Origin of the sequence: Dermabacter sp. HSID17554 (assembly GCF_003989295.1) — a bacterium.
Lineage (GTDB): Bacteria > Actinomycetota > Actinomycetes > Actinomycetales > Dermabacteraceae > Dermabacter > Dermabacter vaginalis.
In genome coordinates this window covers 631,579-676,830 of record NZ_RBLW01000001.1, presented here as the reverse complement: position 1 = coordinate 676,830, position 45,252 = coordinate 631,579, and the positions used below count along the sequence as shown (strand labels likewise).

General features: G+C 61.3%; 39 protein-coding genes, 3 tRNA genes and 2 rRNA genes (1 of these 44 only partly in view). 28 read left to right on the top strand and 16 right to left on the bottom strand.

The window, feature by feature from the left end:
- Positions 1–3 precede the first annotated feature (3 nt).
- From rrf (D8M36_RS03145) to D8M36_RS03015, 27 genes are all read left to right on the top strand, one after another.
- Positions 4–120: ribosomal RNA gene (rrf, locus tag D8M36_RS03145) — 5S ribosomal RNA — on the top strand.
- A gap of 89 nt (positions 121–209) precedes the next feature.
- Positions 210–326: ribosomal RNA gene (rrf, locus tag D8M36_RS03140) — 5S ribosomal RNA — on the top strand.
- A gap of 188 nt (positions 327–514) precedes the next feature.
- Entirely contained in the window at positions 515–1,519 is a 1,005-nt protein-coding gene (locus D8M36_RS03135) for a polyprenyl synthetase family protein (RefSeq protein WP_126846606.1), read from the top strand.
- A 154-nt stretch (positions 1,520–1,673) separates the two neighbouring features.
- Entirely contained in the window at positions 1,674–2,651 is a 978-nt protein-coding gene (locus D8M36_RS03130) for a PP2C family protein-serine/threonine phosphatase (protein WP_126846604.1), read from the top strand.
- Between the two features lie 121 nt (positions 2,652–2,772).
- Positions 2,773–6,930, top strand: a complete 4,158-nt coding sequence (locus D8M36_RS03125; RefSeq protein ID WP_126846602.1) for an FtsK/SpoIIIE domain-containing protein — start codon at positions 2,773–2,775, stop codon at positions 6,928–6,930.
- A 173-nt stretch (positions 6,931–7,103) separates the two neighbouring features.
- Positions 7,104–7,370 carry a WXG100 family type VII secretion target gene (locus D8M36_RS03120; protein ID WP_126846600.1) on the top strand — a complete coding sequence of 89 codons (267 nt, stop codon included), beginning with the start codon at positions 7,104–7,106 and terminating at the stop codon, positions 7,368–7,370.
- A 146-nt stretch (positions 7,371–7,516) separates the two neighbouring features.
- Positions 7,517–7,780, top strand: coding sequence for a hypothetical protein (locus D8M36_RS03115; RefSeq protein ID WP_126846599.1), 264 nt, complete (start codon positions 7,517–7,519; stop codon positions 7,778–7,780).
- 39 nt (positions 7,781–7,819) lie between these two features.
- Positions 7,820–8,092 (top strand): hypothetical protein, encoded by a 273-nt coding sequence (locus D8M36_RS03110; RefSeq protein WP_065248163.1) that lies wholly within the window; start codon positions 7,820–7,822, stop codon positions 8,090–8,092.
- A 332-nt stretch (positions 8,093–8,424) separates the two neighbouring features.
- Positions 8,425–8,506 (top strand) — tRNA-Tyr (locus tag D8M36_RS03105).
- Between the two features lie 95 nt (positions 8,507–8,601).
- Positions 8,602–8,674, top strand: a tRNA-Thr gene (locus D8M36_RS03100).
- 57 nt (positions 8,675–8,731) lie between these two features.
- Positions 8,732–8,808: transfer RNA gene (locus tag D8M36_RS03095), tRNA-Met, on the top strand.
- A gap of 93 nt (positions 8,809–8,901) precedes the next feature.
- Positions 8,902–9,072, top strand: a complete 171-nt coding sequence (rpmG, locus tag D8M36_RS03090; RefSeq protein WP_016665062.1) for a 50S ribosomal protein L33 — start codon at positions 8,902–8,904, stop codon at positions 9,070–9,072.
- A 200-nt stretch (positions 9,073–9,272) separates the two neighbouring features.
- Positions 9,273–9,725, top strand: coding sequence for an FAS1-like dehydratase domain-containing protein (locus tag D8M36_RS03085; RefSeq protein ID WP_065248162.1), 453 nt, complete (start codon positions 9,273–9,275; stop codon positions 9,723–9,725).
- A 6-nt stretch (positions 9,726–9,731) separates the two neighbouring features.
- Positions 9,732–10,166 (top strand): MaoC/PaaZ C-terminal domain-containing protein, encoded by a 435-nt coding sequence (locus D8M36_RS03080; protein ID WP_126846597.1) that lies wholly within the window; start codon positions 9,732–9,734, stop codon positions 10,164–10,166.
- Positions 10,163–11,281, top strand: coding sequence for a UDP-N-acetylmuramate dehydrogenase (locus tag D8M36_RS03075; RefSeq protein ID WP_126846595.1), 1,119 nt, complete (start codon positions 10,163–10,165; stop codon positions 11,279–11,281). The genes D8M36_RS03080 and D8M36_RS03075 overlap by 4 nt, the downstream gene beginning before the upstream one ends.
- A 97-nt stretch (positions 11,282–11,378) precedes the next feature.
- Complete coding sequence (glyA, locus tag D8M36_RS03070; protein ID WP_126846593.1) at positions 11,379–12,647, top strand: serine hydroxymethyltransferase; 1,269 nt, start codon at positions 11,379–11,381, stop codon at positions 12,645–12,647.
- A gap of 29 nt (positions 12,648–12,676) precedes the next feature.
- Positions 12,677–13,579 carry a bifunctional methylenetetrahydrofolate dehydrogenase/methenyltetrahydrofolate cyclohydrolase gene (locus tag D8M36_RS03065; RefSeq protein ID WP_061212542.1) on the top strand — a complete coding sequence of 301 codons (903 nt, stop codon included), beginning with the start codon at positions 12,677–12,679 and terminating at the stop codon, positions 13,577–13,579.
- 136 nt (positions 13,580–13,715) lie between these two features.
- Positions 13,716–14,537 carry an exodeoxyribonuclease III gene (locus tag D8M36_RS03060; protein WP_126846591.1) on the top strand — a complete coding sequence of 274 codons (822 nt, stop codon included), beginning with the start codon at positions 13,716–13,718 and terminating at the stop codon, positions 14,535–14,537.
- A 130-nt stretch (positions 14,538–14,667) separates the two neighbouring features.
- Positions 14,668–15,180 carry a copper chaperone PCu(A)C gene (locus D8M36_RS03055; protein WP_126846589.1) on the top strand — a complete coding sequence of 171 codons (513 nt, stop codon included), beginning with the start codon at positions 14,668–14,670 and terminating at the stop codon, positions 15,178–15,180.
- Complete coding sequence (locus tag D8M36_RS03050; RefSeq protein WP_126846587.1) at positions 15,177–16,421, top strand: Dyp-type peroxidase; 1,245 nt, start codon at positions 15,177–15,179, stop codon at positions 16,419–16,421. Before D8M36_RS03055 ends, D8M36_RS03050 begins: the two co-directional genes overlap by 4 nt.
- A gap of 26 nt (positions 16,422–16,447) precedes the next feature.
- A complete protein-coding gene (locus tag D8M36_RS03045; RefSeq protein ID WP_126846585.1) occupies positions 16,448–17,569 on the top strand; it encodes a mannose-1-phosphate guanylyltransferase in 1,122 nt (373 codons plus the stop codon).
- 130 nt (positions 17,570–17,699) lie between these two features.
- On the top strand, positions 17,700–18,794 hold the full coding sequence (locus D8M36_RS03040) for a BMP family lipoprotein (protein WP_065248156.1): 1,095 nt from the start codon (positions 17,700–17,702) through the stop codon (positions 18,792–18,794).
- 155 nt (positions 18,795–18,949) lie between these two features.
- Complete coding sequence (locus tag D8M36_RS03035; protein ID WP_065248155.1) at positions 18,950–20,524, top strand: ABC transporter ATP-binding protein; 1,575 nt, start codon at positions 18,950–18,952, stop codon at positions 20,522–20,524.
- Positions 20,521–21,852 carry an ABC transporter permease gene (locus tag D8M36_RS03030; RefSeq protein WP_065248154.1) on the top strand — a complete coding sequence of 444 codons (1,332 nt, stop codon included), beginning with the start codon at positions 20,521–20,523 and terminating at the stop codon, positions 21,850–21,852. Before D8M36_RS03035 ends, D8M36_RS03030 begins: the two co-directional genes overlap by 4 nt.
- A gap of 1 nt (position 21,853) precedes the next feature.
- The gene (locus tag D8M36_RS03025) at positions 21,854–23,203 is read left to right on the top strand and encodes an ABC transporter permease (RefSeq protein ID WP_126846583.1); all 1,350 of its coding nucleotides are present in this window, start codon (positions 21,854–21,856) and stop codon (positions 23,201–23,203) included.
- A 14-nt stretch (positions 23,204–23,217) separates the two neighbouring features.
- On the top strand, positions 23,218–23,619 hold the full coding sequence (locus D8M36_RS03020) for a cytidine deaminase (RefSeq protein ID WP_065248152.1): 402 nt from the start codon (positions 23,218–23,220) through the stop codon (positions 23,617–23,619).
- A 38-nt stretch (positions 23,620–23,657) separates the two neighbouring features.
- Complete coding sequence (locus D8M36_RS03015; protein ID WP_065248151.1) at positions 23,658–24,944, top strand: thymidine phosphorylase; 1,287 nt, start codon at positions 23,658–23,660, stop codon at positions 24,942–24,944.
- A gap of 62 nt (positions 24,945–25,006) precedes the next feature.
- Here D8M36_RS03015 and D8M36_RS10280 read toward each other — a convergent pair whose 3' ends face one another.
- Positions 25,007–26,140: an NUDIX domain-containing protein gene (locus tag D8M36_RS10280; RefSeq protein WP_238638355.1), complete on the bottom strand. Its 1,134-nt coding sequence runs from the start codon at positions 26,138–26,140 to the stop codon at positions 25,007–25,009.
- 65 nt (positions 26,141–26,205) lie between these two features.
- Between D8M36_RS10280 and deoC the strand changes: the two genes are divergently transcribed.
- The gene (gene deoC / locus D8M36_RS03005) at positions 26,206–26,886 is read left to right on the top strand and encodes a deoxyribose-phosphate aldolase (RefSeq protein WP_126846581.1); all 681 of its coding nucleotides are present in this window, start codon (positions 26,206–26,208) and stop codon (positions 26,884–26,886) included.
- Here deoC and D8M36_RS10380 read toward each other — a convergent pair.
- The 15 genes from D8M36_RS10380 to D8M36_RS02935 all read right to left on the bottom strand — a co-directional run.
- Positions 26,883–27,008: a hypothetical protein gene (locus D8M36_RS10380; RefSeq protein WP_274542638.1), complete on the bottom strand. Its 126-nt coding sequence runs from the start codon at positions 27,006–27,008 to the stop codon at positions 26,883–26,885. The genes deoC and D8M36_RS10380 overlap by 4 nt on opposite strands.
- 134 nt (positions 27,009–27,142) lie before the next feature.
- Complete coding sequence (locus D8M36_RS03000; protein WP_126846579.1) at positions 27,143–27,775, bottom strand: hypothetical protein; 633 nt, start codon at positions 27,773–27,775, stop codon at positions 27,143–27,145.
- Positions 27,776–27,819: 44 nt separating this feature from the next.
- Entirely contained in the window at positions 27,820–28,278 is a 459-nt protein-coding gene (locus D8M36_RS02995; protein WP_126846577.1) for a hypothetical protein, read from the bottom strand.
- Positions 28,279–28,889: 611 nt separating this feature from the next.
- Positions 28,890–30,983, bottom strand: a complete 2,094-nt coding sequence (locus D8M36_RS02990) for a GAP1-N2 domain-containing protein (protein ID WP_274542637.1) — start codon at positions 30,981–30,983, stop codon at positions 28,890–28,892.
- 6 nt (positions 30,984–30,989) lie between these two features.
- Complete coding sequence (locus tag D8M36_RS02985; RefSeq protein WP_148110236.1) at positions 30,990–32,255, bottom strand: hypothetical protein; 1,266 nt, start codon at positions 32,253–32,255, stop codon at positions 30,990–30,992.
- A 2-nt stretch (positions 32,256–32,257) separates the two neighbouring features.
- Positions 32,258–34,960 carry a hypothetical protein gene (locus tag D8M36_RS02980; protein WP_074299084.1) on the bottom strand — a complete coding sequence of 901 codons (2,703 nt, stop codon included), beginning with the start codon at positions 34,958–34,960 and terminating at the stop codon, positions 32,258–32,260.
- 9 nt (positions 34,961–34,969) lie between these two features.
- Positions 34,970–36,556, bottom strand: coding sequence for an Hsp70 family protein (locus D8M36_RS02975; protein ID WP_074299081.1), 1,587 nt, complete (start codon positions 36,554–36,556; stop codon positions 34,970–34,972).
- Between the two features lie 54 nt (positions 36,557–36,610).
- Positions 36,611–37,564: a nucleotide exchange factor GrpE gene (gene grpE, locus D8M36_RS02970; RefSeq protein WP_126846571.1), complete on the bottom strand. Its 954-nt coding sequence runs from the start codon at positions 37,562–37,564 to the stop codon at positions 36,611–36,613.
- A 231-nt stretch (positions 37,565–37,795) separates the two neighbouring features.
- Positions 37,796–39,547, bottom strand: coding sequence for a phospho-sugar mutase (locus D8M36_RS02965; RefSeq protein ID WP_126846569.1), 1,752 nt, complete (start codon positions 39,545–39,547; stop codon positions 37,796–37,798).
- The gene (locus tag D8M36_RS02960; RefSeq protein WP_126846567.1) at positions 39,544–40,380 is read right to left on the bottom strand and encodes a purine-nucleoside phosphorylase; all 837 of its coding nucleotides are present in this window, start codon (positions 40,378–40,380) and stop codon (positions 39,544–39,546) included. Before D8M36_RS02960 ends, D8M36_RS02965 begins: the two co-directional genes overlap by 4 nt.
- 28 nt (positions 40,381–40,408) lie before the next feature.
- Positions 40,409–42,184 (bottom strand): acetyl/propionyl/methylcrotonyl-CoA carboxylase subunit alpha, encoded by a 1,776-nt coding sequence (locus D8M36_RS02955; RefSeq protein ID WP_126846565.1) that lies wholly within the window; start codon positions 42,182–42,184, stop codon positions 40,409–40,411.
- 76 nt (positions 42,185–42,260) lie between these two features.
- Entirely contained in the window at positions 42,261–42,980 is a 720-nt protein-coding gene (locus D8M36_RS02950; RefSeq protein ID WP_126846563.1) for a Maf family protein, read from the bottom strand.
- Positions 42,977–44,677, bottom strand: a complete 1,701-nt coding sequence (locus D8M36_RS02945; RefSeq protein WP_126846561.1) for a DUF885 domain-containing protein — start codon at positions 44,675–44,677, stop codon at positions 42,977–42,979. The genes D8M36_RS02950 and D8M36_RS02945 overlap by 4 nt, the downstream gene beginning before the upstream one ends.
- Positions 44,678–44,699: 22 nt before the next feature.
- Positions 44,700–44,993 carry an acyl-CoA carboxylase epsilon subunit gene (locus D8M36_RS02940; RefSeq protein WP_126846559.1) on the bottom strand — a complete coding sequence of 98 codons (294 nt, stop codon included), beginning with the start codon at positions 44,991–44,993 and terminating at the stop codon, positions 44,700–44,702.
- A protein-coding gene (locus tag D8M36_RS02935) for an acyl-CoA carboxylase subunit beta (protein ID WP_126846557.1) crosses the window boundary here: on the bottom strand, positions 44,990–45,252 show its final stretch. It continues 1,324 nt past the right edge of the window; the window shows 263 of its 1,587 coding nt (coding positions 1,325–1,587); its start codon lies beyond the right edge, outside the window — the gene reads right to left on this strand; its stop codon occupies positions 44,990–44,992. Before D8M36_RS02935 ends, D8M36_RS02940 begins: the two co-directional genes overlap by 4 nt.

Below are 45,252 nucleotides of genomic sequence, written 5' to 3'. Positions count from 1 at the left end.
TGTTTCGGTGGTCATTGCGTTGGGGAAACGCCCGGTTCCATTCCGAACCCGGAAGCTAAGCTCAACTGCGCCGATGGTACTGCACTCGGGAGGGTGTGGGAGAGTAGGACACCGCCGAACTATTCTTATCGATCGCTCGCGCAAAGATGCGCTGAGCTGATCGCAAAATTTCATAGTGGTGCTGCTTTTCGCAGCCACGCCGGAAGTTTTTCGGCGGTCATAGCGTTGGGGAAACGCCCGGTTCCATTCCGAACCCGGAAGCTAAGCCTAACTGCGCCGATGGTACTGCACTCGGGAGGGTGTGGGAGAGTAGGACGCCGCCGAAATTATTCCTCGAAAACCCCGGTCACCCGACCGGGGTTTTCTTTTTGCCCGGAAACCGTCGGAGGCCCGTGACCCTCCCCATGGAAGACCATTTCACGCTCTTGCTGCGCTGCGCCCAGCCGTAAATGCCGATAGAGTTAACGCCTGTAGTTCGTTCGCAGGGAACGGGCCCGTCAGGTAAAGGACAGTGATGGCGAGCTTCACGATGGAGGACATCGACCCTTCCCTCGCGGAATCTATCCAGAGTGGCCTCGAGGCTGTTGAAGAAAGGCTTCACGCCGCTGTTGCGTCGTCTGACCCGATGATGCGTTCAACGGCGCCGTATCTCCTTGACGCTGGTGGTAAGCGCGTGCGTCCCGTCCTCGTGATGCTCGCCGCCGCTTTTGGGGACATCTCCGAGCCGCAACTCGTTGACGCGGGAGCTCTCGTAGAACTCACTCATCTCGCGACTCTCTATCACGATGATGTCATGGATGCGGCAGAGACTCGTCGGGGTACCACCGCTGCGCATCGTGTGTGGGGTAACCACATTGCGATCCTGACGGGGGATTTTCTTCTTGCCCGCGCGAGCGCTATGAGCGCGAATCTCGGCTCTGAGATCGTGGGGATCCACGCCCACACGTTTGAGCGTCTATGCCTAGGCCAGCTCAATGAAACCGTCGGCCCCAGCGAAGGCGATGATCCCTTCGCCCATTACATTGACGTGCTCTCCAATAAGACCGGCTCACTGATTGCTACCGCAGGTGTGCTCGGTGCCAAGATCGCGAAAGCGCCCGAGAGCGTCGTCTCCGTTATGCGGGAGTACGGCGAAGCCGTGGGCGTGGCATTCCAACTCGCCGACGACGTGATCGACATTCGTGCAACTGCGGAAGAATCGGGAAAAACCCCCGGGACTGACTTGCGCGAAGGGGTTCCCACCATGCCGAGTTTGCTGCTTCGTGCGCACGTGGCGGAGCATCCCGATGACGCAGCCTCAGCGAATTTGCTCGCCGCCCTCGACGCTGACCTCTCGAGTGATGAAAAGCTCGCCGAAGTTGTTGAAGCGCTCTCGGTCCATCCCGTTGTTGACGAAACTGAAAAGCTCGCAGCAAGCTACGGCGATCGTGCTCTTGCCCTCGTGGACTCGCTGCCCGCGGGCCCCGCGCGCGATGCTCTTACGGCCTTTACGGTATCGCTCGTGCGACGCCGCGCCTAAGGGGCGTGCGCTCCTGCGACGTTCAGCGCTTCTCGCTATGCTTAAGCGTGCGCCGTACACGGCGTGCGCATGCCTCGCGGTGCCCTTTTTACAGCGGATCGCAGCTCAATGTGCATAGGCCTTCCGGCCCGAATGCGTGCTCGACTAAGGTAAAGTGAACGAACTCGTGAATGCAGACCTCTCATTGCGGGCCGAACGGCACGCTGAAGACTTCGGTATCGCCTCGACCGGGGCGACTGACGTCGGTCTTGTACGGTCGGTCAACGAAGATTCTTTTATCGCGTTTGACCCTATCTTCCTCGTGGCTGATGGCATGGGTGGCCACAATGCTGGGGAGGTTGCGAGCGGCATCGTTGCCGATGAGTTTGCAGCTCTTGCGGGCGGCGATTACATCGAACTTGAGGACGTCGCAGATGCGATGGTTCGCTCATATGAGCGAATTGCTAGCCTCGATGACGATTCCGGACGCAGCGCCGGCACGACAGTGGCGATGGTGGCTCTGACGCTTCATGAATCCGAGCCCCATTGGCTCGTCATGAACCTTGGCGATTCTCGCGTCTACATGCTTCGAGACGGCGAATTTTCCCAGGTCAGTGTGGATCACTCGGTAGTCCAAGAACTTGTGGATCGCGGTGAGATCACGCTCGACCAGGCACGGGTCCACCCCTACCGCAACATGATTACGCGTGCACTTGGTGCCGGTCCGGACACGCGCCCCGATTTCTGGCTTATACCGGTGCGTCTTGGCGATCGCTTCCTTGTCTGTAGCGACGGCGTGACGGGGGAAGTCAGCGATGGCGAGCTGCATTCCATGCTCGAAGAGTCCTCGGCGGCGGACCTTGTTGCTCAACGCATCGTTGATACGGCAGTCGCCCATGGTGGGCGCGATAACGCGACGGCCGTTGTGGTGAGCGCCGTTGAACCGAGTGCATCGGGTGCCTATGGCGAGCATATTTTTACGACCGTCGATCGTCTCGAGTTGCCCGTCATCGCCGATGAGCACGCGCTCGACGAGAGCGAAGAGGGCGCACCTGAACACGGGCAGGCCGTCGAAGGTCAGGATGCGCTTCGTGAAGGCGAAGCCGCCGTCGGAACCCCCGAGAGCGAAAGGGAGGAGCCTGAAGGCCGCTGACGCGCCCCGCTTTTCGCTCCACACGACCCCGCTTTCCACAAACGTGGAGAGCGGGGTTTCTCGTTCCCCGGCGCCACGCCATCCTTGAGGCTGCAGTGGCGATCGAGGGGAAGGTGGCGTCGTGACGCTTCTCGTGGAGGTCATCCCTCCTTGCCAAAACCCCGTAGTACTCGAGGTTTCCGCGGATTCGACCGTGCGCACGGGGGAGTTCGTCGAGAGATTGCGGCACCATTTCGGCCTCGACGGTGAAGGGTATGCGCTGAGAGTGGGGCAGCGGAGCCAACAGGGATTTCCCGGCGCACTGCTCGCCAATGAGCAACTTCTGCACGTTTCTGGGTTGATGTCAGGCATGAGCGTCGAGCTCGTGCAGGCATCCGTGGAGGTTGAGCGCCCAGGCGAAAGAATCCCCTCCTCGTGGGAGCTCGTATTGGAGCGCAATGGAGTTCAGTGTGTCATTCCGCTCGAGAAGGGGCTCTCGTCAATCGGGTCGTCAACAACGTGCAGAGTCACGCTCGAGCACGGTGATGTTGCGAGCACCCACGCCTACCTCGAAACGTGTGCCGAGGTGAAGATTCACGCTGCTCAAGGTGCGATCCTGAAAAACGCCGAAGGCGGGCAGGTGAGAGGCGCTCTCCTCAAGCCCGATTCGTGCGTGTACGTGGGGCAATGGAAAGTAGGGGTTCGGCATCGCGCCGGCGCCGACGTCGTTGTCAACGATTCGCCCGCGCGCGCCTACCTTCCTCCCGCGCGCATTGAGCTGGCGGAGCCCGCACGGGAGATCGCTCTGCCGCGAGTACCGCGGCCAGCGACGGCACCACCTTTTCCAACGGTGAGCCTTCTCGTGCCGCTCATGATCGCCGGAGTGATGTACACGCTCACACGGAGCAGTTTCGTCATCATGCTCGCAGTCGTCATGCCGGCAATGGCACTCGCACACTATTGGTCGCAATGCGCACGGGTGCGCAAGGAAAGTTCGCGGGCACTGAGGGAGTTTGAGGAAGCGGTTGACGAGGCGAAAGCCGAGGTGCACGGGGTACACGAGGGCGAGAAGGCGCGCCTAGGCGCGATGCTCCCTGCCGCTTGCGTTATTGCCGAATGGGATTCGCCCAAACGTGGCGATCTGTGGGCGCTACGAGAAGAACACAGCGATTTCTTGACGCTCCGACTCGGTACGGGCCGAGTCGAGAGCGCGGTGCAGCTCAAAGGAGAGACCCTGGCCGAAGGCCCACGCGAACAGCGAGGGGAGCTCGAGATGCTCCGCGAGTCAGCCCGCACGTTCGAAGGGCCCGTGACTGTCTCTCTTCGGCAGGCACGCGGCCTGGGCATCACCGGTGTGGGACGCATGGGATGCGCGGTCGGTCTTGGAGTACAGCTTGGTGGGCGGCATTCACCTTCCGACGTTCGCCTCGCCCTCGTGTGCTCTTCGACTGCGTGCGAAAACGCGCGGGGTCTCGCGTGGCTTCCCCATGCACGAAGTTCCGATGGAGGGAAGGTGCAGATCCTCGAGAGCGACGAGGCCGTCATCGCTTGGGCTGCTCGTCACATGCCTGATCTCAGCGGCGATACCGAAGGAGGCAGTTCGCATGTCGTGATCCTCGCGCTTGACCCGACCCCCGCTCAGCTCACCCCACTCACGGTCCTCGTGGAAGCGTGGGAGGCATGTGGAGAACGAGGGCCACGCCTTATCGTGACAGCAGCGGATAGTGCGCACCTTCCCGGTGTGTGCAGCGCACTTCTCGAGGTTGAGGGGAAAGACGGAGTCTTCTGGCAACGAGGCGAGATGGCGCCCATCGCGCTCAACGCATGCGAAGGCGTCAGTAACGAAGCCGCACACGTATGGGCACGAAGGCTCGCCTCCTTGATGGATGCGCGAAGCCGAGAACACGCGAACGAGACCATTCCCGCGACCGTATCGCTTCTCGATGTGAACGGCGTGGAGCGGCATGAACTTCGAACGAGTCTCTCTCGCGCCTGGCGCACGAATGACCGCGCCGAGGCCCGCACGCTTGATGCTCTTGTAGGGTACGGCGAGACCGGGCCACTCACGATCCCGCTTCGCACGTGGGGGCCGCATGCTCTTGTTGCCGGAACAACGGGATCGGGAAAGTCGGAGTTTCTTCAATCGTGGATTCTCAGCCTTGCACTTCGGTATTCACCGCGTCGTCTCACATTCCTTTTCGTGGACTATAAGGGCGGCGCAGGGCTCGGCGAGTGCGCGCTTTTGCCCCATTGCACTGGGCTCGTGACTGACCTTGGGCCCGATCTCGTGACGCGTGCACTCGTCTCCCTCAAAGCGGAACTACGTTATCGAGAGGAGCTCTTGGCGCGATGCGGCGCGAAAGACAGCGACGACTATGCGGAGCGTGGTGGTGATGATCTGCCCGCTTTCGTCATAGTCGTTGACGAGTTCGCAGCCCTTCGAGATCACTGCCCCGAGTTTCTCGAAGGACTCATTGATGTGGCGCAGCGAGGGCGCTCGCTTGGCATCCACCTGATTCTTGCGACACAGAGACCCGCGGGGATCGTGAGCGAGCGCCTTCGCGCGAATGTCAGCCTTCGCATCGCGCTTCGCTTGAGCGATACCGCCGATTCGCTCGATGTCATCGGGTCGAAGGCAGCAGCTCAAATTTCACTCGACACCCCCGGTCGAGCCGTTGTGAGTGCCGTGGGAGCGGGCCTCCAGCACGAGGCGCAAATGGCATACGCGGGTGCTCGTGGAGAGGACGATCGTTCTACGAGGTTAGGTGTGTCCCTCGCGCATGCCATGAACGATGAGGAAGCGAAGACGGTGTTCAATACGCAACTGCGGCTCACGAGCGATGAGCCTTCCCGCGGAGAGGATCGGGGTCCCACCGATGCAAGCCTTGTGGTGAAAGAAGCGATTGACGCCTGGGCTCGAAGTGGAGAAACCGTTCGCGCGCCATGGCTCCCACCGCTCGCGGAAAGCTACGAGGGGGAGAAGCTCGTTCAGGATTGGGGATTGCCGGCGCCTTTTGCGCTCGTGGACGATCCATCGCGCCAACGACGCACCGTCGCGAGGCTAGGTCCACCGGGATCGGTCTACGGAGTTTACGGCGCCTCCGGCACTGGTCGCAGCACGAGCATCGTGAATATCGTGCGAGCGACCCGTACTGCACAGGAGAGGCCGCGCCTCTTCATTCTCGACTCAGTGAGCAAAGGACTTCGGGGACTGGTCGATGAAACCCAGGCAGTCGCGTATGTGTCGGGAGACGACACCGCTTCCGTGTTGAGAATGCTTCGGCACCTGACGAATACCAAGGGCGAGGTGGGACCGTCGATTCTCGCCATTGACTCGTGTGCCGACCTCTGCCACGAAGCCCATCCGAGCGATCGAGAAGACATCCTCTCGCTTCTCGGTGCCCTTGCGCGGACGGCCCGTGCCCGCAGGCTCACGCTCATCATTGGCGCTTCAGGACCGAGCGAATTGCCGCGGAGCCTCGAGACCGCGTGCACCGAACGAATCGTGCATCGTCTTTCGCGTGCGGAAGACTACGCGATGTGCGGCACGACTGTGAGGCTTTCCGAGTCAGCGCCCGTGGGGCGGGTGAGTATCGGAGGCCGTGAAGCACAGATAGCGCTCTTCGAGGAGCCTTCCGTGCGCGGGGATAATCGCCGTCGCGCATGCCTCGAGGCTTTCGCGCTCGCAAGGCGCACACTTGGCACCCGCGAGGCAGTCGCGCTCGTGCGGGATTCGACGCGTGCTCTCGTGGGCTTCTCTCACGCCGATGGCGAGCCCGTCTCGCTGCCACTCAAGGGCGGGGGTCTCATCGTGGGAGGTGAGGGGAGCGATCGCCTTGCACTTCTCGAATCTCTGGCCGCTCTTGCTCGGGATCGTGAGATTCTTCGTCTGCCCCAAAGCACCTCCGGCAATGGGGCAGAGGCGTGCCGCGTTCTCGAGCGAGCGAGTGCGCTGGGGCCGAAGGCATTTGTCATCCTCGACAACGTCGCGGACCTCGAGTCGGACTCCGAGGCGGCAGAGATTGGTGTCGCCGCACGGACTGCACTTGCAGCAGGGGCATGTGTTTTTGGTGGGCTCGAGGGCGGTTCGTTCTCGAGGCTTGGTGCGCTCGGGCCGATCCTCGCGCACGCGGGGTGCGGTATCGTTCTCGGTTCTCGAGAGGCGGAGGTGTTCACGGTTTTTGGCCGCACTCCGCCGCGAACGAGATGGGCGAATGCCCCCGATGTCGCGTGGCTCGTTGAGGGCGCTGACTGTCGACTCATCGTTCCTGCACATGTACGCGAGTACTGCCATGAATAGCTGTCAAAGCGCCCTGCCTCGCGCGAAAAGGATGAGGCGTGGCCGTGCCGCCGTGACGCGGTACCGCTGCTGTCACCTTTGGCGCTCAAAGAGCGCATTCATCACTTTTCCACCCCACCGGAATACCGCTGATTCAGAACAGCGCTACAGCACATCACTATTGAGGAGCACACATGTTTGAAGGAATGGACCCCGCGGCGGTTGAGCGGCTGAGCACGCTCATGTCTCTCAGCGCGGAAAGCTGGAGGCATGCGGGCGAGGAACTACGCGCACTCGTCAATGCACTTGCGTGGAAGGGCCCAGATGCCGAAGCCTTCGCGAATACTGCTGAGGAAGCGCACGCTCGATTCATTGCCGTAGCCGACATGCTCAGGCAGTTGGCACGCCTACTTGAGGAACAATCCGCGGAGCAACGACGAGCGTCGGGCTTTGTGCGTTAGGCGGGAGCGGCGTCACAGCGCCAAAAGTTCTCCACATGGGAACCGGCGGGTCGTGCTCCACAGGACTTTTGCTCTTTGCGAAGCCGTAGCGTGAAGGTGTCGGCATGATCGACGAGGGCACGGGCCCTCATGAAAGGAGAATACGCATGATGAAGGGAATGGATCCCGGGAGCGTCGAAAGCATGGCTGGTGCGCTGGAGGCGCTTGCCACCTCGCTTCGCGACATGGGGAACAACGCTGTGAGTACCGTTCAGTCGCTCGAATGGGTGGGCGAGGATCGCGAGAACTTCCTCTCGCAGCTCGGCACTCTCGCCCACGCTAGCGACGACAACGCTGCGAGGCTCGGGCTTTTGGCTGAAAATGCACGCGGTCAGGTTGTCGAACAGCAGGCAGCCTCGAGCGCCGGCTAGCGGCAGCACACCAACACCACTAAGGATCAAGGGGGAAACATGAACACGACTTTTATCGGAATGTCGCCCGAACAGGGCGTCTCTGCAGGCGAGAGCCTTGTGTCACTCGCGACAGCAACGACGAGCGCCCTGAATTCGGCACGCGAAAGCGTTCAGTCGGCGCAATGGGTCGGAGAGGACCGAGACTCGTTCGTCGCGAACTTTGAAACTCTTGCGACCGCAATCGAAACGCTTTTGACGAATCTCCGCACCCACGGCGAGCAGGTCAAGCAAGAGGCGGCTGAGCAGATGCAAGCCTCGGCGGCGTCGTAGAACAAGCCGCTCGAGCAACGAAGCACCCGCGTGGTTTTCGCGAACGGGGTGACGGAGCTCTCGAAAAAGCGTGCGAACGGCTACAGAGAAAACCGTGCGAACGGCTTTTAGGAAAGACGGGGCGAAGGGGATACGGAGGAGGAAAACAGGGGCACCGCGACCTCAGCAGCCGCGGTGCCCCTGCTCGTGGCAAAGCCGAAGTTCGGGGCTCTGTGAGAGGGAACACGGGCGCCAGCAGCCATTCTGCGTGGACGAAAGCGCAAAGGCTCGCTAGTATTGATCAGGTTCGCTTCGCGATATCGCGCCATATCGGGCGCGGATCCGGCGAGCAGGGCAGGTTACCCTAGCGGCCAAAGGGATCTGACTGTAAATCAGACGGCTCAGCCTTCGGGGGTTCGAATCCCTCACCTGCCACGCAGATTACCTCCACGTGAGTGGCTGTGATCCGCCGCACCGAGGACTTCCCGGAATTGCCTAGGTTCGCAAAACACGGTAAGTTTTCACGCGTTGCCCTGATAGCTCAGTCGGCAGAGCATCTCCATGGTAAGGAGAAGGTCAAGGGTTCGATTCCCTTTCAGGGCTCTGATCGGATGGCGGCCCGGCACCGAAGAATCGGTGTCGGGCCGCAATTCCGATCGAGCCGGGGTAGCTCAGACGGTCAGAGCGCACGACTCATAATCGTGAGGTCGCGGGTTCGATCCCCGCCCTCGGTACCACTCCAGGTTTCCCTGGCGTGTTGATGTGCCTGCATGCCGCAGGCGACAGGACCCGCGTATGCAAGATGCGCGCGAAACGGAAAGAGGCGAGTCATGGCAGCGAAAAGCTCTGACGTGCGTCCTAAGATCACCTTGGCGTGCGTAGATTGCAAGAACCGCAACTACATCACCAAGAAGAACCGCCGCAACACCCCTGACCGCCTCGAGCTTAAGAAGTACTGCTCGACGTGCGCCAGCAGCACGGTTCACCGCGAAACCCGCTGATCCACACGCACATACTCATCAAGAAGCCACCCCGGGTGCGTTCTTCGGAGATTCTCCGCTGAGCCGCCCACGAGGGTGGCTTTTTGCTTGGTGCTTTCGGCGATTAGCGCCACACCGCAAGCAGCGAGATGCAACCGGATACGATGAAAATCCCCGCGCGCCACGACCTGGCAGCGCGATCAATCGAAGGGTAGGAACCAATGGCATCGCCTCATCCCGACTTCGCGGGCCGCGTTTACGAAAGCGGGCCCAGCGTACGAGTTTCGGAAACGAAAATCCGAGAGTTTGCCGCGGCCACTGGAAACACGCATGCTTTCACGACGAGCGAGGAAGCCGCACGCGAGGCCGGCTATAGCGCGATCGTTGCCCCTCCCACGTTCCTCGTCACCCTCGCTCAGGCTGAGGAAGCGCGGTATATCAACGATCCCGAGGCCGGAATCGACTTCTCGCGTGTTGTGCACTCTGAAGAATCATTCGAGCTCGAGCGCGCGATTGTCGCGGGCGACGAGCTCATCCCCACTCTGACCGTCGAGGCCGTCAAGCAGGTTGGCCCGCACGCGATGGTGACGACGCGTGTGGACTTCATGGACCACGCGAAGGCACACGTTGCGAGCGTCCGCTCGTCGCTCGTTGTTCGAGGCGAGGAAGGCTAAGAAAGTATGACTACTCCTACCGTTCCCACACTCGAGGCGCTCGCCAAGGGTGACGTCATTGTCAGCGAGACCCGTTCCTTTACCCGTGACACCCTCGTGCGGTACGCGGGTGCTTCGGGCGACTTCAATCCGATCCACTACAACGATGCTTTCGCGCACGAGGTGGGGCTGCCCTCCGTCATTGCGCATGGAATGCTCACGATGGGTGCCGTTATTGCCCCGGTGCTCGAGTGGCTTGGCGATCCGGGTCGCCTCGTCTCGTACGAGACGCGTTTTACCCGGCCGATCGAGATCCCCGCACTCGAAGCAGTGGACGTTGAGATCGAGGCGGTCGTCGGACTCCTCAAGCCCGAAGACGGCACGGCGCGGATTGACATCACGGCAAGCGTGAATGGTCAGAAGGTCCTCACGAAGTGCCGCGCGGTGGTGAAGCTCGCGTGAAGCTTTCTGATCTCACGACCCTGCGTATCGGCGGGGAAGTCTCTACGTACGTCGAGGCCCGATCCGAGGATGAACTCATCGCCGCCGTGCGCGCCGCCGATGCCGCGGGCGAAGAGCTTCTCGTTCTCGGTAGTGGCTCGAATCTTGTCGCGTCGAGCGACCCCTTCAAGGGGACAGTCGTGCGGGCAATAGGCGAGGACCACCCCGCGTGGATTGAGGCTTCGTGCGAGGTGTCGACGACCGGAGACGCACGCCCTACCGATCGTACGCCGCTCGCAGCGGCATGTGGCGGCGCGACCGTCGAATATTTCGCCGGTACGTCGTGGGACGCCGCCGTCGCCTACGCGGTCGAACGCGAGATGGTCGGCATCGAGGCACTCTCGGGAATCCCCGGCACTGTTGGTGCAACCCCGATTCAAAATGTCGGAGCGTATGGGCAAGAGGTCTCCTCCGTGATCACGCGTGTGCGCACGTGGGATCGGCTTGAGAACCAGGTGCGCACGTTTTTTGCTGCTGATTGCCAATTCGCCTACCGCGACTCGCTCTTCAAGCGCACGCGCATGCCGCAAGGTGGTGCGACCGGGCGTTACGTCGTGCTGTCGGTGACTTTCCAACATCAACTTGGCTCCCTTTCGGCGCCCGTGAAATACGCTCAGCTCGCCGAGCGACTAGGCATCCACGTGGGCGAGCGTGCCCCGATGCGTGAAGTGCGCGAGGCTGTGCTTGAGGTCCGGGCCCGTAAGGGGATGGTCCTCAATGCCAGCGACCACGACACCTGGAGCGCGGGAAGCTTCTTTACGAACCCGATCCTTGCGCGGGAAGCAGCGGCAATCCTCCCGGAGGAAGCTCCCCGATACGAGGCCGAGGGCGGGATAAAGACGAGCGCGGCGTGGCTCATTAGCCACTCGGGCCTCGAGCGAGGCTTCACTCTTACACCGGAGCGAAGCGGCGCCGCTCTTTCCACCAAGCATTCGCTTGCCCTCACGAATCGGGGGGAGGCGACGAGCAAGGACATCGCGGAGCTTGCCGAGCACGTGCGTTCGCGGGTGCACGAGAGCTTCGGTGTGTGGCTCGAACCGGAGCCCGTCCGTCTGAATGTTCGGATAGGCGCATAGATCACGGGCCGACGCTTGCCTGCGTACCACTGTTGCCTCAGTCACGTAGTGTTTACACTCAAGCAGGACATAAGTCTTGATTCGCGAAGGAGCGCACATGAACACGCATGGTGAATCGATCGCTAAGGTCGACCCGGAGATCGCCAAGGTTCTGGACCAGGAACTTCACCGCCAGCAAACCACCCTCGAGATGATTGCGAGTGAGAACTTCGTTCCGCGCGCGGTCCTCCAAGCCCAGGGCTCGGTTCTCACCAACAAGTATGCCGAGGGCTACCCGGGCAAGCGCTACTACGGTGGTTGCGAATACGTTGATGACGCTGAGAACCTCGCGATCGAGCGTGCGAAGTCTCTCTTTGGCGCGGATCACGCGAACGTCCAGCCCCACTCGGGCGCGTCGGCGAATGCGGCGGTCATGCATGCTCTCGCGAACGCGGGTGACACCCTCATGGGGCTCTCCCTCGCACACGGCGGCCACCTCACGCACGGCATGAAGATCAACTTCTCGGGCAAGCTCTACAACATCGCGGCCTACGAAGTTGACCCCGAGACCGGCCGCATCGACATGGATCGTGTGCGCGCGCAAGCCCTCGAGGCGCACCCGAACGTGATCGTTGCAGGGTGGTCGGCATACCCGCGTCACCTCGACTTTGAAGCCTTCCGCTCGATTGCCGATGAAGTTGGCGCGAAGCTCTGGGTCGATATGGCGCACTTCTCGGGGCTCGTGGCGGCGGGTCTTCACCCGAGCCCGGTGCCGTTTGCTGATGTCGTCTCGACGACCGTGCACAAGACTCTTGCCGGCCCGCGCTCGGGCATGCTTCTCGCGAAGCAGGACTTCGCAAAGAAGGTTGATTCCGCTGTGTTCCCGGGGCAGCAGGGCGGCCCGCTTATGCACGTGATTGCCGCGAAGGCCGTCGCGCTCAAGCTCGCCGCAACGGAGGAGTTCAAGGAGCGCCAGCAGCGTACCCTCGAGGGCGCACAGATTCTCGCGGAGCGTCTCGGGGAAGCCGATGCGAAGGAAGCCGGCGTTGAGCTGCTCACGGGTGGTACCGACGTGCACCTCGTGCTCGTTGACTTGCGCAAGTCCTCAATCGACGGCCAGCAGGCCGAGGATCTCCTCCACGAGATTGGCATCACCGTCAACCGCAATGCGGTCCCGAACGATCCGCGCCCGCCGCGTGTGACGTCAGGTTTGCGCATCGGCACTCCCGCGCTTGCGACGCGCGGGTTCGGTGCGGCCGAGTTCACCGAGGTTGCCGACGTGATCGCGACGGCACTCACCGGCAAAGGCGATATCGAGCAGCTGCGCGGTCGCGTGCGCACACTCGCCGAAAATACGCCCCTGTACGCCGACCTCACCCAGTACTGAGAATCCACGACGTAAGGAGTAATGACGCTATGACTGCACAAATTCTCGACGGCAAAGCTACGGCCAAGACCATTAAGGAAGAACTTCGCGAACGCGTGGAGAAGATCGTTGCTGAAGGCGCGGTTCGCCCTGGCCTTGCGACCGTGCTCGTAGGCGCGGACCCGGCCTCGGAGATCTACGTTGCCGGTAAGCACCGCGATTCCGAGGCAATCGGCATCAATTCGATTCGCAAGGACCTGCCCGAGGAGACGACTCAGGAGGAACTCTTCGCAGTCCTCGATGAGCTCAATGCCGACCCGGCCTGCACGGGCTACATCGTGCAGCTTCCCTTGCCGAAGCACATCGATACCGACGCGGTTCTCGAGTACATCGACCCGCAAAAGGATGCCGATGGTCTTCATCCCGTGAACCTTGGCCGACTCGTGCTCAACGTCAACAAGCCCATCACCACCCCGCTGCCGTGCACGCCGCGCGCCGCGATTGAACTCGCGAAGCGTCACGGCATCGATTTCAACGGCAAGCACGTTGTCGTCGTGGGCCGCGGCGTGACGGTGGGGCGCCCCATCGCGTCCCTTCTCACGCGTCGCGAGCACAATGCGACCGTCACCCTTACGCACACCGGCACTAAGAACCTCCCGGAGCTCCTCAAGCAGGCCGACATCGTGATCGCCGCTGCTGGTGTGCCGCATCTCGTGAAGGCAGCCGACCTTCGCGACGATGCTGTCGTGCTCGACGTCGGTGTGACGCGCGAACCGGATCCGGAAACGGGCAAGCAGAAGATCAAGGGCGATGTCGAGCCCGCTGCTAAGGACAAAGTCGCCTGGATCAGCCCGAACCCGGGTGGCGTCGGCCCCATGACTCGCGCGCTGCTCATGCAGAACGTTGTCGAGTCGGCCGAGCGCGCGTGGGAAGCCGAAAAGGCTAAGCGCTGATACCCGAGTTGCCTTGCACGTTCACTGTGTAGAACGATCGTGGGGTGACTGACGGCAGGGACCCGTCCTTCGTGGGGCGGGTTCCTCCCCGTTAAATCGGGTGCGAGCGCGCCCGTGGATGAATGAAGGAGTAAGTGTGACTTTCACGGTGGCGACGGTTAACGTCAACGGTATGCGGGCGGCGGCTCGCAAAGGTATGGGGGAGTGGCTTGCCTCGTGCGGCGCAGACGTCGTCACCTTCCAGGAGGTGCGTGCACCCGAGGACCTCGTCGAGGGGCTCGTGGGACAGGGGTGGCGGTCGGCCGCACACGCCTCGATGCTCAAGGGCCGCGCGGGGGTTGCGGTCGCGGTGCGCGAGGGGCTCGAGGGGGCGAACGTGGGAGAAGTCCGACGCTTGCTTCCCAACCTCGAGGCGGATTCGCATACCGGCCGCTGGCTCGAACTCGACGTCGAGGACGCTCTTGGCGACGGCATGGACCTGACCGTGATTTCCATGTACATGCACTCGGGAAATGTCGACAAGCCTCAAACGATGGCCGATAAGTACGAGATGCTCGAGGGTGCCTGGTCGCGCCTCGAGGAATTGCGTACGAGCGGGCGCCACGTGCTTCTCACGGGGGACCTCAATATCGCGCACACAAACCTCGACATTAAGAACTGGAAGGGCAACCTCAAGAGCGCAGGTTTCCTTCCCGAAGAGCGCGCCTACATCGATCGTCTGCTCGAGGCGGGGGAATGGGTTGATGTGCACCGCACGCTCGCTGGCGATGTGCCTGGGCCGTACACGTGGTGGTCGCAGCGCGGTAAAGCCTTCGATAACGATTCGGGCTGGAGGATCGACTACCACCTGGCCTCGAAGGGGCTCGCCGCGCGGGCTGTGTCGGCTCGCGTCGACCGGGCTGCGAGCTACGACACGCGCTGGAGTGATCACGCCCCGCTCGTCGTGACTTACGAGTAAATTGCGAGCAGAAAAAGATGGGTGTGCCCTCGGCGAAGGTTCGGGTGCACGAACAGAAAGCGATGTGACAGTGGTGAACGCTGGATGGCGTATCAATCGCCGTGGTTTTGTAGGGCTCGCGAGTCTCAGCATGGTTGCTCTTGCCGGTTGTTCGGAACAGCCCGAGAAGGATGCCTCATCGAAGGCGCAGCAACCGTCGGAGGCCGCGGATGCTCACGATGGCAGCGTGAAGGTGAGCGACGCATGGGTGAAGGCAGCCGACCCCGCTGATACCGACATGACGGCAGTGTTCGCGTCCCTCACCTATGCGGGCGGTGCACAGGAGAGCGTGCGGATCACGGGTGCGCGTTGCGATGCGGCGGACATGTGCATGCTCCACGAGGTTGTGACAGAAAACGGTAAGAGCACGATGCGCGAAGCCGAGGGCGGATTTAGGCTCAAGGCCGGCGAGAGCTTCATGCTCGAACCCGGTGGCCCCCACATCATGCTCATGGGGCTGACGAAGCCCCTTGCCGCCGGCGAGAGCATCGCGCTCACCCTCGAAATCGAGGGGATGGATGACGTGGACTTCGCCGCAATCGTCAAGGACTTCGCGGGCGCCGAGGAAAACTATGGCGACATGGGCAGTGACGACGGCCAGTGAGACCCGATGGTGACCGGCGAGCTTTTCTCGCCGCAGGCCTCGTAGGAGCTGCGGGAGTCGGTCTTGGCGCGGCGGGGGCGAGCGCGTACCACGCCTCAGCGGACGAGAATATCGAGGGCACGGCACCAATCCCTACCGAGGAGGAGCTCGACAAGCGCCGTATCGTGGGCGAGGCGCGCGAGCGCTTTTATGGCCCGCACCAGGCGGGCATCGCTGAGCCACCACTCGCGCACGGGGTCTTCATCGCCCTTGGCCTTCGACCGGAAACCGATAGAAGCGGCCTCGAACGAATGCTGAGGCTCTTAAGCGACGATGCTGCGAGGCTGACGCAGGGGCGTGCCCCGCTCGCCGACACGGAGCCCGAACTCGCCGATGCGCCCGCACGGCTCCGGGTCATGTTTGCGCTCGGTGAGAAGGCGGTTGCGCTCGCCGGTGTTGAGCCGCCCTCGTGGCTGAGACCGCTGCCGGCGTTTGAGATCGACAGGCTCGAGGATCGTTGGTCGGGCGGAGACGTGCTGATCGCCCTGCAATCGGACGACCCGATCGCACTCGCCCACGCTCAACGGATGCTGCTCAAGGATTCGCGCGCATTCTGCACGCTCACCTGGGTGCAAAAGGGTTTCAGGAATGCGCGTTTTGCTGCCCCCACGGGGTCTCAAAGGAATCTGTTTGGGCAGATTGACGGGACAGTGAACCCGGAGGGCAGCGGTCTCGACACGCACGTATGGATCACCGATGGTCCGTTCGCCGGTGGCTGTTCGATGGTGGTGCGCAGGATCGCGATGGACGTTGACGAGTGGGACCGTGTGGATCGCGTGGGTCGCGAGTTTTCCGTGGGACGACGAATGTCCGACGGCTCCCCGCTCGCCGGTGGGCCAGGTGAGAGAGGCGAGGCCGATTTTGCCGCGAAAGACAAGCACGGTTTTCACGTGATCGGCGAATACTCCCATATGCGGCGCGCGAGGTTGGCGGACGACGGTACGCGCCAGGAGCATGAGCAGATTCTCCGACGGCCCTTCAACTACGACGACGCACCCACCGGGAGCGAGATCTCGAATACCGGGCTCATTTTCGTGAGCTATCAACGCGACGTCGACGAGCAGTTCGTCCCCATGCAACAGCGGCTTTCCGACGGCGACTTACTCAATACATGGACGACACCGATTGGCTCGGCTGTGTTTGTGGTCCTTCCGGGATGCCTCGAGGGCGGTTTCGTCGGGCAGAGTCTCTTTCAGCGTTGACGCACCCGCTCCGTTAGCCTTGGCCTATGACCACCTCCTCCCCGTTTATTCCCGTCATTCCGGCCGGAGGCTCAGGCACGAGGCTTTGGCCACTCTCGCGCAAGAGTCACCCGAAGTTCCTCCTCGACCTCGCCGGCAGCGGAAGAAGCCTCCTCGTCGATACGCTCGAAAGGCTCACCCCGCTGTCATCGGCGACGCCGATCATCGTGACCGGACGCGCGCATCGCGAGGCCGTCGCCGACCAGGTTGGTGACAGTGCCCGGATCCTCGCCGAGCCGAGCGGGAAAAACTCGATGCCGGCGATCGCGTGGGCAGCGGCCTTGGCCGAGCGTGAGCACCCCGGGGCGATTATCGGCTCCTTTGCCGCCGATCACGTGATCACACCGAAAGAGGACTTCTGGAAGGGCGTGTATAGCGCGATCGCCGCTGCCGAGCTCGGTTATCTCGCGACGATCGGCATCGAGCCGACCTCGCCTTCGAGCGCCTTCGGGTACATCGAGGCCTACTCGTCGGATGCGGCAGATGAGGAGGCGATCGCCCTTCGCTCCGCCGGGGCCTTGAGCGTTTCGCGGTTCGTAGAGAAACCCGATCGGGAAACGGCCGCCGAGTTCGTGAAGAGTGGGCGGTTCATGTGGAACGCGGGAATGTTCGTTGTAAAAGCGCGTGTGCTCCTCGAAGCCCTCGATGACCTGCACCCCGCCATGAGCGACGCCGCGCGAGTGCTCGCCGAAGACGTGACGAACGGAGAGCTCTCTGCTGAAGGAGAGGAACTTTGGGAACATCTCGAGCCGATCGCGATCGATCACGCCCTTGCTGAGCCACTTGCCTCCCGCGGTGCCGTTTGCGTGGTACCAGCGAGTTTCGACTGGGACGACGTGGGGGATTTTGGGGCCCTTTCGCGCATGGCGAGCAGCGACGATGACGCCGAAATGGGCGTGCACGTCGTGGGGAGTGCCCCGGTCCTGAGCGAGGCAAGCCGCGCGCGCGTGTACTCGGATTCTTCTCGCCCTATCGCCCTCGTGGGGCTCAATGGCGTCAGCATCGTCGACACCGGGGATGTGCTGCTCGTCGTTGAGGACGCGAAAGCGCAAGAGGTGGCATCTCTGGTCAAGCGCCTGGAGAGTGCCGGTTTCGGATCGCTTGCCTAGGCAGCCGGACTTACGTGCGGTAGACGCGAATCTGGGAGTGCATTCAGGTTAACGGAGCGTTACATTATGAGGAGGGTGCTCGGATTGGCCGGGCGCACCGTCAACTCATTCCCTCACGTTGGAGGCAATTGTGAAGTCCCTTTCCCGCGCGGCCGCACTGCTCGGTGCCGGCGCCCTCGTTCTCTCCGCCTGTGGTACTCCTCCCGAAGAATCCGGGGCCGATTCCGGTTCCGGCAAGGGCAGCGACTTCAAGGCATGCATGGTGTCCGATTCGGGCGGCTTCGACGACAAGTCGTTCAACGAATCTGGCTTCAACGGCCTCACGACCCTCAAAGAGGACAAGGGCTATAAGGTCCAGACCGCCGAGTCGTCGAGTGAGGCGGACTTCGCCCCCAACCTGCAGAACATGGTGCAGGGCGACTGCAACATGATTTACGCTGTCGGCTACCTCTTCTCGAAGACCATCAAGGCCGAGGCCGAGGCGAACCCCGATACCCATTACGCCATCATCGACGCGACGGCGCAGGATGCGGATGGCAATCCCGTCGAGGTCGAGAACGTCAAGCCCCTCACGTTCGACACCGCCCAGGCCGCTTACCTTGCGGGTTACGTGGCAGCGGGTACCACCAAGACCGGTACGGTTGCCACCTACGGTGGCGGGAAGATTCCCACGGTGACGATCTTCATGGACGGTTTTGCCGATGGCGTCGCAAAGTACAACGAAGCCCACGGCACGAACGTTAAGGTCCTCGGTTGGAACAAGGACAGCCAGGACGGCTCCTTCACCGGCGACTTTGAGGACCAGACCAAGGGCAAGGCCCTCACCGAAGGTTTCATCTCTCAGGGTGCCGACATCATCATGCCGGTGGCGGGCCCCGTCGGTGCAGGCACCCTCGCGGCCGCGAAGGAAAAGGACGGCGTCATGGTCGTGTGGGTCGACTCCGACGGCGTTGAGACCAACCCCGACGCAAAGGACGTCATCCTCACCTCGGTGGTGAAGGAGATTGCAGCCGCAGTCGAGACGACCGGCACGGAGGCTGCTGAAGGTAAGTTCACGAACGAGCCGTACGTGGGCACCCTCGAAAACGGTGGCGTCGGTCTTGCTTCCTACCACGAGTTCGATAGCAAGATCCCCGCAGAACTGAAGAAGGAAGTCGAAGACCTCCAGAAGCAGATCGTCAGTGGCGAGATCGAAGTGACCTCGCCCGCTTCGCCTCAGCACTGAGCATTAGCCCTCAGTTATCTGTGACGAGCATTACTCGCTAGGCCGGCGGCCCCCTCTCTCGGGAGGGGGCCGCCAGCGTGCCCAAACCCCTTATACTCGAACTCCGACACCCCTCGGGCCCGGTGGGTCCGTGTCACTCACGGAAGGCTGTGCGCGTGAAACTCGAACTGCGAGGCATCACGAAGGTGTTCGGCTCGCTCGTGGCGAACGACCATATCGATCTGGTCATCAACGAGGGCGAAATTCATTCGCTTCTCGGTGAAAACGGCGCGGGCAAGTCCACCCTCATGAACGTCCTGTACGGGCTCTACCAGCCCGACGGCGGCCAGATTCTTATCGATGATCAGCCCGTGCATTTCGCGGGTCCCGGCGAGGCCATGGCGGCCGGGATCGGCATGGTGCACCAGCACTTCATGCTTATCCCCGTTTTCACCGTCGCGGAAAACGTTGCCCTCGGTCATGAGCCCACGAAGGGGGCCTTCCTCGACCTTGACCAAGCACGCGCGAAGGTGCGCGAGATTTCGAAGCGGTTCGGCTTCGATATCGACCCGGATGCCAAGCTCGAAGACCTGCCCGTCGGTGCCCAGCAGCGCGTTGAGATTATCAAGGCGCTTTCGCGCCGCGCCGAGGTTCTTGTTCTCGACGAGCCCACCGCGGTTCTCACGCCCCAAGAGACCGATGAGCTCATGCAGATCATGAGGCAGCTCAAGGATGAGGGCACCTCGATCGTGTTCATCACTCACAAGCTCCGGGAAGTGAAGGCCGTGGCGGATCGCATCACCGTCATTCGTCGCGGAAAAGTCGTGGGATCTGCCGATCCGAGCGCTCCTCAGACGGATCTCGCGAACATGATGGTGGGCCGCACCGTTGCTCTCGATTTCGAGAAAACTGCGCCGAAGGGTGGGAAAGCCGCCCTCAAGGTTGAGGGCCTCACTGTCACTGACAACAATGGCCTCAAGCTCCTGAACTCCGTGAGTTTCGACGTTCACGAAGGAGAGATCCTCGGCGTCGCGGGGGTCCAGGGGAACGGTCAAACTGAGCTCACCGAAGCCCTTCTCGGCCTTCAGCAGCACGTGAGCGGGCACGCCTATTTGAATGGCACCGACCTCGTGGGCCTCAGCACGAAACGGATCCTGGACGAAGGCGTCGGATTTGTTCCCGAGGACCGCACCGAGGACGCCCTCATGAAGTCGTTCTCGGTCGCCGAAAACCTCGTTCTCGACCAACACGACCGCAGGCCTTTCGGCTCGGTAATCTCCCTTCACCCGGGCACGATCCGCACGCACGCTGAAAGCCAGGTCAAGGAGTTCGACATTCGTACGGCCGGAATTGACCTTCCCGTTGGCTCCCTCTCAGGTGGAAACCAGCAGAAGGTCGTGATGAGCCGCGCGCTTTCGCGCGACCTTTCGCTCTTCATCGCCTCGCAGCCCACACGCGGCGTTGACGTTGGTTCGATCGAGTTCCTCCACAAACGCATCGTTCTCGAACGAGACAAGGGAACCCCGGTCATCATCGTCTCGACCGAACTCGACGAGGTGTGCCAGCTTGCCGACCGCATCGCAGTGATGTACCGCGGTGAGATCCTCGGGATTGTGCCTGGAGACGAAAGCCGCGAAGTGCTGGGCCTCATGATGGCAGGCTATAGCGCCGAGGCGGCCCGCGAGGCCGTCGCTAACGGAACGGGAACGCTGAGTGAGAGCGCCCTGACCGAGGAAGGAGAGCTCTCGTGAGCGAGAAAAACACCACGTCGAGTCGCACCCTCGCCCAGCGGATTGGCCGCAGCGAAATCTCGGTCGTCATCGGTGCATTCATCATTGCCGCGATCATCGGTAGCGTTCTCATCTTGATCGCCAATGAAGATGTACGTGAGTCCTTCGGCTATGTCTTCGCGCGCCCGAGCGATTTCTTTGAGGCATCGTGGGCAGCGATCGCCGGGGCGTACGAGGCGATGTTCCGCGGCGCAATCTTCGACTACAACGCGCGAACGACCGCTCTCATGTGGCGCCCCCTCTTTGAAACCCTGACGGTCGCCACACCCCTCATTATCGCCGCCTACGGCATGGCTGTTGGTTTCAGGGCCGGCATGTTCAACATTGGTGGCACGGGTCAGCTGCTCATGGGAGCGGCGATGTCTGGCTACGTTGGCTTTACGTGGACCTTCCTTCCGCCCGTCGTCCACCTCATCGTCGCGCTCATCGTGGGCGCGCTCGCGGGCGCAGCCTGGGGCGGAATCGCGGGCTTCCTCAAGGCGCGCTTCGAGGCGAACGAAGTGATCTCGACCATCATGCTCAACTGGATCGCGGTTTCTCTTCTCGGTTTTTTGCTGACGACCGAGGCCTTCACTGCCGCTAACAGTTCGCAGCCCGTTTCGCCCGACGTTGCCGTCAATGCTCAGCTGCCCACGCTTCTGACCGGCTATCGTTTGCACGCGGGCATCGTCATCATGCTCCTCGCGGGCGTGTTCATGTGGTGGCTGCTCACGCGCAGCTCGCTCGGCTTCAAGTTCCGGACCGTCGGTGAAAACCCCCGCGCCGCGCAGGTCGCGGGCATCAAGGTCGGCACGACGAGCTTCCTCGTCATGGTGGTCGCAGGCGCTCTCGTGGGTCTCGCCGGCTCCGTGCATCTGCTCGGGACCGAACACCGCCTCACGAGCGGCATCGCGGGCAGCATCGGTTTTGATGCGATCACGGTGGCGCTTCTTGGCCGCTCCGGCCCCGTTGGCATCCTCCTCGCGGGCCTCCTCTTCGCCGCCCTTGGCGTTGGTGGCCGCTTTATGGAGTCGAGCCAGGGCGTCCCGATCGATCTCGTGAGCATCGTCCAGGCACTCGTGGTGCTTTTCATTGCCGCGCCGCCGCTCGTGAGAACCCTCACCGGTCTCTCGTTCCTCGCGCGAGACAAAAAGGACGACGACACACCGTCGGTTAGTGCCGCCCCCGCGACGGAGGAATCCGACGCCTCCACGGCAACCGTCGGAACTTCAGAAACCCCCGCCGTAGCCGGCAGTCACCGAGCGGACGCACCCGCCGACGGCACCACTGACGCTTCGAAGGAGGCATGAGATGAGCGCTCACGATCCTCGCGCGCTTCCCACCGATGACGTTGTCGTTCTCGATACGGTCAAGGGGCGCCTCCCGAATTGGTGGCACATGCCCTTAGCCCTGAGCATCTTTGCTCTCATCGCCCTTGCAGGCTTTTGGCTTGGTGCGGTTCCAGGCCACGATTCGACCTTCACGATTGCCCGCGAATCGATGTTTACCGACATGGGGGTGCCCCAGAAAATTTCGATGCCCGCGCAAGCAACCTCGCTTGTGCTCGGCCTTCTTCTCGTGGCGCTCGCGGCCCTCGTGTGGATAGTGCAGGCGAAAAACTTCACGTGGCCACGCGGCACCAAGGGCCTCGTGCAGGTCGTGTTTGGCGTGCTGTGGGCCTTTGACTTCCTCGTGTGGGCGGTCGCGGGTCAGGCACTTGACCTCGGCTACCTCCTCCAGGCGACTCTTGCCCTCGCGGTTCCGCTCGTGTTCGGCGCGCTCTCGGGCGTGCTGTCGGAGCGCGCGGGCGTCGTCAACATCGCGATCGAGGGCCAGCTGCTCCTCGGCGCTTTCGGCGCCGCGCTTGTAGGCTCGATGACGGGCAGCCCCTGGATCGGCATGATCGCCGCCCCGGTGGTAGCTCTTCTCATCGGCGCCCTACTCGCGCTCTTTGCCGTGGGTTACCACGTCCAGCAGATCATTGTGGGTGTGGTGCTGAACGTTCTCGCGATTGGGCTGACGGGCTTCCTCTTTGGCACTCTCATGAAGCAGGATCCGGAACACTTCAACACCCCCATGCGGCTCCCTAATCTTCGCGTACCGGTGCTCTCCGACATCCCGGTGATCGGTCCGGCGCTCTTCGACCAGAACATCCTCGTGTATCTCATGTGGGTGATCGTTGCCGTTCTCACAACCGCGCTCTTTTGGACCCGCTGGGGCCTTCGTGTGCGCGCCGTGGGTGAGCATCCGCTCGCCGCCGACACCGTGGGCATCAACGTTGCGAAGACCCGCTGGAGCAACGTCCTCTTGGGATCCGCGGTCGCCGGCCTCGGCGGTGCGACTCTCACGATTGGCACGAACGTGGCCTTCGCGAAGGAAATGAGCGCTGGCAAGGGCTATATTGCGCTTGCCGCGATGATCCTTGGCCGCTACCACCCCGTGGGGGCGATGTGTGCGGCGCTCTTCTTCGCGTTCGCGACCGCGCTCCAGCAGAACCTCGGCACCCTCTCGAGTTCTCTTCCGCCGGACCTTCACAAGGCCACCGTGCCCTCGGAGTTCCTCGCGATGCTGCCGTACGTTGTGACCCTATTCGCCGTTGCGGGCTTCGTGGGACGCGTGCGCGTTCCCGCCGCCGACGGCGAGCCATACATCAAGCAGTAAAAGGTGCGTTGACGATGGTGGATTTTGAACCTCTACTCCAGGCTGCGCGCGAGGTTGCGGCGCGCGCCTACGTGCCGTATTCCCGTTACCCCGTGGGAGCCGCGGGCCTCGTGGATGATGGTCGCCTCGTGCGCGGATGCAACGTTGAGAACGCCGGCTACGGCGTGACGCTGTGCGCCGAGTGCGGCATGATCTCCGAGCTTGTGGCGACCGGCGGTGGCAAGATCCGCGCGTTCGTGTGTGTGAATCGCCTCGGTGAGGTCATCATGCCGTGTGGGCGCTGCCGGCAGCTCCTCGCCGAGCACGCCGCCGGCGACTTCACGATCCTCACGCCGAAGGGCGAAGCAAGCCTCGAGGAGATGCTCCCGCAGTCCTTTGGGCCTGCCGACCTCGACGCTGCTGCTCCGAGCGCGTAGCGGCGCGTTCACCTCCGCCACTGTTGAAAGGACTAACCATGGCCGAAGCATTCGATGCCGTTGACGTGATTCACGCCAAGCGAGACAAGCGCGAGCTCACTCCCGAGCAAATCGCGTGGACGATCGACGCCTACACGCGTGGCGTGATCGCCGAAGAACAGATGAGCGCGCTCGCGATGGCAATCTACCTTAATGGCATGAACCGCGAGGAGATCGCCCTGTGGACTAAGGCGATGATCGCCTCGGGCGAGCGCATGAGCTTTGATGCGCTCTCGAAGACGACGACCGATAAGCACTCGACTGGCGGCGTGGGCGATAAGATTACCCTCCCGCTCGCTCCACTCGTCGCGTCCTTTGGCGTGGCGGTCCCGCAGCTGAGCGGCCGCGGTCTCGGCCACACGGGAGGTACGCTCGACAAACTCGAGTCGATCCCCGGTTGGCGCGCAAATCTCACGAACGATGAAATGATGCGCCAGCTCGAGACCGTTGGTGCGGTCGTGTGCGCGGCGGGCAGTGGACTCGCTCCGGCCGATAAGAAGCTTTATGCGCTGCGCGATGTCACCGGAACCGTCAACTGCATTCCGCTCATTGCGAGCTCGATCATGAGCAAGAAAATTGCCGAGGGCACAGCCTCACTCGTGCTCGATGTCAAGACCGGTGCGGGCGCGTTCATGGAAGATGAGCAGATGGCACGCGAACTTGCGCGCACGATGGTCGACCTCGGCACCGATGCGGGTGTCAACACTGTCGCGCTTCTCACCGATATGTCGGTGCCGCTCGGGCGCGCCGTTGGCAACGCGATCGAAGTGGAGGAGAGCGTCGAGGTGCTCGCCGGCGGTGGCCCCGCCGACGTCGTCGAACTCACCGTTGCCCTCGCAACCGAGATGCTCGCGGCAGCAGGCCTCAAGGACGTTGATGTCGACGCCGCGCTCAAGGATGGCCGTGCGATGGACACGTGGAAAGCGATGATCCGCGCGCAGGGCGGTGATCCGGAGGCCGCACTTCCGGTGGCGAAGCACAGCCACGAGATCATTGCGGATTCCGACGGTTGCGTCACGGGCCTCGACGCCATGAAGGTCGGTGTTGCCGGTTGGCGCCTCGGCGCTGGGCGCTCGCGTCCGGGTGAAGCTGTGCAGTTCGGTGCCGGCGTGCGCCTCCACAAGACGGTTGGCGATCGGGTGACAAAGGGGGAGGTTCTCGCGACGCTTCTCACCGACACCGAAGATCGCTTTGCGCGGTCCCTGGAGGCTATCGATGGGGCGTGGAAGCTCGAGAACGTCGACGAGTTTGAGCGCGGCTCACTCGTGCTCGACCGCCTCGCCTAAAAACCGCATCGGCTGGGCTAAGCCGCACCAGTGAGGTGCGGTTCGCCCGGCCTTTTCGCTGCTCAGCTCGCGGTGCCGAGCCTCGCGCGCAAGAGGGGGAGCACCTCGTCACGGAAAAGCGGTGCGAGCACGTGAGCATCGACGATCTGATTGGTGTCGATAGGGAACCAGCGTACTTCCTCGATTTCCGCGTGCGGGGTGAATTCCCCGGGGTTTGCGACCTCGGGGGCGAGAAAGACGTCGGAGATGAGGAGGGTGCCGGCCTCGTTCGCCGCGGCCGTACGGAAATGGCCAAGATGTTCGAGTTTTTCCGGGTCGAGGCGCAGGTGGAGTTCCTCGCGAATCTCCCTGGTCGCACACTCGAGCGGAGTTTCGCCCGCCTCGGGTTTGCCGCCTGGCTGCATAAACTTCTCGGTGCCGCGCTTGCGGACGCCGAGAGCGCGCCATTCTCCTTCGGTCTTGGCGTAGAAGCATACGGCCGACACCGTGATCGTTGGCGGGGCTTCGTGTGAGCGTGCGCGCCCGACGGTTGCCGAGCGAGCGTCGGCCGCCCATAAACACTCGAGCCCGCCTACGCGGGCGAGTGCGGGCCGAAGCGCGAGCCTGCGCATACCGGCGCGTGCCCACTCATCGACATCCCGGCCCTGGGAGCGGGCGAGTGCGAGACCACGTCGTACGAGGGTCGGGATGGGCTTGCGCGCCTGACGCACATCACGGATGAAACGCAGGCCAAACACGAGTGCGGCGGGCCGGTCGAGAACGATGGCATCGGCGAGAAGGCCTCGTTCGGCGAGGGCCGTGACGAGTGCAGAAGCGAAAATCCCCTCGGCAATCACGAGCGGAGACTCTTCTGCGCTAAAGATGCGCGTACCGGTGCGCCGTGACTGCGAAATCGAATATGTGGGTACCTCGACAGTTCCCTCATGGCACAGGGTTTCGAGGGCCCTGAGAGCGTCGTCGGCGCGCCACGAGGCGGGGTCGTCCCAGTCCACGATCCCGAACGCGCGAGGCAGACCTTCTTCATCGTGGTCGCGGTAAAAGTCATCGAGATTGAGCACGGGCAGACCAGAGTGCTCGGCGAGGCGCCCTTTCCCGCTTCCCGAGGGACCCGAAAGGAGGACGATGCGGCGCGGGGGCCGGGTACCGTCGCGGTCGGCTGCTATGCGTGGAAAAGGGGTGCTGGGGCGATCACTCACGGAACCTCATCCTATGCCCTCGAGGTTTTGAGAGACATGAGGTGTGAGCGTGGGAGAATGAACGCATGACAACTCACAGTGAAAAGACCCCTGTTTCTTATGACGAGCTGGCAGGCATGATCGACCACACGCTCCTCAAGCCCGAATCGACTCCCGCCGACGCCGCCGCCCTCGCGCGCGAGGCCGAAAAGCTCGGTACCTACTCCATCTGTGTATCACCTTCGATGCTCCCGATCGAGACGAGTGTCCACGTCGCGACCGTGTGTGGCTTCCCCTCTGGGCAAGTCGCCCCCGAGGTGAAGGCCTTTGAAGCCGCCGATTCGGTCAAGAAGGGTGCCGAAGAAGTCGACATGGTGATCAACGTGGGCCGTGCGATCGCGGGCGACAGTGACTTCACCGAGCAGGAGATTCGTGCCGTGCGTGAGGCCGCGCCGAAGCCCGTTGTCCTCAAAGTCATCATCGAATCTGCCGCGTTGAGTGACGAGCAGATCGTCGCCTCGTGCGAAGCCGCGAAGCGCGCCGGCGCCGACTTCGTGAAGACCTCCACCGGTTTCCACCCGGCAGGTGGCGCCTCCGCTCACGCCGTGAAGCTCATGCGTGAAACGGTTGGCGAAGACTTCGGCGTAAAGGCCTCTGGCGGCATCCGCACGCTTGACGCCGCAGAAGAGATGATCGCCGCGGGCGCGAACAGGCTTGGCCTGTCCGGCTCCGCGGCGATCCTGGCTGAGCTAGAGGCGCGCGCCTAGCTTCTCGCGCCAAGGAGCTCGCCGAGTTCCTTCTTCATGTTCTCGAGCTTCTCGGCCGCGCCAGCGCGTGCGGCCGAGAAGGCGGCGCGCCTTCGAGTGTGGCAAGAGCGCAAAGTAGTCATATGCATCCTTCACGAAAATGCTAAGCGTTTGCGCGGCGTGACGCTAAGCGCTTGTGATTGGGCCGAGACATGGTTGCGCATCGAATACGCAACTACGCCACCAAAGGCGGGCGAGCCATAGGCCAATCGTGAGATTACGCCTTAAGCACTGGGAATGCGAGCGGAATTCTGAAGAAGCGCCCGCAAAGAGCCGTAAGAGTGGCTGCAAGGAGGGCAATGAGAAAAACGAAGTGGGGAAGAGTAGTGAATAATAACTTACCTTCAGCTGGCAACCTCATAAACTCCGAAATTCCTAGAGGGATGTACCTTACGATGACCCAAATGCAGTACGTGAGAACGCTGTTGAAGCTTGCTGCGGCCCATGCTTTGGCGAACTGTGATTTACAAGCGGCGTAATAAATCCCAGCGACGAAGAGTCCTAGAAGAATTACGTGACCTAATTGGAAGACAGTAACGATCGCGAGACATGACACGGCTGCAGCTACTGACCGGCTATCGTCTGGTCGCACCTTAGTGCGGTTTTTTCCGCCGATAGAAACCTTCGGCGCCTTTGCGCGCGCTTTGCTGTTCACCTCCTGGAGTTCCGCGATGGTGACCGCCGGGGCGTATTTCGGTTGGCGGTCTACGGGTTGGTAGGGGTCGACGAATGGATGGCGAGCGGTGTCCGGCGAGGTGAAAGGACTATCGCCCTGAGGGGGATTTTGGTTCCCGTATGGGTTTCCCGAATTATTGTAATGCTGGGAGTGTGGATCGTAGGGGTTGCTCATTGCTTTTCTCTTTTCGGTATGCGACTTAAAAACGGGCGCAACAGCTAAGGCCTGCGCGATCGCATTTCACGTATGAACTCTGTTTCTTGATAGAGGACGCCAAGCAACTCGTCGAAAGTCAAGAATAGTAGATCGAACTCGTTGCGGATTTGAGCATCGTTCACAGCGAGCTGAGCTTTCTTATTCATTCGCCCTCGTTCGAGTTGTCCTCGTAAGGTCGTTCCGAATGTTCTACGACCCGCAAGGTGCCCCACCAAACGTCCTTGCTTTGCGATAGCTGCTCGCTGGACTTGCGTTTCTGCCGAATATTCGCGAAGCCTTGCAGTGGCGTCAATCTTGCATTTCTTCACAAAAGATATTGCCTGCCTTATTTCCCGTCCAGCGGCATCTAAATTTCGTGCTCCCCCAGCTGCTCGGGCTTTGTTGATGGAAGTCTGCACAGCGTCATTTACTCTTTGAGATTCTGATTTCAGGTACTCAATGATGTCGGATTGGTCAGCCATGTCATCCTTTCCTAGAGTCCAACGGTAATGATGTGAAGCCATACTCCTTAAACGTTGCGGTATCGCTTGCATTCGAAGCCGAAATCACCATGAAGGCAACTCCTATGCCAATGAAAATGAGCGCTGTGATTCCGCGACGCCGACGACGCCAGTAATACCGCGTGCTTGTGATCGCCCAGAACAGGGCAATGAAGCAACCGATTATGGCGATAAGTTGGCCGATCGGAAAGAGTAAATCCATCATGATCGAGTCTTTCTCCTGCTGAATGTTGAAGGCACTGAACTCATGACTCCTTGTGCTGCGAAAGAATGGTCGTTCCCCTCGATACGCGAGAAGCCACGACCATCGGTCGAGTGGATCTCGAGGCTTTGAGAGGGAAGGTTTGCGCGGCGAAAATGTACGGCGGGCCTCAGTTCTTCGTAGGTGGTGTTGAGAGGCCCAGTTACGCGCCCGATCGTCCGAGCGCCGTCAGTGAGGCGAAGGAACGGGCACGTGGGTCTTTCGTTTCCGGGTGAGGAGAGGCTGATAGGTTTATTTCTTTTTTGTATGTTTCCGTAGCTGCTGGATCGAATGACCGCTGCGGTCGTCGTCATAGGGGGTACGGCAGTCATCATGAGTCGCCCGCCCTGTCGGTGTAGGGTCCTGATGAGTTCGAAGAAGTGCCAGACGAGGTGTCGGCCCTCGACCCGGACGTGGTGTGGTTTTTGAGATTTGACTCGCGCCCACGTCTGAAGACTCTCGTGATCTTGTCTCGCGTCGAGGCGCGGCCTGCGATGTGATTGTCTAAGCGGACACGCAGGGGCGAAACTTCGATGTTTGTGGGATGAGAGGGGCGTTTTTCGAGGGCATCCAGTATTAAGTGCCATTTCTTGAGAGCGCGGACTGGAGGTTTTTCAAGATCTCGCTCGAATTCTTGAATAATAGCTGTCTGGAGTGTCGAGGGCGTGGCATGATTGTTGATCCACATCGCCCAGAGTTCCGGCTCTCCACTCGGAGTAGAATTGTGAAGAACAAAAGGCCAATCATGCGGCTCGAGGTGCTCTTCTTCAACGCTTAGGAAGGTCAGTCGTTCGCGAGATGGTAGCGAAGAAAAAGTCGCGAGTTGAATCCAGTGATGCACTTTGGCCATTTGGGAGAGATTATTAGTGGTAGCAGCGTGGAAGAGATCGCTCCACCGTCCGGTGCTCAGATCCATGAAGATGGCAGGAATCTTCTCGTCTGAATACTGAATCGGTGTGAGGGAAAAAGCCTCCAGAAGGCTCTCCAGAGCCTGCTCGAGAATTCTGGGCTCGGCCTCGAGTCCGTGCACCTCATTGACTGCGTGAGGAGTTTCCAGGAGATGGCGCGCCATTCGCTCTTCGGTCGTACGCCACGAACGGGCAGGGCTGACTGCTCTGAGTGGCTCTGCTACCCGTAGTGTAACGCCAAGCACATGAGCTGGTGCGGTGCTCGCCGCCTGCGCAAGGAGGTCACTCCACTCCGTGCGGAAGGGGACTTGCGGCCAACCGGAGCCGCTCAAGGTGTGTAGGTCGCTGATCCATGCTTCTAATCGGTCTGGTTGCTGTGCAAGGCCTTGGATACTTGCGTCCAGGAACATTCCGGCCAGGGCTTCGTCGCCGATTGCTTCAGCGGATCGCGAGGCCCTCAGCAGATCGATGGGATCACTCTCTATTTGCGAATGTTTTATCGCCTCCGCGAGTTCGTCACCATACACCTCGAGGTCATCGGTGAAGCCATTGTGCGCAAGCGTACTGATGATATCGACGACGCTAAGGGGAGCGTTTCCGCGCGCTGATTCTGGCAAGGTGCCGTTGAGTAACTCTGAGGTCCAGAACGCTGCGGTTTGACCGAGAAATGGGTCCCAAGAACGAGCGAGAGAGATTACCTGGGCAGCCTCAAGGACATCACAAGTCTCGAGCAGAGCGATCGATCGCTCCACCGCAAATGAAAGAGGAGATTCAAGGGGGCCGTTTAGCGAAGCAAGGTCGAATACGCGAGCAGCAGGGAAGGAATCTTTCTTCTCTAGTCGACATCCGATGACGTCCTCACTGTGGTGTGAAGAGCCGGATGCAAAAGCTCGAAAACTCAGCGACCGAACTGCCCGCTGATTAGAGAGGAGAGACGCGAGCGCCAGCCATCGAAGAACAATATCCATGTCGTCATGCGCGAGAACGATCTGCGAAGATGACGTGCCGGTGATTTTCTCTTCGAATGCCATGAGAAAGCGAGGCAGGAATTCCCACCGCTCAGAGCTACTTTGGGCCCATGCCACGAGTGAGCTCAGCTCAAATTCGGGAGAGGGGGCAACAGGCGCAGGCCAGCATGCAGCTTCAGGCGAAGGGCTGCGTTCGAGAGTCCAGCAGGGGGAAGAAAGTACTTGCGCAGGGCACAGCGAGCCAAGGTCATCGGGTTCGCTTGTAGCGGCAATTTGAGTGAGCTGATTGCCAGGGCGACCACTAGCGGTTGCGCCTAAGCCTATTCCGCGTGAAAAATACAGACGTCGGCCCTCAGAGCGGTACGCAGCGCTCAAGTCGGATTCGCTCGCTGGGTGTCGGCTGATATCGACTTCATGCAGGAGCTGCCCAATGGCAACGCGTTGATCAGCACCGGTGAAGCCGGCTGATGCCGCCTGGAAGTTGAAACCCCCACGCCCGTCGAGGGAGTCTTCCGCTGTGACGTCCGTGTAAATCGCTGTGTCGAACATGGAGGCTTAGCCGTGTCTCTGTGTGGGGGTGCCTGGTACGAAATTCTCGCGGTTCAGGATCCACAAGAGAGGATCCGCGATTCGGCTGGGGCGTACGTTGCTTTTCAAAGAACCCGCTGAGTAGTCTGGCTCCTCGCCGAGCGCAGAAACGCCAAAGAGTCGGTATTGCGAGAATTCTGCTTGCAGTTTATTCAAGATTGATGTCGCTCCCCACTCACGCATCATTGCTTCAAGATGATGATGAGCAGTAATCGACTCTTCCTCGTCGAAGTAGGGAGTGGGAGGTGCGATACGGCGAAGTGGACTTTGGGCTTCAAAATCATCCCAAAACGCGTCGATCTTGGAAATCACGACGGCTACTGGAATGTCCACCTTACCGTTGCTGCCGCGCGCCGCGGTAGCAGATTGCGACAGTACTGTCGAGAGCCCATCGAGCACGTCTGATGTGAGTTGCTCGTTTCCAGGATCGATTCCCTTCTCACGCGCGCGGTATCGATTCTCGGGGAAAGAAAAAGGGTCGACCACGAACATAATCGCATTGGCTGACTTAAGATGGTGCTGTCCCATAGCGGCGCTGAGGTTCGCAACATCCTCGCCGGCGGTGTCATAGATGGAGATGATCCGGGAACGTGACTTGGCACTTCGTCCCGAGCCGTCAAGCCACTTCCACCGATAGACAGATGGTGGTTGACGGTGCAAACCTCCCGAGGCTTGCGTTTGGGGAGGCAGTTCCAGACGGCTCTCCATGTTCCCCCGAAAGCTGCTGAGCTTATCGGCGAGCCCCACCGTACCTCCGGGATGGTCTATGGAAACTTGAAAGCGCTCCGCCATCTTAAACATTAGTTGCTGATCGAGCATGGTGAGCAAAACAGTTTTGCCGCTGTTACGCGCACCTACGACACCAATTGTGATGCCGCCGTCAGTGAGCTCCGCAGGCAACGGCGAGTGGCAGTGCACGCAAATAGCCGTGGAAGTGCGACCTTGGCAACGATCGCAGGTAACTGCAGAGTTGAGGGCGGAAGTTTCCAGCAAGGGGCGTTCCCGATCATCGACAACATGCTGTCCGCTTGGCGTACGCCTAAGCACTGGGGGGAGGACTGGTTTGTTGTCGTTGAGGATGTCCTCGCGTTGAGGGTCAGGGTATTCAACGCACTCAAGGTTTCCCGCTGCGGGTTGCCCTGAGCACCGAAAACCGACAGAACGGATGTCCACCGGGACAAAGCAGTAAGGGCATGCAATTCCTTGCGATGACTTTGTTTTAAAAAGAGCCATGATTAGCCTTTCATTTGCGATGTCGGAGGGTCGACCAGAATTGTGGACCGTGGTTCGAGGGCAAACGCTCGTATCCAAAATGGACTTCGGGTTCGATCTAAATTGACAACGAACGGACTGGTGTGTGATTCAGTGAAATCCACAGGTAGCTTGGCGAGGAGCTGACATTGCTCCGGTCGGAGGGGGAGTGATTTCTCCTGTGAAATGAATAGCCCGATCTCGGTATTAACGGGGGCACTAGACCGGAACGTCCCAGTCACCCGGGTCGCCCTACCGAAACGTTTAGAGATATTAAGGTCCCAACTGACCTCTGCGCGTTGGGGAGAGGTGCCCCGGGGCACCCGGGTGCGTCGCCCAACCCACTCTTCGTCGGAAGACTTGACGACGGTGGCGACATCGATCTTGGTGATATCTCCTGGGTTGTGCAACCGAACTGCGCCATCTAATCGGTAACGATTGCGGGTTACTCGCCGTTGTCGGGGTATTGCGGCGCTGGTGAACCATCGGACCTCAACCAGGGATACCCCATCCGGCCAATCCCATGTGAGTTGCACGTGATCAGCAAAATCTTCAGCGCGAAGGTTAGCGACGGGTGGCGTTCCGCCCGTGAGAACGGGAGAGCCGATAAGTAAACCATTCTCAGTCACGACCAGCGGGCACACCTGCGCTACGGTGGCAAACCCTGGAAACCGTGCAGTTACGAGTCCGTTCAGCTGAGTCGAAAGCGACAGCGGTAAAGAGCGCCCGCCCATTTTACTGAGCTCATCCACGGACTTTGTTTCCCCAACCGTCAAGGTCGACTCGCGGTCAAATGCCCAAAGCTCTACTCGAAAATTTGGGGTTTCCGACCACGTTGCGTTGAATTCGTCGGTCGCGCCTTCCGGCACATCGATGGCCAGATCCATGACTGGTCTCGCGGGAGGGCGCGGAGTAGCGCTGATCGAGCGGGCGTCAGATTCCTGGGACCCTGTGCTCGTCCAATAGACGGCGCGAATGTCAAATCGATGAGGTGCGCCAGTCCTTAGTTTTTCGACGCGGTAGGTCGACGTGGCACGTGGTGGAGTGACGGAATATTGTCCGTCGGGTCCAAGTACGTCAATCCTGACACTTTCGGTTTTCGGGTGTGCACTCCATGCAAGTGACACGCTGCTCTCATCGGTGCCTAAAATCCTTAGGTCGTCGACGGCTGTTAACGTCAGGATTTCGACCATGCCAGGATCAGATGATGCGCCCCCCGGGCGTCGTGCCGTGACGCTGTAAGAGACATGCTCTCCGACCAACGGGTCTGTGTCGTCGAAGGTGGTCCCATCAAGGTCTTCTGCAAGGATGCGGCTTTCGCTGGTAGCGCTGACGTGGCGGGCGACGGTAAAACGAAGTGCCGAATCGGAGGCTACCCACGATATTCTCACCCCGGAGGGGCCTTCCTGAGCGACCACCCGGGGCGCGGGGACTGGAAGTTGCAGGCGAAGTGTGCTGAGAGAGTCATCAGCTTCATCGCACCGAACAGCCTCTTGAAGTGCTAGCTCTGCGGCTATGTAATCGCCTTTGGCAGCAGCAGTTTGGAAACGGTCCACAGCGGCCGCTTTTTGTTGTTCGCGTTGCGCGATTTGGGTCGCAAGCTCTTCACGGTCTCGGTTCGACGAGGGATCATCCTTGAGCGCTTCGAGGGCATAGCGTGCACGACTAAGATCCCCTCGCGCCAAGTAGGCGCGAACGTTATCTACGCCAATCGTAGTTCCCGCCCCCTGCCCCTGCGCGGAGACGACCGCAACGATGCGTAGGGCATCCTTTTCGGCGATGTTGGCTTCGCGTAGGCGTTTCAGCACGAGGGTGGGAGGAAGCCCCATGTCTAGCAGGGTTTTTGTCTGGCGCCACATCGTGCGAAGAACAATCTGCTGTAGTAGGTCTTCGTTGGTGACGCCGGAAAGGGCACCGAGGTACTTCTGCGTGTGTTGGATCGTCTCGGAGTCCGAGGCTGATTGAGATCTTGAGTGCGCGGCTTTGACATCTGCCAACGTGATCGGCGAACCATTCGCGGAGAGTTCGTCCAGGAACCGGAACTCTGCGGCATCTGAGTGGGGTTTGTGGAGTAAGAGCACGTCAAAAATCGAACGGTATTCGGGCTCTATCTTTTTCCACGGTGCTTTAACGGGGGTTAAGACCGCGTCGTCGGGTACTTCGAAACTTTCAAAGACGAGCAAGCCCGCTTCTTGTGCCACTCGTTCTAGTTCATCAGGGGCGATCTCGTGAACGCCGAGCGCCGATAGTCGTTGCGACATTTCCGCGCGAGACATTGCGCCCAGCGGTATCGCAGAGGCTAACTCCGTTATGGCATCTGAAAGAGCCTTGCTTCGATTTTGATCTCGATTAGCAAGTCGTTGTTCCCAAAACTTAGGGTCCTCAAAGAGTCCTTTCTCCGTGAGTTGAGCCTTGATACGTTTAAGCAGATCTGCGGCGGGAAAAATCGTTGCCTTGTTGAATGCCATTTCCAGCTGTCGAGAGTGTTCTCGCAGTTGAGCAGCGTTGAGCTCGCCCGGGGGGAGAGCAAAAAGCGTTGCCAGATCAACACTATCCGCGCGGCCTTGAGCTGAAGCGGCGCCTTCGAGATCGGCAAGCACCTGCCGAAGCTGAGTTTTCTTCGCGTCGTCTTTTGACCAGGGGCCGAGTACGGTTTTCTTGTAGTCGGCAGCATTCAACTTCGCCATGATTCAAAGCTAGCTACGGAGACTCAAAGCTGAGACCTGGCTCGTTGCAGCGTCCACCTCGGCCTCGCTTAGCTGAGAAACCGTTGCTTCGAGTTCGACGGTATTGCCGCTTTCAGGATCCTCTGCTTTCAGACGAACAAGACCTTCGGAGGATATCGTAATGACGATGTCGACCGGAGAGTATTTTGGCATCGGGCGCTCAAATGGTAGGTCGACTTCTTTCAAAAGTCGATTATCCGAAACCTCTTCCGATTCCTGTTCTCCTGCTTGTTCGTAGAGCGACAAATTAATGCGAGTCTGCCCCTCGCTAATTGATTGGGCGCGGATAGGTTCGGGGTCAAACGGAATGGCATCATTCGCATGTGCGAAGAAACTAATATACGACTCGTTTGTATCTTCGTCCGTGAACTTGATGCCCAGGCTTCGAGCAAGAACGTTGGAAACGCTTAGCGAGCTAGCACCGCCGAGAAAATACTTCCTTTCCCGACTCGGGGCATCGGGTAGCTCTTCATCGGAGTCGCTTAGGACCTCATCGACCTTCGCCTGTCCGTAGATGGCCGCCCCTTTGGCGACGGCGAGGTCAAAGTCGGTATTGACAGGATCCCAGCCAAGCTTGGACTTCAACGCTTCGGGAATCATGGGCATACGGGACGACCCGCCCACCAAAAGTACCCGATCGATTTCGAGTCCAGGGTGTTTCTCTTTCGCTTGAGCAACTGTGCGTTCAGCGATCTCGACTGTCTGATCGACAAGGTGAGATGTGGCGCTCTCGAATGCTTCGCGAGTGATTTCAACTTGTTCCGAGTGTCCCTGCCATGCCAGGCGGACGTTGAGGGCTTGGCGTCTCGTGAGGGATTTCTTCGTTTCTTCGGCTTTCAGGCGAAGATCGAGCATGAACTCTTCATCGAACTCGCAACCGTCGGCGGCCTCGCCAGCGGCCTCCTGGAACTTTTCTAGGAGGAGGCCAATCATTGCCTCATCCCAGTCTGCGCCGCCGAGCGTACGGTTACCGTCGACGCCAACGACTTCGACCTTTCCTGGTTCCACACGCATCACGGTTGTGTCGAAGGTTCCGCCTCCGAGGTCGTACACCATAATAGTTTCGGGCTTTTCGCTACTGACGCCAATTGAGAGCGCCGCCGCTACCGGTTCGGTGACGATGGCAGCGACTTCCAACCCGGCGATGCTGCCTGCCTGTCGAGTTGCTTCGCGCTCCTGTGTCCCGAAGTAGGCGGGGACCGTGATCACAGCTTTTGAGATCTCTTCGCCAAGTTCGGTATTTGCAGCTTCGACCAGAGCGCGGAGGATAAGTGCGGACAAACTTTCAGGGTTGTAGGAGTTCCCCTGGTACTCGATCGAATAGTCCGTGCCCATTTCTCGTTTAATGAGAAGGCAGGAGTTATCGGGGTCGGCGAGAGCGCCGCGCTTTGCTTCGTCGCCAACGACAACGTTGTCAGCCCCCTCAAAGAATATTGCTGAAGGTGTCGTGGCATTGCCCTCGAAGTTGTTGACGATCTCCGCAGCATCCTGATCATTAATGTAGGCGATAGCCGAGTAGGTTGTGCCAAGATCAATACCAAAAACTTTGGTGCTCATGTGATTTTCCTTTTCAGGCCGGGGTGTCGGAGGTTGTGCAGTTGGGCGTTGCCATTACTGCTGCGTATTTGGGAGGTCGTTGCCGCCGTCGTTCTCGACGTTATGCTCTACGCGAGTACTCTCCGCTGCCACCATGGGAGCGGTGTATTTCCATACGCTTACTCGCGCCGGAATGAGGACACGCTCATGTCCGGCGAGCCGGAAACCTTGCCGGATAACACGTGCAATTTTTTGGTCTTGTGCGGGGTTATCCGTGGGCTTGGTTAACACAGCGAAGTGCTCGCGGCGGTCAAAAGGCGCCTCCTCGCGAGCATCGACGGAAACGATGTCTAAAAGATCGAGAGCGCGCTCGATACTGTCGGCAAAGTATTCGAGATCCTGAGCGCGCGCGTGGTCATCTACGATGTCTTTCGCACTTTTGAGGAGCTCGGCGTGGAGATTGACGAGGGGCTGCAGTGCGGGCCGCACAAATTCAAGAAGCGTGCCCCGCTTGGACTCCTCGAATTTTCCAGCAAGCGCATCAAGGCGTTGTTCATTACGCCGTTGGTATTCAATGAAGACTGATTTTAAAGCGACGAGCTCCTCATCGAGACCTTGTGGCTGGTTGGGAAGAGGTGGCCCTTCGGGGATGGCTGGGGAGATCTGAGGGGGTGCAGGCTCCTCCTGGTGAGGAACCGTAGTGCCGGCGGGGAGTTCATGTTCTTCCGAAATGACGTCAGTGCCTTGCTTCGGAGCGACAAGAGTTTCGGTAGCGGCGGTTTGGTTTTGCGGCCGACTCTCTGACGAATCCGACTCCTGTTCACTGCTATGGGAGTCTCGGGAGTCGTCAGCACCCGGTTGAAGGAGCGATTCGGGATTTTCTAGAACTGGTGACGCTGGCTGGTTTTCTCGCGCGTCAGGATCCGAAGGGGATCGAGTCAGAGAATCTGCGGGGGGGGGGGCTTGTTGGTGGGCCCTCGAATTCGCTTGGTACGCTACACATTTTAACTTCTCTTGAGTGGGGGTCATGCGCTGCGCGAGAAGCTCAGCGGCTCCAGTATAACACCCCTAATGCGTCGGCTCGGTTGGGGCAGGCGCTGTCGACAAGTGACTATCGACGAGAGGCGAAACGGAAGGGAGTGCTAACGCACTTTTTGCTCGAACTGTATGTGGCTTCGCTCGTTGTAAGAAGCGATCACTACGAGGGCTGGATCAGAAAGACGAAGTCCTTTTGCGCAGTTGCAACCGTACGACAACTTGTCAGTGGGAGTGTGAAAGTCCGAGGAGCTCGCCGAGTTCCTTCTTCATGTTCTCGAGCTTCTCGGCCGCGCCAGCGCGTGCGGCCGAGAGGTCGTGAAAACTCGCGTTCTGCTCGACTTCGCTGACGACCTCGAGGTAGGCCTTGAGCTTCGGCTCGGTTCCGGAGGGGCGCACGATCACGCGCGAGTCATCCTCGGCGAGCAGGAGCATGCCGTTTGTGGGCGGAAGGCCGGTCGTCTCGAGGGAGCCCTCGGCAAGATCGCGCACTTCGACGACAGCCGAGCCCGCGAGCGTGCTCGGCGGAGCCGTACGCAGCGTGTGCATCATCTGGCTGATGAGGTCGAGGTTGCTGACGCGAATCGAGAGCTGTGAGGTGAGGTAGAGTCCGAGTTCACGCGCGAGTTCATCGAGGAGCTCCACGAGACTCGAACCATTCGCCTTCGTGAGGGCAGCGAGCTCGGCAATCGCGAGGGCCGCCGAGATGCCGTCCTTGTCTTTTACGACGTTGGGAAGCACGCAGTAGCCAATCGCTTCCTCATAGCCGAACGCGATGTTCTTCGCGCGTGCGATCCATTTGAACCCCGTGAGGGTTTGCGTGCTCGCGTAACCGCGAGCCGCGGCGAGCGCTCCGAGGGAGCGCGAACTCACGATCGAATTCGCGAAGGTCCCGTCAACCTGGCGGTGAGTCGCAACGTAGGTGGCGAGAAGAAGCCCAAGCTCATCGCCGTGGAGCATGCGCCATGCCTCGCGGCGCGGGTCGTAGATCGCGGCGGCGCAGCGATCGGCATCCGGGTCGTTCGCGATTACGAGATCGGCTTCGACCTGTTCGGCGAGCTTCGCTGCCAGGTCAATCGCGCCCTTTTCCTCAGGATTCGGGAACGGGACAGTGGGGAAGTCAGGATCGGGCTCCTGCTGCTCCTTCACGCTGTGGATGTCGGTGAATCCCGCGCGCTCAAACGCCGCAAGCATCGTTGCGCTGCCCACGCCGTGCATGGCGGTGTGCACGATGCGCAGATCGGTGCGGGCAGTGCGCACGGTGTTCTGATCGGCGGTGCTAGCTCGGTCGATGATGGGGAGGATCGCGTCGATGTAGTCGTCGACGAAAGTCTCGGGCATCACCTCCCACCCGCTCTCGGCGAGGGGGATCTCTCGCACCGCGCCTACGGCGGCAATCTTCGCGGCGATCTGCGCATCCGCGGGCGGCACGATCTGTACACCGTTGCCGTCTTCGCTCGCGGCGCGGCCACCGAGGTACACCTTGTAGCCGTTGTCGCGTGCGGGGTTGTGAGAAGCCGTGACCATGATGCCGCAATCGGCGCTCTTGGCACGTACCGCGTGAGCGAGCACCGGAGTGGGGCAGTGGTGAGGCATGAGGATCACATGGTGCCCCGCGGCCGTGAGAATTGCGGCGCTCGTTTCGGCAAACGTGCGGGAGTTGTAGCGCGCGTCGTAGCCGATTACCACTCGTGCCTCGCCGACGACCTCGCGAAGATACGCGCCGATGCCTGCGGCGGCCCGCGAGACGACTGCGACGTTCATCCGGTTCGGGCCAGGCCCCATCGCGCCGCGGAGGCCCGCGGTGCCGAACTGGAGCGTGCCGTCAAAAGCGCCTTCGAGTTCGGTGAGTTCAGCCTCGTCGCCTGCCTCTGCGGCGGTCAGGCGGCGCTCAAGGTCGGCGCGGGTCGACTGATCGGGATCGTCGCTCATCCACGCACGAGCGCGCTGTGCAAGCTCCGGGTTGAGTGTGCTCATCGGTCACTCTCCTTGGCGATGGTGTGAATAGTGTCGGAGAGGAGTTTCGCGAGGCGAGGAGCTGCGGCTCGACCGGCCTCGACCACTTCCTCGTGGTTCAACGGGGTGGGGGAGATCCCTGCGGCGAGGTTTGTGACGAGTGAGAAGCCGAGGACTTCGAGACCGGCTTCGCGTGCGGCCATCGCCTCGAGCACCGTCGACATGCCCACGAGGCTTGCACCAAGTACGCGTGCCATATGAACCTCGGCGGGTGTTTCGTAGAACGGGCCGCGGAACTGCATGTACACGCCCTCGTCGAGACTTGGATCCACCTTCTTGGCGATCTCGCGCAAGCGCGGAGTGTAGATGTCGGTCTGGTCCACGAACGTCGCGCCCGTGATCGGGCTGTCGCCCGTGAAGTTGATGTGGTCGGTGATGAGCACGGGGCTTCCCGGCTTCCACTGTTCGTTGAGGCCGCCACACCCGTTGGTGAGCACAAGGGTTCGTGCGCCGAACTCGGCGGCCGTGCGCACGCCGTGCACCGTGGCGCTGACGCCGCGCCCCTCGTAGTAGTGGGTGCGGGCGCCCAGCACGAGCACACGAGCGCCACTGGGCGTCTCGATGATACGCAGGGTGCCCACGTGGCCCTTGACCGAAGGCTTTTGGAATCCCGGGATTGAATCGGCGGGAGTGCGAAAGAGCTCGGTTCCGAGCAGGTCCGCTGCGCCGGACCAGCCTGAGCCGAGCGTGACCGCAATGTCGATGCTGTCGATACCGGATGCTTCACGGAGCGCGTGAGCGGCATCCTTGGCGAGCTGGTACGGATCTGATGAGTGCTGTTGGTGGTCAGTCATGCACCAAGCCTACTCGCGCGCGCTGCCTTTAATCTTCGATCGTGCAGAGTTCCGCACCAGCGGAGACGGTCGCGCCGATTTCCGCGTCAAGATTCGTGACGATGCCGCTGCGGTGCGCGAGGATCGGCTGCTCCATCTTCATGGCCTCGAGCACGAGAATCAGGTCACCGTCGGCGACAGTCTGCCCCTCCTCGACGGCGATCTTGACGATCGTGCCCTGCATAGGGGCGCTCACGGCGTGACCACCGGAAGCCGTTCCCCGCGCGGCGGTCGCACGGCGTTTACGGCGTTGCGGAGTCTGTGCGCGAGGCGCGCGGAGCGAGGCGGGAAGCGAAATCTCGACCTTGCGACCATCGATCTCGACGACGACCGCCTCACGATCCTCAACGTCGTCCGTGGCGTTTGGAACTGGCGCGGGGGCGATGTCGCCCGAAAACTCCGTCTCGATCCAGCGCGTATGCACCGTGAAGGGCTCATCCGAGTGGCGCGGGGCGAAGGCTGGATCCTCCACCACGAGCCTGTGGAACGGCATCACCGTGGGGATTCCCTCGATGCGGAACTCCGCGAGTGCACGACGCGAGCGTTCGAGTGCTTCCTCGCGGGTCGCCCCCGTCACGATGAGTTTTGCGAGCATTGAGTCGAAGTGCCCCGAGATCGCATCGCCCGTGCGCACCCCCGAATCAACGCGAACGCCGGGGCCGAGCGGTGGCTCGAAAACCTTGACTGGCCCGGGAGAGGGGAGGAACCCACGGCCCGGGTCTTCGCCGTTAATGCGGAACTCGAAGGAGTGCCCGCGGGGCTCGGGATCGACGGGGGAGATCTCCTCGCCCGCGGCGATGCGGAATTGTTCGCGCACGAGGTCCACGCCCGTGACCTCTTCCGTCACGGGATGCTCCACCTGGAGGCGCGTGTTGACTTCGAGGAACGAGATGGTGCCGTCCTGGCCTACGAGGAACTCACACGTGCCCGCGCCGACGTAACGGGCCTCCTTGAGGATGGCTTTTGACGACTCCACGAGGCGGGCGTGCTGTTCGTCGCTTAAGAACGGTGCGGGCGCCTCCTCGACGAGTTTCTGATGGCGGCGCTGAAGCGAGCAGTCGCGTGTGGAGACGACTTGGACGTTGCCGTGGCTATCGGCGAGGCATTGAGTCTCCACGTGGCGAGGAGAATCGAGATAGCGCTCGACGAAGCATTCGCCGCGACCGAACGACGCGATCGCTTCGCGGGTCGCGGAATCAAAAAGCTCGCGCACCTCGTCGAGCTCGCGCGCGACTTTGAGGCCGCGACCACCGCCACCGAAAGCGGCCTTGATCGCAATCGGGAGGCCGTGCTCCTTCGCAAATGCCACAACTTCACCGGAATCCTTGACCGGGTCCTTCGTGCCGGCCACGAGTGGTGCACCCGCGGCTTGCGCGATGTGGCGCGCCGAGACCTTGTCGCCGAGCTTTTCGATTGCGTCGGGGCTCGGCCCGATCCACACGAGGCCCGCATCGATGACGGCCTGCGCGAAATCAGCGCGTTCCGAGAGGAAACCGTAGCCGGGATGGATCGCTTCGGCTCCGCTTCGCTGAGCGATGTCGAGAAGCTTGTCGATCACGAGGTAGCTTTGCGCGGCGCTCGTGCCACCGAGGGCGTAGGCCTCATCCGCGATGCGCGTGTGGAGGGCATCGCGATCCGAGTCGGAGTACACGGCGATCGATCGGAGCCCGGCGTCACGGCAGGCGCGGGCAATGCGCACGGCAATCTCACCGCGGTTGGCGATGAGGACCGTGCGGAACGGTCGATGGAGTGCAGGCTTTGGCATTCGGGATCCTTCTCAGGTGTCGGGCGAAGTGCTCAGCAACCTTCCGAGCATATACCCGCCCGCGGACGGAGGAGTTCTAGGACATGGGAGCAGGGCGCCAGAGGTCGCTGACCGCGAGGGAGATCTCTCGGAGCATTCGGCGAAGAAGCGGAAGCGAGAGGCCGATGACCGCGTGGTGATCGCCCTCGATGCGCTCAATGAACGGGCCGCCATAGCCGTCGATCGTGAAGGCACCGGCAACCCAGAGCGGCTCGCCAGTCTCGACATAGGCATCGATTTCGGCATCCGAAACGTCGGCAAAGTACACATCGGTCGACGCGGTTTCCCCGAACGTCGCCCCCGTCCCACCGTCGAGTGGATCGCGATCGTCGATGAGCCAATGCCCCGAGTGGAGGCGTGCTTTCTTCCCGCGCATCGCATGCCAGCGTGCGCGTGCAGCTTCTGCCGTGCGGGGCTTACCCACGAGCTCTCCCTCGAACTCAAGCATGGAATCGCCCCCGAGCACGACATAGCCACCCTCGCTCGCCGCGCACGAGGCTTCCGCTTTCGCTCGGGCAAGAGTCAGCACGCGGTCCTCAAAAGCCAACTGACCCGAGGCATCGAGTGCGGAGGCAAGAACGGCATCTTCATCGACGTCCGCGGGCAGCGCCGTGAACTCGATCCCCGCGCGTGAAAGTACGGCCTTGCGGCCGGCGGATTGCGAAGCGAGGAGCAGGAGAGGCTCGTGCGGCGGGGTTCCGACGGTTGCCGGGCAAGCGTCGGCCCTTTTACCTTTCCCGGTAAGCCCGCCGCTCATGCCCCGACCCCGCCGGTCCCGTGAGCAGAAATAGCGGATCGCAGCACGGAAAGAGGCAGGCCGCCAAGCTCAAGCGCTTCGCGGTGGAAGTCTCGCAGCGATGTGCCTCGTGCGAGAGCCTCATCGCGCAGCTGCTCCCACACCCGCTGGCCGAGCTTGTAGCTCGGCGCCTGGCCTGCCCAGCCGAGGTAGCGATGATACTCGAAGCGCTGGATGGGCTCCTCCATGCGCCAGTGTTCGCGCACGAAGTCCCAGCCGCGCTCGTAGGTCCACTTTCCGCCACCGAATCGCTCGGGGACGGGAAGCTCGTTGTGGAGTCCAATGTCGAGAACGACACGGCCCGCGCGCATACGCTGCTCCATGAGCATGCCGAGCTTTTCCCCGTCTGTCTTGAGGTAGCCGAGTTCTTCCATGAGCCGCTCGGCGTAGAGAGCCCAGCCCTCGCCGTGGCCCGACACCCACATGAAGGAGGCCCGCCAACGATTGAGACGCTCCGACTGAAGCTGCTGCGTGCCCACCTGGAGGTGATGGCCGGGAACACCCTCGTGATAGACGGTCGTGGTTTCGCTCCAGGTGCGGAACGTGTCAACCCCGGCGGGGGTGTCCCACCACATGCGGCCCGGGCGTGAGAAGTCCTCGCTTGGGCCCGTGTAGTAGATGCCGCCCGCGCCTGTCTCGGCGATCATGCATTCGAGGCGTGTGAGCTCTTCCGGGATGTCGAAGTGGGTGCCCGCAAGGTCACGGATTGCGGCATCGGAAAGCTCTTGCATCCACGCTTTGAGGCTGTCGGTACCGTGCAGCACGAGTGCTTCATCGGCATTGAGCGAAGCCATCGCCGCGTCGATCGAATCGCCGCCGCCGTTGCCATAGTGCGCATTGAGGCGCGAGGCGACGCGCTTTTGCTCGTCGATCAATCGGGTGAGTTCCTCAACACCGAACTCGTATGCCTCCTCGACGTCGATCTCTTCGCCGAGGAACGTGCGCGCCCCAAGCTGGTAGGCCTCGCGGCCCACCGCATCTTTCTCGGGGGCTTTCTTCTCAAGGTCATCGAACACGGCCGCAAGTTCGTTGTATGCCTCGCATGCGAGTGCCACGCGGCGCTCAAAATCCTCGCGGGCCGAGCCCTCGAGGCCAGACTTTGCCACGAGAGAGGGGAAGAAACCGTCGGCCTTCGTAAAGGAACGCGACTGCTCCGCGCCAATGCGCTGCTGGCGCTTCGCCGCGAGAATTCCCTTCGAGGCGGCGTACCGAAGCGACTCGGCATAACCGTGCACGGCCTCAGGCACGCGGGAGAGGCGTTCGCTGATGGTGGCCCAGTCCTCAGCGGTTTCCTGCGGCATCATGTCGAAAATGCTGCGGATGCCCTGGACAGGCGACGCGATGTTGTTGACCGAGGCATGCGTGAGGAGCGCGTCGTGGTGTTCGAGTTCGAGACCGAGGCGCTCGCGCATGGCCGCACGCGTGACGCGATCGACGGCGTCGCCGGGGTGCTCGCGCTCAACGGAATCGAGTCCTGCGAGAGTGTCGCGGGCCAGGGCCGCCACTTGCTCGAGGCCTTCGGGGGAGAGGTCATCCATGAGGTGATCCTGGCCGGGGGTGCCGAGACTCGTGGCCGTCATGGGACTCAAGGCGATCGAACGCTCAACAAAGCCGTTCGCAAGATTGTCGGTGGGGCTAGGGGTACGCATCGTTGTCATGGCACCACTCTAACCGTGGGCGCTAGCGCTGGGAGAACATCCACGACTTCGGTCCCGCGCTTGCCCGCAGGGGATACGCCGACCTGTGCGTGGCCACGGGAGAGTTCCATGCCGATGTGGAGTGACCCGCGCGCTCTGCTATTTCGCGCTGATGCGCCTCTTCGCGCGAGATGGCACTCATCGCCGCGACGGCGACCGCGATCGCCGCGATCTCGTGATCAGCAAGGTGGCCCGAAACAAGCTCGACGCTCGGGCTACTCGGCTCGTCGTGCGCGGGGCTCGCCGTTGGGACCGTGACCGATTCTTCGGTGCTCACAGTGGGATATTCCCGTGCTTTTTCGTGGGCAGTGCGTCGCGCTTCGTCCGCAGGGCACGAAGCGCGCGCGTGATCGCTTCACGCGTTTCGTGCGGCTGAATCACGCCGTCGAGGAGGCCGCGCTCGGCCGCAACGTAGGGATTCGCGAACGTCTCCTCGTACTCCGCTTGGAATTGTGCGCGGAGAGCCTCGGCATCCTTGCCCGCTTCGGTAGCGGCCTTAAGTTCCTTGCGGTGAAGAATATTGACCGCGCCCTGCG

Excerpts from the sequence above, each read along its gene's own strand:
- D8M36_RS03135 (WP_126846606.1), top strand. The coding sequence starts at position 515 with ATGGCGAGCTTCACGATGGAGGACATCGACCCTTCCCTCGCGGAATCT.
- D8M36_RS03120 (WP_126846600.1), top strand. The coding sequence starts at position 7,104 with ATGTTTGAAGGAATGGACCCCGCGGCGGTTGAGCGGCTGAGCACGCTC.
- D8M36_RS03115 (WP_126846599.1), top strand. The coding sequence starts at position 7,517 with ATGATGAAGGGAATGGATCCCGGGAGCGTCGAAAGCATGGCTGGTGCG.
- D8M36_RS03110 (WP_065248163.1), top strand. The coding sequence starts at position 7,820 with ATGAACACGACTTTTATCGGAATGTCGCCCGAACAGGGCGTCTCTGCA.
- rpmG (WP_016665062.1), top strand. The coding sequence starts at position 8,902 with ATGGCAGCGAAAAGCTCTGACGTGCGTCCTAAGATCACCTTGGCGTGC.
- D8M36_RS03085 (WP_065248162.1), top strand. The coding sequence starts at position 9,273 with ATGGCATCGCCTCATCCCGACTTCGCGGGCCGCGTTTACGAAAGCGGG.
- D8M36_RS03080 (WP_126846597.1), top strand. The coding sequence starts at position 9,732 with ATGACTACTCCTACCGTTCCCACACTCGAGGCGCTCGCCAAGGGTGAC.
- glyA (WP_126846593.1), top strand. The coding sequence starts at position 11,379 with ATGAACACGCATGGTGAATCGATCGCTAAGGTCGACCCGGAGATCGCC.
- D8M36_RS03065 (WP_061212542.1), top strand. The coding sequence starts at position 12,677 with ATGACTGCACAAATTCTCGACGGCAAAGCTACGGCCAAGACCATTAAG.
- D8M36_RS03055 (WP_126846589.1), top strand. The coding sequence starts at position 14,668 with ATGGTTGCTCTTGCCGGTTGTTCGGAACAGCCCGAGAAGGATGCCTCA.
- D8M36_RS03045 (WP_126846585.1), top strand. The coding sequence starts at position 16,448 with ATGACCACCTCCTCCCCGTTTATTCCCGTCATTCCGGCCGGAGGCTCA.
- D8M36_RS03025 (WP_126846583.1), top strand. The coding sequence starts at position 21,854 with ATGAGCGCTCACGATCCTCGCGCGCTTCCCACCGATGACGTTGTCGTT.
- D8M36_RS03020 (WP_065248152.1), top strand. The coding sequence starts at position 23,218 with ATGGTGGATTTTGAACCTCTACTCCAGGCTGCGCGCGAGGTTGCGGCG.
- D8M36_RS03015 (WP_065248151.1), top strand. The coding sequence starts at position 23,658 with ATGGCCGAAGCATTCGATGCCGTTGACGTGATTCACGCCAAGCGAGAC.
- deoC (WP_126846581.1), top strand. The coding sequence starts at position 26,206 with ATGACAACTCACAGTGAAAAGACCCCTGTTTCTTATGACGAGCTGGCA.
- D8M36_RS10380 (WP_274542638.1), bottom strand. The coding sequence starts at position 27,008 with ATGACTACTTTGCGCTCTTGCCACACTCGAAGGCGCGCCGCCTTCTCG.
- D8M36_RS03000 (WP_126846579.1), bottom strand. The coding sequence starts at position 27,775 with ATGAGCAACCCCTACGATCCACACTCCCAGCATTACAATAATTCGGGA.
- D8M36_RS02995 (WP_126846577.1), bottom strand. The coding sequence starts at position 28,278 with ATGGCTGACCAATCCGACATCATTGAGTACCTGAAATCAGAATCTCAA.
- D8M36_RS02990 (WP_274542637.1), bottom strand. The coding sequence starts at position 30,983 with ATGTTCGACACAGCGATTTACACGGACGTCACAGCGGAAGACTCCCTC.
- D8M36_RS02985 (WP_148110236.1), bottom strand. The coding sequence starts at position 32,255 with ATGGCTCTTTTTAAAACAAAGTCATCGCAAGGAATTGCATGCCCTTAC.
- D8M36_RS02980 (WP_074299084.1), bottom strand. The coding sequence starts at position 34,960 with ATGGCGAAGTTGAATGCTGCCGACTACAAGAAAACCGTACTCGGCCCC.
- D8M36_RS02975 (WP_074299081.1), bottom strand. The coding sequence starts at position 36,556 with ATGAGCACCAAAGTTTTTGGTATTGATCTTGGCACAACCTACTCGGCT.
- grpE (WP_126846571.1), bottom strand. The coding sequence starts at position 37,564 with ATGACCCCCACTCAAGAGAAGTTAAAATGTGTAGCGTACCAAGCGAAT.
- D8M36_RS02965 (WP_126846569.1), bottom strand. The coding sequence starts at position 39,547 with ATGAGCACACTCAACCCGGAGCTTGCACAGCGCGCTCGTGCGTGGATG.
- D8M36_RS02960 (WP_126846567.1), bottom strand. The coding sequence starts at position 40,380 with ATGACTGACCACCAACAGCACTCATCAGATCCGTACCAGCTCGCCAAG.
- D8M36_RS02955 (WP_126846565.1), bottom strand. The coding sequence starts at position 42,184 with ATGCCAAAGCCTGCACTCCATCGACCGTTCCGCACGGTCCTCATCGCC.
- D8M36_RS02950 (WP_126846563.1), bottom strand. The coding sequence starts at position 42,980 with ATGAGCGGCGGGCTTACCGGGAAAGGTAAAAGGGCCGACGCTTGCCCG.
- D8M36_RS02945 (WP_126846561.1), bottom strand. The coding sequence starts at position 44,677 with ATGACAACGATGCGTACCCCTAGCCCCACCGACAATCTTGCGAACGGC.